Source organism: Streptomyces sp. MBT65, assembly GCF_016612545.1.
Lineage (GTDB): Bacteria > Actinomycetota > Actinomycetes > Streptomycetales > Streptomycetaceae > Streptomyces.
The window spans coordinates 1-54,437 of sequence record NZ_JAENRY010000060.1 but is presented as its reverse complement, the minus strand read 5'-3'; the positions used below and the strand labels follow the sequence as shown (position 1 = coordinate 54,437).

At 68.3% G+C, this 54,437-nt stretch carries 61 protein-coding genes and 1 pseudogene (1 of these 62 running past the window's edge); 50 read left to right on the top strand and 12 right to left on the bottom strand.

Annotation, left to right across the window (positions count from 1 at the left end; genetic code table 11):
* The 5 genes from JHN63_RS16075 to JHN63_RS16055 form a co-directional block, all read left to right on the top strand.
* On the top strand, positions 1 to 767 hold the end of the coding sequence (locus tag JHN63_RS16075; protein ID WP_200681747.1) for a WXG100 family type VII secretion target. It extends 826 nt beyond the left edge of the window; the window shows 767 of its 1,593 coding nt (coding positions 827-1,593); its start codon lies off the left edge, out of view; it ends in the stop codon at positions 765 to 767.
* A gap of 14 nt (positions 768 to 781) precedes the next feature.
* Positions 782 to 2,020 carry a type VII secretion-associated serine protease mycosin gene (gene mycP / locus JHN63_RS16070; RefSeq protein WP_200681745.1) on the top strand — a complete coding sequence of 413 codons (1,239 nt, stop codon included), beginning with the start codon at positions 782 to 784 and terminating at the stop codon, positions 2,018 to 2,020.
* Between the two features lie 131 nt (positions 2,021 to 2,151).
* Entirely contained in the window at positions 2,152 to 2,622 is a 471-nt protein-coding gene (locus JHN63_RS16065) for a hypothetical protein (RefSeq protein WP_200681744.1), read from the top strand.
* Positions 2,623 to 2,646: 24 nt separating this feature from the next.
* Positions 2,647 to 4,929, top strand: a complete 2,283-nt coding sequence (locus JHN63_RS16060) for a hypothetical protein (RefSeq protein ID WP_200681743.1) — start codon at positions 2,647 to 2,649, stop codon at positions 4,927 to 4,929.
* 2 nt (positions 4,930 to 4,931) lie between these two features.
* Positions 4,932 to 5,633, top strand: a complete 702-nt coding sequence (locus JHN63_RS16055; RefSeq protein WP_200681742.1) for a hypothetical protein — start codon at positions 4,932 to 4,934, stop codon at positions 5,631 to 5,633.
* 25 nt (positions 5,634 to 5,658) lie between these two features.
* Here JHN63_RS16055 and JHN63_RS16050 read toward each other — a convergent pair whose 3' ends face one another.
* On the bottom strand, positions 5,659 to 7,053 hold the full coding sequence (locus tag JHN63_RS16050; protein WP_200681741.1) for a S41 family peptidase: 1,395 nt from the start codon (positions 7,051 to 7,053) through the stop codon (positions 5,659 to 5,661).
* A gap of 426 nt (positions 7,054 to 7,479) precedes the next feature.
* Here JHN63_RS16050 and JHN63_RS16045 point away from each other — a divergent pair, with 426 nt between their 5' ends.
* The 5 genes from JHN63_RS16045 (at position 7,480) to JHN63_RS16025 (ending at position 11,506) form a co-directional block, all read left to right on the top strand.
* Positions 7,480 to 7,863 (top strand): hypothetical protein, encoded by a 384-nt coding sequence (locus tag JHN63_RS16045; RefSeq protein WP_200681740.1) that lies wholly within the window; start codon positions 7,480 to 7,482, stop codon positions 7,861 to 7,863.
* A 9-nt stretch (positions 7,864 to 7,872) separates the two neighbouring features.
* Positions 7,873 to 9,699 (top strand): alpha/beta hydrolase, encoded by a 1,827-nt coding sequence (locus JHN63_RS16040; RefSeq protein ID WP_200681739.1) that lies wholly within the window; start codon positions 7,873 to 7,875, stop codon positions 9,697 to 9,699.
* Between the two features lie 130 nt (positions 9,700 to 9,829).
* On the top strand, positions 9,830 to 10,264 hold the full coding sequence (locus JHN63_RS16035; protein WP_200681738.1) for a hypothetical protein: 435 nt from the start codon (positions 9,830 to 9,832) through the stop codon (positions 10,262 to 10,264).
* 397 nt (positions 10,265 to 10,661) lie between these two features.
* On the top strand, positions 10,662 to 11,021 hold the full coding sequence (locus JHN63_RS16030) for a hypothetical protein (protein ID WP_200681737.1): 360 nt from the start codon (positions 10,662 to 10,664) through the stop codon (positions 11,019 to 11,021).
* Between the two features lie 341 nt (positions 11,022 to 11,362).
* The gene (locus JHN63_RS16025) at positions 11,363 to 11,506 is read left to right on the top strand and encodes a DUF397 domain-containing protein (RefSeq protein ID WP_234477022.1); all 144 of its coding nucleotides are present in this window, start codon (positions 11,363 to 11,365) and stop codon (positions 11,504 to 11,506) included.
* A 56-nt stretch (positions 11,507 to 11,562) separates the two neighbouring features.
* Here the strand turns inward: JHN63_RS16025 and JHN63_RS16020 are convergent.
* A pseudogene (locus JHN63_RS16020) lies at positions 11,563 to 12,654 on the bottom strand (right-handed parallel beta-helix repeat-containing protein); the annotation flags it as partial.
* 695 nt (positions 12,655 to 13,349) lie between these two features.
* Between JHN63_RS16020 and rpsJ the strand changes: the two are divergent.
* The 21 genes from rpsJ to rplO all read left to right on the top strand — a co-directional run bounded on the left by rpsJ (position 13,350) and on the right by rplO (position 23,155).
* Positions 13,350 to 13,658, top strand: coding sequence for a 30S ribosomal protein S10 (gene rpsJ / locus JHN63_RS16015; protein WP_003948644.1), 309 nt, complete (start codon positions 13,350 to 13,352; stop codon positions 13,656 to 13,658).
* 17 nt (positions 13,659 to 13,675) lie between these two features.
* Entirely contained in the window at positions 13,676 to 14,320 is a 645-nt protein-coding gene (rplC, locus tag JHN63_RS16010; RefSeq protein ID WP_019072287.1) for a 50S ribosomal protein L3, read from the top strand.
* Between the two features lie 5 nt (positions 14,321 to 14,325).
* On the top strand, positions 14,326 to 14,982 hold the full coding sequence (gene rplD / locus JHN63_RS16005) for a 50S ribosomal protein L4 (protein WP_200681735.1): 657 nt from the start codon (positions 14,326 to 14,328) through the stop codon (positions 14,980 to 14,982).
* Positions 14,982 to 15,401, top strand: coding sequence for a 50S ribosomal protein L23 (gene rplW, locus JHN63_RS16000; RefSeq protein WP_200681734.1), 420 nt, complete (start codon positions 14,982 to 14,984; stop codon positions 15,399 to 15,401). Before rplD ends, rplW begins: the two co-directional genes overlap by 1 nt.
* 38 nt (positions 15,402 to 15,439) lie before the next feature.
* On the top strand, positions 15,440 to 16,276 hold the full coding sequence (gene rplB, locus JHN63_RS15995; protein ID WP_200681733.1) for a 50S ribosomal protein L2: 837 nt from the start codon (positions 15,440 to 15,442) through the stop codon (positions 16,274 to 16,276).
* Positions 16,277 to 16,288: 12 nt separating this feature from the next.
* Positions 16,289 to 16,570, top strand: a complete 282-nt coding sequence (gene rpsS, locus JHN63_RS15990; protein WP_019055518.1) for a 30S ribosomal protein S19 — start codon at positions 16,289 to 16,291, stop codon at positions 16,568 to 16,570.
* 40 nt (positions 16,571 to 16,610) lie between these two features.
* Entirely contained in the window at positions 16,611 to 16,958 is a 348-nt protein-coding gene (gene rplV, locus JHN63_RS15985; protein WP_003974262.1) for a 50S ribosomal protein L22, read from the top strand.
* Positions 16,958 to 17,806, top strand: coding sequence for a 30S ribosomal protein S3 (gene rpsC, locus JHN63_RS15980; RefSeq protein WP_200681732.1), 849 nt, complete (start codon positions 16,958 to 16,960; stop codon positions 17,804 to 17,806). Before rplV ends, rpsC begins: the two co-directional genes overlap by 1 nt.
* A gap of 5 nt (positions 17,807 to 17,811) precedes the next feature.
* Positions 17,812 to 18,231 (top strand): 50S ribosomal protein L16, encoded by a 420-nt coding sequence (gene rplP / locus JHN63_RS15975; protein WP_010986348.1) that lies wholly within the window; start codon positions 17,812 to 17,814, stop codon positions 18,229 to 18,231.
* The gene (gene rpmC / locus JHN63_RS15970) at positions 18,231 to 18,455 is read left to right on the top strand and encodes a 50S ribosomal protein L29 (protein ID WP_005481220.1); all 225 of its coding nucleotides are present in this window, start codon (positions 18,231 to 18,233) and stop codon (positions 18,453 to 18,455) included. The genes rplP and rpmC overlap by 1 nt, the downstream gene beginning before the upstream one ends.
* Positions 18,455 to 18,742 carry a 30S ribosomal protein S17 gene (gene rpsQ / locus JHN63_RS15965; RefSeq protein ID WP_019072282.1) on the top strand — a complete coding sequence of 96 codons (288 nt, stop codon included), beginning with the start codon at positions 18,455 to 18,457 and terminating at the stop codon, positions 18,740 to 18,742. Before rpmC ends, rpsQ begins: the two co-directional genes overlap by 1 nt.
* Positions 18,743 to 18,868: 126 nt before the next feature.
* Complete coding sequence (gene rplN / locus JHN63_RS15960) at positions 18,869 to 19,237, top strand: 50S ribosomal protein L14 (protein ID WP_003998823.1); 369 nt, start codon at positions 18,869 to 18,871, stop codon at positions 19,235 to 19,237.
* A gap of 2 nt (positions 19,238 to 19,239) precedes the next feature.
* The gene (gene rplX / locus JHN63_RS15955) at positions 19,240 to 19,563 is read left to right on the top strand and encodes a 50S ribosomal protein L24 (protein ID WP_019072281.1); all 324 of its coding nucleotides are present in this window, start codon (positions 19,240 to 19,242) and stop codon (positions 19,561 to 19,563) included.
* Positions 19,563 to 20,120, top strand: a complete 558-nt coding sequence (gene rplE / locus JHN63_RS15950) for a 50S ribosomal protein L5 (protein ID WP_151482628.1) — start codon at positions 19,563 to 19,565, stop codon at positions 20,118 to 20,120. The genes rplX and rplE overlap by 1 nt, the downstream gene beginning before the upstream one ends.
* Positions 20,121 to 20,125: 5 nt before the next feature.
* A complete protein-coding gene (locus JHN63_RS15945; RefSeq protein ID WP_003948630.1) occupies positions 20,126 to 20,311 on the top strand; it encodes a type Z 30S ribosomal protein S14 in 186 nt (61 codons plus the stop codon).
* A 213-nt stretch (positions 20,312 to 20,524) separates the two neighbouring features.
* Entirely contained in the window at positions 20,525 to 20,923 is a 399-nt protein-coding gene (gene rpsH / locus JHN63_RS15940) for a 30S ribosomal protein S8 (RefSeq protein WP_013001411.1), read from the top strand.
* A 22-nt stretch (positions 20,924 to 20,945) separates the two neighbouring features.
* Positions 20,946 to 21,485, top strand: coding sequence for a 50S ribosomal protein L6 (gene rplF / locus JHN63_RS15935; protein WP_033280021.1), 540 nt, complete (start codon positions 20,946 to 20,948; stop codon positions 21,483 to 21,485).
* A gap of 3 nt (positions 21,486 to 21,488) precedes the next feature.
* A complete protein-coding gene (gene rplR / locus JHN63_RS15930; protein ID WP_019055526.1) occupies positions 21,489 to 21,872 on the top strand; it encodes a 50S ribosomal protein L18 in 384 nt (127 codons plus the stop codon).
* A gap of 37 nt (positions 21,873 to 21,909) precedes the next feature.
* Positions 21,910 to 22,515: a 30S ribosomal protein S5 gene (gene rpsE / locus JHN63_RS15925; RefSeq protein ID WP_006376045.1), complete on the top strand. Its 606-nt coding sequence runs from the start codon at positions 21,910 to 21,912 to the stop codon at positions 22,513 to 22,515.
* Entirely contained in the window at positions 22,515 to 22,697 is a 183-nt protein-coding gene (gene rpmD / locus JHN63_RS15920) for a 50S ribosomal protein L30 (protein ID WP_006376032.1), read from the top strand. Before rpsE ends, rpmD begins: the two co-directional genes overlap by 1 nt.
* Before the next feature lie 2 nt (positions 22,698 to 22,699).
* Positions 22,700 to 23,155 carry a 50S ribosomal protein L15 gene (rplO, locus tag JHN63_RS15915; RefSeq protein ID WP_043676833.1) on the top strand — a complete coding sequence of 152 codons (456 nt, stop codon included), beginning with the start codon at positions 22,700 to 22,702 and terminating at the stop codon, positions 23,153 to 23,155.
* Positions 23,156 to 23,189: 34 nt separating this feature from the next.
* Here rplO and JHN63_RS15910 read toward each other — a convergent pair whose 3' ends face one another.
* The 3 genes from JHN63_RS15910 to JHN63_RS15900 all read right to left on the bottom strand — a co-directional run bounded on the left by JHN63_RS15910 (position 23,190) and on the right by JHN63_RS15900 (position 24,498).
* Entirely contained in the window at positions 23,190 to 23,480 is a 291-nt protein-coding gene (locus JHN63_RS15910) for a hypothetical protein (protein ID WP_200681731.1), read from the bottom strand.
* A gap of 136 nt (positions 23,481 to 23,616) precedes the next feature.
* Positions 23,617 to 23,985 (bottom strand): hypothetical protein, encoded by a 369-nt coding sequence (locus JHN63_RS15905; protein ID WP_200681730.1) that lies wholly within the window; start codon positions 23,983 to 23,985, stop codon positions 23,617 to 23,619.
* Between the two features lie 240 nt (positions 23,986 to 24,225).
* Entirely contained in the window at positions 24,226 to 24,498 is a 273-nt protein-coding gene (locus JHN63_RS15900) for a hypothetical protein (protein ID WP_200681729.1), read from the bottom strand.
* 226 nt (positions 24,499 to 24,724) lie between these two features.
* Here JHN63_RS15900 and secY point away from each other — a divergent pair, with 226 nt between their 5' ends.
* The 10 genes from secY (at position 24,725) to truA (ending at position 31,977) form a co-directional block, all read left to right on the top strand.
* A complete protein-coding gene (gene secY, locus JHN63_RS15895; RefSeq protein WP_200681728.1) occupies positions 24,725 to 26,038 on the top strand; it encodes a preprotein translocase subunit SecY in 1,314 nt (437 codons plus the stop codon).
* Entirely contained in the window at positions 26,038 to 26,703 is a 666-nt protein-coding gene (locus JHN63_RS15890) for an adenylate kinase (protein WP_200681727.1), read from the top strand. The genes secY and JHN63_RS15890 overlap by 1 nt, the downstream gene beginning before the upstream one ends.
* A 149-nt stretch (positions 26,704 to 26,852) precedes the next feature.
* The gene (gene map / locus JHN63_RS15885) at positions 26,853 to 27,689 is read left to right on the top strand and encodes a type I methionyl aminopeptidase (RefSeq protein ID WP_200681726.1); all 837 of its coding nucleotides are present in this window, start codon (positions 26,853 to 26,855) and stop codon (positions 27,687 to 27,689) included.
* 167 nt (positions 27,690 to 27,856) lie between these two features.
* Positions 27,857 to 28,078, top strand: a complete 222-nt coding sequence (infA, locus tag JHN63_RS15880; protein ID WP_003948620.1) for a translation initiation factor IF-1 — start codon at positions 27,857 to 27,859, stop codon at positions 28,076 to 28,078.
* A gap of 59 nt (positions 28,079 to 28,137) precedes the next feature.
* Positions 28,138 to 28,251, top strand: a complete 114-nt coding sequence (rpmJ, locus tag JHN63_RS15875) for a 50S ribosomal protein L36 (RefSeq protein WP_003998809.1) — start codon at positions 28,138 to 28,140, stop codon at positions 28,249 to 28,251.
* 207 nt (positions 28,252 to 28,458) lie between these two features.
* Positions 28,459 to 28,839 carry a 30S ribosomal protein S13 gene (gene rpsM, locus JHN63_RS15870; protein ID WP_019055531.1) on the top strand — a complete coding sequence of 127 codons (381 nt, stop codon included), beginning with the start codon at positions 28,459 to 28,461 and terminating at the stop codon, positions 28,837 to 28,839.
* A gap of 69 nt (positions 28,840 to 28,908) precedes the next feature.
* The gene (rpsK, locus tag JHN63_RS15865; protein WP_003956432.1) at positions 28,909 to 29,313 is read left to right on the top strand and encodes a 30S ribosomal protein S11; all 405 of its coding nucleotides are present in this window, start codon (positions 28,909 to 28,911) and stop codon (positions 29,311 to 29,313) included.
* A 126-nt stretch (positions 29,314 to 29,439) separates the two neighbouring features.
* On the top strand, positions 29,440 to 30,462 hold the full coding sequence (locus JHN63_RS15860; protein ID WP_019055532.1) for a DNA-directed RNA polymerase subunit alpha: 1,023 nt from the start codon (positions 29,440 to 29,442) through the stop codon (positions 30,460 to 30,462).
* An 83-nt stretch (positions 30,463 to 30,545) separates the two neighbouring features.
* Positions 30,546 to 31,040 (top strand): 50S ribosomal protein L17, encoded by a 495-nt coding sequence (gene rplQ / locus JHN63_RS15855; RefSeq protein WP_200681725.1) that lies wholly within the window; start codon positions 30,546 to 30,548, stop codon positions 31,038 to 31,040.
* Between the two features lie 91 nt (positions 31,041 to 31,131).
* On the top strand, positions 31,132 to 31,977 hold the full coding sequence (gene truA, locus JHN63_RS15850) for a tRNA pseudouridine(38-40) synthase TruA (protein ID WP_200681724.1): 846 nt from the start codon (positions 31,132 to 31,134) through the stop codon (positions 31,975 to 31,977).
* 20 nt (positions 31,978 to 31,997) lie between these two features.
* On the opposite strand, the gene JHN63_RS15845 is transcribed toward truA, so the two are convergent.
* Positions 31,998 to 34,082: a glycosyl hydrolase family 28-related protein gene (locus tag JHN63_RS15845; protein ID WP_200681723.1), complete on the bottom strand. Its 2,085-nt coding sequence runs from the start codon at positions 34,080 to 34,082 to the stop codon at positions 31,998 to 32,000.
* A 254-nt stretch (positions 34,083 to 34,336) separates the two neighbouring features.
* Positions 34,337 to 35,218, bottom strand: a complete 882-nt coding sequence (locus tag JHN63_RS15840; protein ID WP_200681722.1) for a hypothetical protein — start codon at positions 35,216 to 35,218, stop codon at positions 34,337 to 34,339.
* Positions 35,219 to 35,564: 346 nt separating this feature from the next.
* Here JHN63_RS15840 and rplM point away from each other — a divergent pair, with 346 nt between their 5' ends.
* The 3 genes from rplM (at position 35,565) to glmM (ending at position 38,129) form a co-directional block, all read left to right on the top strand.
* Positions 35,565 to 36,008, top strand: coding sequence for a 50S ribosomal protein L13 (rplM, locus tag JHN63_RS15835; protein ID WP_013001400.1), 444 nt, complete (start codon positions 35,565 to 35,567; stop codon positions 36,006 to 36,008).
* 41 nt (positions 36,009 to 36,049) lie between these two features.
* Entirely contained in the window at positions 36,050 to 36,577 is a 528-nt protein-coding gene (gene rpsI / locus JHN63_RS15830; RefSeq protein WP_019055538.1) for a 30S ribosomal protein S9, read from the top strand.
* Between the two features lie 193 nt (positions 36,578 to 36,770).
* Positions 36,771 to 38,129, top strand: coding sequence for a phosphoglucosamine mutase (gene glmM / locus JHN63_RS15825; protein WP_200681721.1), 1,359 nt, complete (start codon positions 36,771 to 36,773; stop codon positions 38,127 to 38,129).
* Positions 38,130 to 38,443: 314 nt separating this feature from the next.
* On the opposite strand, the gene JHN63_RS15820 is transcribed toward glmM, so the two are convergent.
* From JHN63_RS15820 to JHN63_RS15805, 4 genes are all read right to left on the bottom strand, one after another.
* A complete protein-coding gene (locus tag JHN63_RS15820; RefSeq protein ID WP_200681720.1) occupies positions 38,444 to 39,385 on the bottom strand; it encodes a DUF389 domain-containing protein in 942 nt (313 codons plus the stop codon).
* A 23-nt stretch (positions 39,386 to 39,408) separates the two neighbouring features.
* On the bottom strand, positions 39,409 to 40,377 hold the full coding sequence (gene coaA, locus JHN63_RS15815) for a type I pantothenate kinase (RefSeq protein ID WP_200681719.1): 969 nt from the start codon (positions 40,375 to 40,377) through the stop codon (positions 39,409 to 39,411).
* 129 nt (positions 40,378 to 40,506) lie between these two features.
* Positions 40,507 to 40,983 (bottom strand): SMI1/KNR4 family protein, encoded by a 477-nt coding sequence (locus JHN63_RS15810; RefSeq protein WP_200681718.1) that lies wholly within the window; start codon positions 40,981 to 40,983, stop codon positions 40,507 to 40,509.
* Positions 40,980 to 45,533 (bottom strand): HNH/ENDO VII family nuclease, encoded by a 4,554-nt coding sequence (locus JHN63_RS15805; RefSeq protein ID WP_200681717.1) that lies wholly within the window; start codon positions 45,531 to 45,533, stop codon positions 40,980 to 40,982. The genes JHN63_RS15810 and JHN63_RS15805 overlap by 4 nt, the downstream gene beginning before the upstream one ends.
* A 440-nt stretch (positions 45,534 to 45,973) precedes the next feature.
* Here JHN63_RS15805 and glmS point away from each other — a divergent pair, with 440 nt between their 5' ends.
* Positions 45,974 to 47,821, top strand: a complete 1,848-nt coding sequence (gene glmS, locus JHN63_RS15800) for a glutamine--fructose-6-phosphate transaminase (isomerizing) (RefSeq protein ID WP_200681716.1) — start codon at positions 45,974 to 45,976, stop codon at positions 47,819 to 47,821.
* Between the two features lie 98 nt (positions 47,822 to 47,919).
* Here glmS and JHN63_RS15795 read toward each other — a convergent pair whose 3' ends face one another.
* Positions 47,920 to 48,261, bottom strand: coding sequence for a hypothetical protein (locus tag JHN63_RS15795; protein ID WP_200681715.1), 342 nt, complete (start codon positions 48,259 to 48,261; stop codon positions 47,920 to 47,922).
* Positions 48,262 to 48,479: 218 nt separating this feature from the next.
* Between JHN63_RS15795 and JHN63_RS15790 the strand changes: the two genes are divergently transcribed.
* The 5 genes from JHN63_RS15790 to JHN63_RS15770 form a co-directional block, all read left to right on the top strand.
* Positions 48,480 to 51,131: a LuxR C-terminal-related transcriptional regulator gene (locus JHN63_RS15790; RefSeq protein WP_200681714.1), complete on the top strand. Its 2,652-nt coding sequence runs from the start codon at positions 48,480 to 48,482 to the stop codon at positions 51,129 to 51,131.
* Positions 51,132 to 51,235: 104 nt separating this feature from the next.
* Positions 51,236 to 51,772 (top strand): RICIN domain-containing protein, encoded by a 537-nt coding sequence (locus JHN63_RS15785; RefSeq protein WP_200681713.1) that lies wholly within the window; start codon positions 51,236 to 51,238, stop codon positions 51,770 to 51,772.
* On the top strand, positions 51,772 to 53,649 hold the full coding sequence (locus JHN63_RS15780) for a hypothetical protein (RefSeq protein ID WP_234477018.1): 1,878 nt from the start codon (positions 51,772 to 51,774) through the stop codon (positions 53,647 to 53,649). The genes JHN63_RS15785 and JHN63_RS15780 overlap by 1 nt, the downstream gene beginning before the upstream one ends.
* Positions 53,650 to 53,747: 98 nt before the next feature.
* Positions 53,748 to 54,143: a holo-ACP synthase gene (locus tag JHN63_RS15775; protein WP_200681712.1), complete on the top strand. Its 396-nt coding sequence runs from the start codon at positions 53,748 to 53,750 to the stop codon at positions 54,141 to 54,143.
* A 52-nt stretch (positions 54,144 to 54,195) separates the two neighbouring features.
* On the top strand, positions 54,196 to 54,437 hold a 242-nt coding region (locus tag JHN63_RS15770; RefSeq protein WP_307781898.1), incomplete at its 3' end, for an NAD(P)H-hydrate epimerase.

Sequence of the window (54,437 nt, the reverse complement as noted above, 5' to 3'; positions counted from 1 at the left end):
CGCCAGTGCCGCCGGCGAGTCCAGTCGGACCGTTGGACGAGGGCCGGACTGTCGGCAGCGGTTCGGGGCTCACCGGAGTGACGCCGCCGACGGTGCCGGGCGGCGTACGGAACCCGTCTTCGAACCCCTTGGGAACGGGAACGGTGCGTCCGACGACCGGCGGGCGTGCTGTTGCTCAGCCCGCGAGAGGGGCAGCAGGGACGGTGCGTCCGGTGACTGGTGGCCGGCCTGTGGGACCGCTGGGACGCGAGACCGCGCAGCCCACTGCCGGGCAGGCGTCCGGCAGCAGGGGCAGCAACGGCATCACCGGTGGCCGCCCCACTTCACCTTCACCGGCGGCCGGATCGTCGACCGGTCGGCGTGCCGGTGGGCTGCCGCGCGGCACTGTCATCGGCGGCGGGACAGCCGGTACGGCGGGTGGTCCGGGTGGTGCGACCGCTCGCGGTCCGGCCGGGCCGAGATCCTCTGGGGGTACGGAAGGCGTAGGCGCAGGACAGCGAGCGACGCCGGTGGGCCGCCTAGGCACCAGTGACGGTGTCATGGGCGGTCGCCCGCAGCCGCAGCAGCGTCCGGGGGCCCGGCCGAGCGGGTCCCGTGCGTCGACCTCGCGGCGGAACGGCGAACAGGACGGACGGAACGGCGAGCAAGGCAAGAAGGCCGCTGACCGGAGCGAGGAAGCCGGGCCTGGGAAACCCACTGACCGCTCGGACACCCAGTCGGAGCCACCGACTTTGTGGCGCCATCCCGCTAGTGCTCAGTCCCAGTGAACAAGAGGAAGCAGATGCCTGCCGGCACGTCGAGGAATTCCTGCCAGGGGAGCGCCGTCTCCGCAACCGTGGGCCTGCTGTTGACGGGCATGGTGGCGACGCCCGCGTACGCGGAGTCCGTCCGGGAGCGGGAGTGGCACCTCACCGTCATGAAGGCCGAGCAGATCTGGCAGACCAGTACGGGCAAGGGCATCACGGTCGCGGTCATCGACACAGGAGTGGACGACAACCTGGCCGACCTGAAGGGCCGGGTGCTCGCAGGCCAGGACGAGGCACCGGATTCACCCGGCGACGAACACACGGACCACGACGGCCACGGAACCACCATGGCCCTCCTGATCGCCGGTACCGGCCAGGGAAACGGAGGCGAGGGTACCTTCGGGCTCGCACCGGGGGCCAGGATCCTCCCCGTGCGCATGCCGGACAGGGGATGGGACGCCGGCAGGTACAGCAGGGAGTTCGACCGGACCCTGAGCAGTGCGATCCGCTATGCGGCCGATTCCGGGGCACAGGTCATCAACATCTCGATGGGATCGTCCAAGGGATCGGATCAGCTCTCCGGCGCCGTGAAGTACGCGCTGGACAAGGGCTCGCTCGTGTTCGCGGCGGTCGGAAACAGTGGCGCCGGCGGAAATCAGGTCGAGTACCCCGCCGCCACTCCGGGCGTGGTCGGCGTGGGATCGGTGGGCAAGGACCTGCACAAGACCGCCGAGTCAGAGTTCGGCCCTCAGGTGGATCTCGCCGCCCCCGGCGACGAGATGTACCACGCCTGCCCGAACGGCAAGGACCTCTGCCGTTCCCACGGCACCAGCGACGCCACAGCCATCGCCTCCGCCTCCGCCGCCCTGATCTGGTCCAAGCACCCGACCTGGACCAACAACCAGGTCCTCCGCGTCCTGCTCAACACCGTCGGCGCCCCCACGGACGGCGCGAAGCGCAACGACTCGATCGGGTACGGCATCGTCCGGCCTCGTGTCGCGCTTCAGAGCCCGGGGAACCCTGGTCCGGCCGGGGCGTACCCGCTGCCTGACCTCGTCGCCGTACCGGCCTCGGCGGCTTCTAGTTCGAACGCTTCGGACTCCGGTGCGGCAGGTGCGTCGGCGAAGGAGGGCGATCTTCCGGCCTCGGCCTCGCCTTCGGGCGACGGCGGTAACGGTGTCCTCCGGGCAGGTTTGGCCGTTGGGTCCGTAGTGATGCTCGGCGCTGGTGCGGTGGTGCTCGCCGTACGTCGACATAGACGCCGGCATGCCTGAGCAGCGAAGGTTCGCAGCTTTGCAAGGGACCAAGTCGTCATCCTCGTTGGCACGTTGAGGATCTAGTTAGAAACTCTGTGCTCGGCCGCAGTCGGCCGGGAGTCGCAGGGGATCTCGGGAGGTACGGGGGAATGGCATGGGAAGAGTGGGAGCAGCTCAAAGCCGACGCGGCCCGGAGAGGCCCGGCGCACATGCGGCTCAACCAACTCCCCGCGGACGGCGGCAACGCCACCGGTGATCTGGTGGTGCACCAGGACGACCTCGGCGCCGTAGGGCATGAGGCGTGCATCCTCCACGACCGGTTGCGGCAGCGCGTGGATATCGCCGGTGCGGGCTCGGGCAAGGGCGAGTCCGGCTCGACCATGCAGGCCGGCGAGGAGTTGAAGGGGAGCGGTTTCGCGATGGGCCCCGCCCTCGTGACCACGGTCTCGATCTGGACCTCGCAGGTGAAGTCGGTCCTTCAGGCCGTCGCGCACATTTCGAACCATCTGGACTACAGCAAGAAGCTGCATGCCCAGGACGACACACGGATCTCTGCCGAGATCCGCGGCCGGGACGGTTCCGCGATGTCCGTGTCCAGCCTCAACGGCTATTTCCACTGAGAGAACTGAGAGAGACGAACCGCCGTGCCACTCAAGTACACGGACCTGCTCGACGTCGATCTCGGGAAGCTCGGTGCGGCCGTCGACGACTGGAAGCAAGCGGTCGACGCCCTCAAGTCACTGGACGAGGACGCCCGTTCGGGGATGAAGGCCAAGTCGGACTCGGCTCGCTGGGCCGGTGTGAACGCCGCTGTCACCCGGGGGTTCGTCGACAGGACGGCCAAAGAGTTCACCGATCTGCACACCGAGGCGAACAGCGTCTTCCAGGTCCTCGACGATGCGCACAGTGAACTCCTCGCGCTGCAACGCGCGTTGAAGGCCCTGGTGGAGGAAGCGCGGGCGAAGAACTACACGATCTCCGACAACGGGGACACCACGGTCACCGTGCACGAATGCGTCCTGCGGGACCAGGCGCAGACGGCGAAGGCAGGTGGCAAGGCAGGGCAGGACTGGCAGTCGATCGCCGACCAGATCTCGGCGACGGTCGGGCGCGCCGACGACGTGGACCAGTCGGTGAAGGCCGCGCTCGGCCGGTCCCACGGCAACGACCTGCACGACGCGGGCCACGCGGACTACGGCTCGCTCAACGAGGCACAGACCGACCGTGCCGTCGAACTCGCCAAGAAGGGCGAGCACATGAGCAACGCCGAGTTGAAGGAATTCGACCGGCTGATGAAGTACAACGGCACGGAAAAGGGCGGGGAGTTCGCCACCGACTTCTACAAGACCCTCGGCCCGGAGAAGACGTTGGAGTTCTACGGCTCCATGGCGCTCGACGGCACGGCCGGTGACGACAAGGTCCGTCTCGCCCTGACCAAGGACCTTCAGCAGTCCATGGGTCTGGCGCTGGCCAACGCCACCGACCCGGACCACAAGCACCACGTGCCCGCGAGCTGGGGTGATCAGATGCGCACGCTCGGCGGCCAGCGGCTGCACCTCGGGAACGCAGGGTTCAACCAGCCGTACGGATACCAGGTTCTCGGTGGTCTGCTGCGGTACGGGAACTACGACGCGGCCTTCATCAACCCCATCGCCGGACACATCGTCCAACTGCACCACCAGAACCCCAACCTGTTCACCCTCAACAGGCCCATGACGGGCGGGTTCGACGCCGATTTCGGCTACAACCCTTCGGGAAAGGTGGGCGCGGGATACGACCCGCTGACCAGTGCTCTCGAAGCGCTGGGGCACAGCCCGGAAGCCTCCAAGGCGTTCTTCGCCGACGACAGTCCGAAGGTGTACAACGCCGACGGCAGCGAATACAAAGGCGCGAAGCTCGGCTACACGTACTTCGACGAGCTGACGAACAAGAAGTTCCAGTGGCCGATGGACGGCTCGGGGGTGCCGTCGAAGGCCTACGGGGTGGACGCCCTGGGCCACGCGCTGGAGTCCGCGACGCTCGGGCACGCGTACGACGATCCGACACCGACGCTGGTACGCGACGAGGACTCGGCCAAGATCATGAAACAGGTCGTGCACACGTACGGCAACGATCCCAAGCTCGTCAGGCAGCAGGAGATCCTCTCCGACAGCCTCGGACGGATGGGGGCGGGCTATATCGACGATCTGAACTGGGGGCTCGACGAGAACCGCAAGGACAGCACCTTCGCGCCCGGGGCGGGGATCGACGGTCACGCCAAGTTCGGTCAGAGCGACACGATCAGCTTCCTCAGCACGCTCGGACAACATCCGGACGCTTATGCGGAAGTCTCCTCGGCGGGGCGGGTGTACACCACCAGCGTGCTCGAAGCGCAGGTGGGAGCCGACGGTTCCATCAACGAGCCTCGCGTACGCGATGCGACCCGCAGCGGCGCGGAGATCCAGGGACTCCTGGACCAGTCACGGGCCGACCAGCTCAAGGCCGGGCAACTCGCGGCGGACAAGGAGTACAACGACGCGCTCGAGAAGCGCAACGGCTGGATCGAGTTCGGTACCGGGGCGACCGTCGCGGCCGGTGTGGCCTTCCTGCCCGAGGTCGCCGCGGCCGGGGTCGTGGCCACGGCGATCCCGGTGATGACCGAAACGGGACAGGGCATGTTGGAGCAGCAGATCGGCAACGTCATCGGGGACTGGACCGAGGCCAAGCAGCAGGACAGCGGCGAGGACATCCAGGCTCAGCGCGCGAACATCTTCGAGGCCGGCCACGCGAACGCCGAATCACCGGCCAGGCGTTTCTTGATCAACCATCACATCAGCCAGACAGACACCCAGCTCGGCCAGGACCTCGAGGACGCGTGGGGCGTTGGTTACGACAGTGGCAGCCTCCGCGAGGATCAGCGTGGGCAATTGCCCCAAACAGGAGAATGACAATGCTGAGCAACGGGCCCGTGCGACAGCTGGCCTCCACAGTGGTGGCCGTCGCCGCCTTGGCCGCCTCTCTCGCTGCCTGCGACAGTAGTGAGCAGACCGGGAAGTCAAAGGGGACGTCGGCCCAGACGAAGCTGTGCGGCGCAAACCTGTCGGCAGGTACTCGGCGAGCACTCCTCGATGCGCTGGGAAGCCGTACGTACGACTGGGAATGGACAAACCGGAGGCGCCTTGGTGACCCCACCGAGCCGGATCAGAAGAGCCTCGGTGACGCCGCTAAAAAACTCGTCGCCGGATTCCGTGCCACCGGGACCGACGAATACCAGGAATACCCCCTGTGCTATGCCTCCGATCCATCAGTGGCCACCACCATGATCGACCTGTCCTTCTTCTTCCGAAAGGCGATCCCGGAGTCCCCAGCGTCTCAACTCACCTCGTACAAACTGGGCAAACTTTCGCTTGCCAGGTCGTCGCGTGCGTACTTGTACATGGAGTGCTCAAGTGGAAAATTCGGTTCTGGAGATGAGCCCGTTCTGATCCAGGCGAAACTGGGGCGCTTCCGGCCACCGGCAAGGGAATCCGAAACCAAGCGCATGGAGAACCTGAACGTCCTGCACGCGGTCTCCCTCGCGATGGCCAAGGAGCTCGGTTGTAAGGACGACGCCGGTCTGCCCGCGCGATTCAGCGCCCCGCGCAAGACGTGACGGCCGAGGGACTGTACGCGGGTGGTCAGTGCTCAGTCCCCAGTACTTTCACCGCCCGATCGAACCCCGAATCCCGCCCCGCCGCGAACTCCTCCTCCGTGAACACCGGCACCCTCACCTCCGGCGGAATCCCCGTGCCGTCGAAGGTTCGGCCGGAGTCGGTCAGGTACTCCTCGTTCGGGAGCGAGGCGGTCATGTCGTTGGGGAGTTCGCGTTCCATGACGTCGGAGAAGACGCCCTGGGTGGGTCGGCCGATGCGGATCGTGCGGCCGGGGCGGTCGATCAGGGCCTGGGTGAAGGTCTCGCCCGCGCTCACCGTCGAGCCGCCGGTCAGGACGGCCACCGGGCCGGTGTAGCGCGGGGCGTGGGCCGGGAGTACCGGGATCGGTTCGGGGCGGGTGTGGCGGCTCGGGTCCGCCGGGTCGTTGCGGGCGCGCTTGGCGTAGGCGACGTAGGGGGTGTCGGTCAGGCGTTCCGCGATGTGGATGCCGAGGGCGTCGGAGCCGCCGCCGTTGATGCGCAGGTCGATGATCAGGCCGTGCAGGTGACGTGAGCGTTCCGGCGTGAGGACGGTGTTCAACGCCCTGTCCAACTCCGCCAGTTGGGCCGCGTACGACGCCTTCTCGTCGGGCAGGTAGCCGCCGAAGCCGGAGATGCGGAGGTAGCCGATACGGCCGCCACCCGCCAGGTCCGCGTACGTGATACGGCCGTTGGCGAAGTCCCGTCGGTAGGGAGCGCCGGCCAGGTCTCGCGCCACGATGAACTTCTTGACCCTGGCGTCCAGTTGCTCGCTCGGCACCGCCGTGCCGGGGCGGCCCACGGCGAACACGCGGTCGCCGTCCTGGACCGCGACGTGGGCGTCGTAGAGCGGACGCACCATCCTGCTGAAGATGTCGAACAGTTCCGCCCTGGTCGTGTCCTTGTGCACCTGCGGGCGGTACTCGTCCCGTACCGCGTGCCAGTCGACGCCCTTGGCCGCGAAGAACGGGTAGTTCTCCTCGTAGGACTGCCAGAAGACGTCGAACGAGGTCAGCGGGTCCTTCGGGGTCGGGCGGGTGCAGGCGGGCGGCAGGGCGGAGACGCGGACCAGCTTGCGGTGGCCCACCGCGCTGGCCGCGCCGAGTGTGGCGTGGTCGCGGTCCGGGCCCAGTCGTACGGTCAGGACGTCGCCGCCCGCCGTGTACGTCCCCGGGCCCGCCCGCCGCGCGGTGTCGCCCTTGAGGCAGCTCACGGCGGTGGTCTGGTACTCCTGGTACGTCCCGTGGCGGAGGTCTAGGACCGTGCCGTAGCCGTCCATGCGCCAGAGGCCGTCGACGGCGCCGGTTCGAGGGGTGGCCGCCAGTGCGGTTGGCGTGGAGGTCCCGCCGGTGAGGGCGAGGGCGATGACAGCGGCGGTGCTGGTGGCGGTGGCGATACGCACGTTCTGATCTCCCCGTGGTGTGGCGGTCCGTACCCGTGTGCCTCACCACCGTGATCGACCACCCACCACCCTCACCATCCGGCACACCCATGCATCCGGGGTATGGGAAACCCCCGTACCGATGGTCATCCGCTCCACCTTCAACGCCTGCGACGCCCGCGAATCCTCACGAGCAACTCCCATGTCCCGCTGGGCAGTTCACACAACGACGGGGTGTCTGAGTACGGGTACTCAGACGCTCTGATGGCCGATACGGATGAGGCGGGTGATGTGGGGTCGCTACGGTACGTTGCGAGCGTTGCACGGTGCGATCGTGTGTTCGTATCTGCTCGATGGAGTGCCAAGTGGTACGGGGAGGAAGCAGGCGTCGCTTGGGAGGAGTGGGAGCAGCTCAAAACTGCGGCGGCTGAACGGAGTTCTGCCCGGATGCAGCTGAACCACGTACCGATGGATCCTGGTGGTTCCGGCGGTGACCTGGTGTCGAACCGACGTGACTGGGCCAAGGCCGGCGAGGCCGTCGGCTCGCTCCGCGAGGACATCGGCAAAGCGTTCGGGAAGCTGGCGGACGGCCAGAAAGGCCTCGGTGAAGACTCCGGCTGTCTGACCGCAGCGGCTCAGAAGGACGTCTACGACTCGTGGGAGACCTACGTCAAGAGTGTCAGCGCGCGGTGCGGGAGGCTCTCGGGGCTGCTGGAGAAGGCGGGCAGCGACCAGTTGAGGACCGATGAGGCGGTGGAGGTCGAGATCGGCAACCTGGACGTCGCGTACTCGGACACTCCGGCTGTCGGCGGCCAGGAGAAGGGGCGGTAGCGAGTCGTCATGGATCTCGCGACGCTCAAGGCCCTCAAGCCGACCGAGTACTCGGAAGCGGCCGACGGATACCGCAGCACCTCCGACATGGCGAGCGCGGTCAAGGACCGCATCGAGAACCAGATCGCCGTGGCCATGAGGAACTCCCTGAAGGGCGAGGCCGCGACCGCGGCCGTCAAGCAGCTCAGGGAGCTGGGCAAGAACTTCCATTACATCCAGGTCGAGTGCGGTCTTGTCGGTACGGCGCTCGAGGCGTTCTCGTACGAGGTGGGAGCGGCCAAGAACAAGCTCGACGCGGCGCTCGAAGGCGCGGGGGCGGCGAAGCTCACCGTGAACACCGACGGTTCGGTCACCTATCCGCCGGCGGGGGCGAAGGACCAGGACGGCAGGATTCCCGACGGCGGCACGGTGAGCGGCCTCACGGACGACACGGCCTCCGCGGTCGGTCGTCAGGCGGCCAACTTCGATCCCAATCCCCATCACCGTCTCGCACAGGACTGCGCGGACCAGATCGCCGGTGCCCTCAAGGAAGCCACGGAGGCCGACGAGAAGTGGGCGCCGAAGCTGCGAGCGTTGAAGGCCGACGACGATCTGACCGTGTCCGACAAGGACTGGGCCGATGCGTCCTCCGACACGAGCGGCGTGCGTGAAGCGGGCAGCACATATCTCGGCTCGCTGCCCCAGCCGCCCAAGGACGGCAGTCCGGAAGACAACGCGGAGTGGTGGAAGGGGCTCACGGCGGAGGAGCGGGCCGCATGGATTTCCGTTGACCCCAAGGCAGTGGGAGAACTCAACGGACTGCCGTCCGCGGTCCGCGACGAAGCCAACCGCGTGGTGTTCGACGAGACGCGGGCGAGGCTCCAAGTGGAACTGGACTCGATCCCGAAGCCTCCCGCCAACGAGTGGACGTGGATCACTTCCGGCCCGACCCCGTCAAAGGTGCACACCGATGAGTGGATGGACTGGTACAGGCAGTACGGCGACCGCCCGGAGCAGTTGAAGCAGACGCTCAAGGGCATGGGATACATCCAGGAGCGTTTCGACCGGACCGGTGAAGGGGGCCTGCCCGAGGCATACCTGCTCGGCTTCGACCCCGTGGGGCTGGGCGACGGAAAGGTCGTCATCGCCAACGGAAATCCGGATCTCGCCGACCATGTGGCCGTGTATGTCCCCGGTACCTTCGCCGGTCTCGAAAAGATCGGGGAAGGAGGCTCCCACGGGGACCTCGGCCGTGGGGAGACCCTGTGGGCGGAGAGCGTCAAACTCGCACCGGGGCAGAACATTTCCACGATCACGTGGCTCGACTACAACGCTCCGGACAGCATCGTTCCGCAAGCGACCAACGGTAAGTACGCCGAGGAGGGAGGCCCGCGCCTGTACGACTTCCTCCAGGGAAACAGGGCAGCCCATGAAGAAGCATCCGGAAACGCCGCGCACACCACGGTCCTCGGGCACAGCTACGGAAGCACGGTCGTCGGTGTCTCCGCCCAGTCCGGGAGCTGGCGCGACGCCGAGGCCGTCGACGACTACATGTTCGCCGGGAGCCCTGGTGTTCAGGCGGATCACGCGGCTGACCTGGGCATCGGCGCGGATCACGTCTGGGCCATGGGTGCGCCTGGCAACGACGAGATCGTGCGTCAGGGCGGTCGTCTGATGGGGCTCGGCGACGAGCTGACCATTCCCACCGACGACTCGTTCGGCGGGAACGTGATGAAGAGCGACTCGGCCGATCACGGCGGCTTCTGGGACACCGACGGCCAGCAGGCCTCGCTCAGCCTGGAGAACCAGGCCCGGGTGATCACAGGAAGGTACGGAGATGTCGTTCTGGAGGACTGAGCGTCCCCAGCCCCGCAGGGGAGTTGCCGCCCGCAGGGGATTCACCTCAGGCGCGCGTCTGCTGCTCGCGGCGTCCGCGCTCGTGTTGGCAGCAGGCTGTTCGTCTTCTTCTCAGGGGAGTGAGAACTCGTTGGGCTACGAGCCGAAGTCCCGGTCGACCGAGACGGTCAAGGGCGAGATCTCGAAGCTGTCCAGCCAGCTCTTCGATGTCATGGCCATCAAGAGCAAGGTCACCGAGACGGGGCCGAACGTTCAACCCTGTGAGTCCGGTGACGGTGACTCGGGGAAGTTGTACCGGGTTCGGCACCCCTGGTCGGCGTACGGCGTGGCGAACGACGTCATGGGTAAGGGCATGGCCAATCTGCGCCAGGAGTTGCCCCAGCAGGGCTGGAAGATCGAGAAGGTCGGGAACGACGGGAGCAAGAACAAGAACATGCAGATCCTGGCCGTCCACGAAAAGACGCTCAGCCAGGCCGAGATCACCTGGCTCAAGGGACTGGACGGCCACGAGCCGCTCATCGAGGTGAACCTGTACTCGAGATGCTTCCGGTCGGCCGGTGCATGAAAGGCCATGTGCCTCCGCCCGAGCCGGGCTGACCGCCCGGCCGTCCGGCGCACCCGGGCATCGGAGTTGGGGATCCGGGGCGGGGTCATGTGCGCTCGGCGGGAGGGGAGCGCTGCGGAGACGGCTCGAACACATGGTGGGCTTCGCGCAGTTGCGAAACGTCGAGTTCCAGGTGAGGACGATGGGCTGTGAGTGGCACGCGGGTAGTGACGGTGACATCGACGTGCTGAAGCTCGCCGTTGACTCGTTGTGGGGCGATCGTCGGCGGTGGCACACGGCCGACCGGTCCACGAGCGCAAGTACCTCAGCATCTCCGGCCCGCACGACGCCCGGGGCGACTCCGTCTCGTACGCGTCAGGAAGCTCCTTGAGCCGAGCGCTATAGGGTGCACGCCGTGATGAACCGCAGGAACGGGGCGAACCCCGACGAAGGAGTCCACCTCGGTGACGGCACAGATGCGCTGGCCGCGGTCGACGACCGAGTTCGGAGCCTGTTCACCGGTCTCACCTGGATCTTCGTGGCACTGCTCGCCGTGGGCCTGCTGGCGGTCCTCCGCCGGGCGGTGACGGGCCAGGGCCAGGGGGAGGCGCCCAGCGGCCTTCAGGTGATCGCTGCCGTCATGGGGCTCGCGGTGGTTGCGGTCGCGGTGTGGTTGGTCGTCCGGGCCCGGCGCGCCGAGAGGTGGCTGCCGCTGGTGATCGCATGCGGGGGTTGTGTCGGCTGGATGGTCGTCATGGTCCTCATGGCGCGGATCTAGCCAGGAGGTTTCCTGCGTCGGCGGCGGCCGATCAAGAACACCGGTTGGGTTCCCGGCCATCAGCGGGTAGTCGCGCACCTTGGTGACCCAGCCAATGTCAGGGTTGGGGCGAGACACGACCTCGACGGCGGCGATGGTCGCATGGGGGTCGATCGATCCCTCGACGTCCATGTCCGCTTCGGCGATGACCATGACATCGGGGCGTCGCATGACCTCTTGGGGCTCGTCCGGCTCGTTCTCCACGTCGGGGCCCAGGCACTTATGCCAGAGGAGGCGCCGGCCTTTGTCGAGCAAGCGCTGCGAGGAGCATGATCGGCAAGGCTACTGAGTTGCTGTGGTTGATGAGCAGCAGCAACGGCAGCGGCTGCGTCGAGATACCCCCCACACACCATCCACATCCGCGACTCCAAGCACACCCAGAGCCGCCCCGCGTCACCCTCGCCCCCACCGCCTGGACCGACTTCGGCGCGCACGTCGCCGAATAGCGCCGAGTGGGCCGGTCCAGGCAAGCAGGCAGGCAATCGGGCAGAGGAGCCATCCCCTACGGGTTCACCACCGTCCCCCCGAACGTCACCCTCAACGCTCCACTCGACGCGAACGACCACCCCAACGCGCCGCTGTACGACGAGCACCGGGACCCGTTCGTCCCGGTCCAGAACTGGTTGGTGCTGTCCGCGTCGCCCACCGTCTTGTCGTTCGAGCCGCTGACCGCGAACCGGCACGACGTGTTCGTGCGGAACACCGACGTCCCCTTGTCGAAGGAGAAGTTGCGTTCCGCGTTGTCGATGCCGACGTTGTTCGAGACCGTCATCGTGCCCGGGTTGCTGTTGTAGGTGAACCCGTGATGGCCGTTGCCGTAGGCGATGTCGTGCCGGACGACGTGGTTGACCGCGATGTCGTCGCCGCCGAGCTTGTAGCCGTTGCGGTCGCCGTCGCCGCTCTGGCTGCCGTCGGTCAGCGTGCCGTTGCCGTAGGAGAGGCTGTACTCGATGGTCACCGGGCCGATCGCGCCCGTGTCGGTCTTGGTGTACAGGTCCCAGCCGTCGTCGATGTTGTGGTGGGAGACGTCGTAGCGGAAGACGTTCCCGGTGCCGGTCGTCAGCTTCGCCGCGAAGCCGTCCGCGTCCTCGCCGTCGGAGTCGGCGTTGTCGTGCGACTCCGAGCTGACGACCAGGTTGTTCGAGGGCCAGGACGAGGTCGGCGTGCTGGAGGAGATGCGGCCCAGTTGGAGGCCCGTGTCGCGGTTGTACGAGGTCACGGTGCGCTCGATGACGTTGTTGCTGCCTCCGACGTAGATCCCGTTGTCCCCCGCGTGCGACACCGTGAGGCCGTAGACGTGCCAGTAGTTGGCGTAGAGCTGGAGCCCTCGGTTCGACGAACTCTCGCTCTGCGAGGCGAAGTTGAGGACCGGGGTCTCGCCGTTGTAGGCGGTGAGCGTGGTGCGGGCCGATGCTGTGCCGTCCGCGCCCGCCGGGATCGTGATCGTCGAGCCGTAGGCGTACGTCCCGCCGCGCAGGTAGATCGTGCCGCCGGACGCGATGCGGCTGATCGCGGTGGCGAGGGTGGTGGGGGCCGCCAGGGTGCCGGCCGCGCTCGTGGTGCCGGTCGGTGACACGTACTGGGTGGCGCTCGCGGCCTGTGCCGGGGTGCCGGAGAGTGCTACGAGCGTGCCGGCCACCAGGCCGGTGCACGCGATGACTGGTCTCACTTGCATCGTTCTGCCTCCAGGGTCGTCCCATGACCAGGAATCCAGGGTTCCGTGCAGGTGCTGCTTGCGAGGGAAAGCGCTTTCCCGCGTCTCGTCAGGGAACGTAAGCGCTTGCTATGGACGCGTCAAGGTGCGTGTACTTGATTCTCGTTCACAGGGGTGAATGCGCCGGGGAGGGCTGTCGCGCGCGTGTGTTTGACCTGCGTCACTCCAGGGGTAATCTCTACGCCCCGATTGGCCAGCCGCCTCCGCCATATGGCAGACTGTCGGAGTTGCTCGGTCGAGTGTTGATGCTGCGCGCCTCCCGTCGGGAGGACCGGAAGCGAGTCCCACGGTACTCGTCGTCCCAACTGCCTTACGGCAGCGCTGGGGCGGACGTACGGGAATCTTTCGGGAAGTGTCAGTGCGGCGCCGGCCAGGCACCCGGTGGGCTTCTTCGCCCTCGGCTTGCGGTTCCGGAAGGGCCGTGCTTTCCCAGCAGGGAAGTTCCGTATATGGGACTTCTGTGTCGGTGAGAGCGCGACACACCCGACCGCGTGGGTCGGAGGAATCGAAGCGATGAGAGCAGAAGGACCTGCCGGGGTGCAGAGCGTTACTAGAGACAGGACTACTGAGTAGCCATGGCGGGACAGAAGATCCGCATCCGGCTCAAGGCCTACGACCACGAGGTCATCGATTCCTCGGCGAAGAAGATCGTCGAGACGGTGACGCGCACTGGTGCGTCGGTCGCGGGCCCGGTGCCGCTGCCCACTGAGAAGAACGTGTACTGCGTCATCAAGTCGCCGCACAAGTACAAGGACTCTCGCGAGCACTTCGAGATGCGCACGCACAAGCGCCTGATCGACATCCTCGACCCCACCCCCAAGACCGTTGACTCTCTGATGCGACTCGACCTCCCGGCCGGTGTCGACATCGAGATCAAGCTCTAGGGGTCGGTGAGCTGAAGATGGCAAAGCAGATCAAGGGCATCCTGGGCGAGAAGCTCGGCATGACGCAGGTGTGGGACGAGAACAACCGTGTTGTTCCGGTCACCGTCGTCAAGGCCGGACCCAACGTCGTGACCCAGGTCCGTACGAACGACAGTGACGGCTACGAGTCGGTCCAGATCGCCTTCGGCGAGATCGACCCGCGCAAGGTGAACAAGCCCCTCAAGGGCCACTTCGCCAAGGCCGACGTCACGCCCCGCCGCCACCTCGTCGAGATCCGTACCGCTGACGCCAGCGAGTACACCCTCGGCCAGGAGATCACCGCCGCGACCTTCGAGGCCGGCGTCAAGGTGGACGTGACCGGCAAGAGCAAGGGCAAGGGCTTCGCCGGTGTCATGAAGCGTCACAACTTCAAGGGCCTCGGCGCCGGACACGGCACCCAGCGCAAGCACCGCTCTCCCGGCTCCATCGGTGGCTGCGCCACCCCGGGTCGTGTGTTCAAGGGCCTCCGCATGGCGGGTCGTATGGGCAACGAGCGGGTCACCACCCAGAACCTGACCGTTCACGCCGTTGACGCGGAGAAGGGCCTGCTCCTCATCAAGGGCGCGGTTCCTGGTCCGAACGGCGGCCTCGTCCTGGTCCGCACCGCGGCCAAGGGGGCCTGAGGACTATGAGCACCATTGACATTCTGTCGCCCTCCGGCGACACCGCCGGGACCGTAGAGCTCCCGGCCGAGATCTTCGACGTAGAGAAGATCAGCATCCCGCTGCTTCACCAGGTCGTCGTCGCACAGCTGGCCGCCGCCCGTCAGGGCACGCACAAGGTCAAGCGTCGTGGCGAGGTCCGCGGTGGTGGTAAGAAGCCGTACCGCCAGAAGGGCACCGGCCGCGCCCGTCAGGGTTCGACCCGCGCCCCGCAGTTCGCCGGCGGTGGCGTCGTGCACGGCCCGACGCCGCGCGACTACTCGCAGCGGACCCCGAAGAAGATGAAGGCCGCGGCCCTGCGCCACGCCCTCACCGACCGGGCCCGCAACGCTCGCATCCACGTCATCACCGGCGTGATCGAGGGCGAGACCCCCTCCACCAAGGCCGCCAAGAGCTTCCTCGGCAAGGTCAGCGAGCGCAAGAACGTGCTCCTGGTCATCGAGCGCTCCGACGAGGCCGCGCTGCTTTCCGCGCGCAACCTGCCCCAGATCCACATTCTGGAGCCGGGCCAGCTGAACACGTACGACGTTCTCGTCTCGGACGACGTGGTCTTCACCCAGGCCGCTTTCGAGTCCTTCGTGTCTGGCCCCCAGGCCGCTGACACCGAAGGGAGCGAAGCCTGATGGCTACGCGTCACCCGAGCATCGCCTCGAAGGCCGCCAAGGCCAAGAAGGTCGCGCGCATCGCCAAGGCGAAGCGTCACGAGACCGAGGGCAAGAACACCGTCGAGACGCCGATCAGCAAGTCGTTCACGGACCCCCGTGACGTGCTGCTGAAGCCGGTCGTCTCGGAGAAGAGCTACGCGCTTCTCGACGAGGGCAAGTACACCTTCATCGTGGCTCCGGGCGCCAACAAGACCCAGATCAAGCAGGCCGTCCAGGCGGTCTTCTCGGTCAAGGTCACCGGGGTCAACACGATCAACCGCCAGGGCAAGCGCAAGCGCACCAAGACCGGTTTCGGTCAGCGCGCGGGCTCCAAGCGCGCGATCGTGACCCTCGCTGAGGGCGACCGTATCGACATCTTCGGCGGTCCGGCCGCGTAAGCGGGTCGGATCGTCCGATATCGGACGAGGACTGAGAAATGGGAATCCGCAAGTACAAGCCGACTACGCCGGGCCGCCGTGGCTCCAGCGTCGCCGACTTCGTCGAGGTCACGCGGTCCACGCCGGAGAAGTCGCTGGTTCGCCCCCTGCACAGCAAGGGCGGCCGTAACAATTCCGGTCGTGTGACCGTTCGCCACCAGGGTGGCGGACACAAGCGCGCCTACCGCGTCATCGACTTCCGTCGCCATGACAAGGACGGCGTGCCGGCGAAGGTCGCGCACATCGAGTACGACCCCAACCGCACCGCGCGCATCGCGCTGCTGCACTACGCGGACGGCGAGAAGCGCTACATCCTCGCCCCCCGCAACCTGTCGCAGGGCGACCGCGTCGAGAACGGTCCCGGGGCCGACATCAAGCCGGGCAACAACCTGGCGCTCCGCAACATCCCGGTCGGTACCACGATCCACGCGATCGAGCTCCGTCCCGGTGGCGGCGCCAAGTTCGCCCGCTCCGCCGGTGCCTCCGTGCAGCTGCTGGCGAAGGAGGGCACGATGGCCCACCTTCGTATGCCCTCCGGCGAGATCCGCCTGGTCGACCAGCGCTGCCGCGCCACGGTCGGCGAGGTCGGCAACGCCGAGCAGAGCAACATCAACTGGGGCAAGGCAGGCCGCAAGCGCTGGCTGGGCGTCCGCCCGACCGTCCGCGGTGTTGCGATGAACCCGGTCGACCACCCGCACGGTGGTGGTGAGGGCAAGACCTCCGGTGGTCGCCACCCGGTCAGCCCGTGGGGTCAGAAGGAGGGTCGTACTCGTTCGCCGAAGAAGGCTTCGAACAAGTACATCGTCCGCCGCCGCAAGACGAACAAGAAGCGCTAGGAGCGGGTTTAGATGCCGCGCAGTCTCAAGAAGGGGCCCTTCGTCGACGGCCACCTCATCAAGAAGGTGGACGTACAGAACGAGGCCGGCTCCAAGAACGTCATCAAGACCTGGTCCCGCCGCTCGATGATCGTCCCGGCCATGCTCGGCCACACGATCGCGGTGCACAACGGCAAGACCCACATCCCGGTGTTTGTCACCGAGTCGATGGTCGGCCACAAGCTCGGCGAGTTCTCGCCGACGCGCACCTTCCGGGGTCACGTCAAGGACGACCGGAAGTCGAAGCGCCGCTAGCGCGGGGTGACTGACCATGACAAACACTGAAGGGACAACCATGGAAGCCAGGGCCCAGGCGCGGTACATCCGCGTCACGCCCATGAAGGCCCGCCGCGTGGTGGACCTCATCCGTGGCATGGACGCCACGGAGGCTCAGGCGGTCCTGCGTTTCGCCCCGCAGGCCGCGAGCGTGCCGGTCGGCAAGGTGCTCGACAGCGCCATTGCCAACGCCGCGCACAACTACGACCACACCGACGCCGACAGCCTCTTCATCTCCGAGGCGTACGTCGACGAGGGTCCGACCCTGAAGCGGTTCCGGCCGCGTGCCCAGGGCCGTGCCTACCGGATCCGCAAGCGGACCAGCCACATCACCGTGGTCGTCAGCAGCAAGGAAGGAACCCGGTAATGGGCCAGAAGGTTAACCCGCACGGGTTCCGGCTCGGCATCACCACGGACTTCAAGTCCCGGTGGTACGCCGACAAGCTGTACAAGGACTACGTCAAGGAAGACGTCGCCATCCGTCGGATGATGACGTCCGGCATGGAGCGCGCCGGCATCTCGAAGGTGGAGATCGAGCGCACCCGTGACCGTGTGCGTGTGGACATCCACACCGCTCGTCCGGGCATCGTCATCGGCCGCCGTGGCGCCGAGGCCGACCGCATCCGCGGCGACCTCGAGAAGCTCACGGGCAAGCAGGTCCAGCTGAACATCCTCGAGGTCAAGAACCCCGAGACGGATGCCCAGCTGGTCGCGCAGGCTGTCGCCGAGCAGCTCTCCTCCCGCGTCTCCTTCCGCCGCGCCATGCGTAAGAGCATGCAGTCGGCGATGAAGGCCGGCGCCAAGGGCATCAAGATCCAGTGCGGTGGCCGCCTCGGCGGCGCCGAGATGTCCCGCTCGGAGTTCTACCGCGAGGGCCGCGTGCCCCTGCACACGCTCCGCGCGAACGTGGACTACGGCTTCTTCGAGGCCAAGACGACCTTCGGCCGTATCGGTGTGAAGGTCTGGATCTACAAGGGCGACGTCAAGAACATCGCCGAGGTCCGCGCCGAGAACGCCGCTGCCCGCGCGGGTAACCGCCCGGCGCGCGGTGGCGCGGGTGGCGGCGGCGACCGCCCGGCCCGCGGCGGTGGCCGCGGTGGCGAGCGTGGCGGCCGCGGCCGCAAGCCGCAGCAGGCTGCTCCCGCTGCCGAGGCCCCCAAGGCCGAGGCTCCGGCGGCTGCCGCTCCGGCTGAGAGCACTGGAACGGAGGCCTGACCGACATGCTGATCCCCCGTAGGGTCAAGCACCGCAAGCAGCACCACCCCAAGCGTCGTGGTCAGGCCAAGGGCGGTACGCAGGTTTCGTTCGGCGAGTACGGCATTCAGGCCCTCACGCCGGCGTACGTGACGAACCGCCAGATCGAGGCCGCCCGTATCGCGATGACCCGCCACATCAAGCGTGGCGGCAAGGTCTGGATCAACATCTACCCGGACCGCCCGCTCACGAAGAAGCCTGCCGAGACCCGCATGGGTTCCGGTAAGGGTTCGCCGGAGTGGTGGATCGCGAACGTGCACCCGGGTCGGGTCATGTTCGAGCTGTCCTACCCCAACGAGAAGATCGCCCGTGAGGCCCTCACTCGCGCAGCGCACAAGCTGCCGATGAAGTGCCGGATCGTCAAGCGCGAGGCAGGTGAAGCGTGATGTCGGCCGGTACCAAGGCGTCCGAGCTGCGCGAACTGGGTGACGAGGAGCTTCTCAACAAGCTCCGCGAAGCCAAGGAAGAGCTGTTCAACCTCCGCTTCCAGGCGGCGACCGGTCAGCTCGAGAACCACGGTCGGCTCAAGGCCGTCCGGAAGGACATCGCGCGGATCTACACCCTGATGCGTGAGCGCGAGCTGGGCATCGAGACGGTGGAGAGCGCCTGATGAGCGAGAGCAACGTGACTGAAGAGCAGACCGCGAGCCGCGGCTTCCGCAAGACCCGTGAGGGTCTCGTCGTCAGCGACAAGATGGACAAGACCGTCGTCGTCGCCGTCGAGGACCGCGTGAAGCACGCGCTGTACGGCAAGGTCATCCGCCGTACGAACAAGCTCAAGGCCCACGACGAGCAGAACGCCGCAGGCGTCGGCGACCGCGTCCTCCTCATGGAGACGCGTCCGCTGTCCGCGACGAAGCGCTGGCGCATCGTCGAGATCCTCGAGAAGGCCAAGTAGGTAATTCCCGCAAGGGAATTCCAAGTAATGCAGCCTGCGAGCAACCTCGCAGGACAGTTCCGCCAGGCTCCAAGGGCCGTTCACTGAACGGCCCTTGGGGAACCGGCAGACGATCAGGAGATAGACGTGATCCAGCAGGAGTCGCGACTGCGTGTCGCCGACAACACTGGTGCGAAGGAAATCCTTTGCATCCGTGTGCTCGGTGGCTCCGGTCGCCGCTACGCGGGCATCGGTGACGTCATCGTCGCCACCGTCAAGGACGCGATCCCCGGTGGCAACGTGAAGAAGGGTGACGTCGTCAAGGCCGTCATCGTTCGCACCGTCAAGGAGCGCCGCCGTCCGGACGGCTCGTACATCCGCTTCGACGAGAACGCCGCCGTCATTCTGAAGAACGACGGCGACCCTCGCGGCACCCGCATCTTCGGCCCGGTCGGGCGCGAGCTGCGCGAGAAGAAGTTCATGAAGATCATCTCGCTGGCTCCGGAGGTGCTGTAAGCATGAAGATCAAGAAGGGTGACACGGTTCAGGTCATCACCGGCAAGGACAAGGGCAAGCAGGGCAAGGTCATTGCCGCTTACCCGCGCGACGAGCGCGTCCTGGTCGAGGGTGTCAACCGGGTCAAGAAGCACACCAAGGCCGGCCCCACCGCCAAGGGTTCGCAGGCCGGTGGCATCGTCACGACCGAGGCGCCGATCCACGTCTCCAACGTCCAGCTGGTCGTTGAGAAGGACGGCAACAAGGTCGTCACGCGTGTCGGCTACCGCTTCGACGACGAGGGCAACAAGGTTCGCGTTGCCAAGCGGACGGGTGAGGACATCTGATGGCTACCACCACCACTCCGCGTCTCAAGACGAAGTACCGCGAGGAGATCGCGGGCAAGCTGCAGGAAGAGTTCTCGTACGAGAACGTCATGCAGATCCCCGGCCTCGTCAAGATCGTGGTGAACATGGGTGTCGGCGACGCCGCCCGTGACTCCAAGCTCATGGACGGTGCCGTCCGTGACCTGACCACGATCACCGGTCAGAAGCCGGCCATCACCAAGGCCCGCAAGTCCATCGCGCAGTTCAAGCTGCGCGAGGGTCAGCCGATCGGTGCCCACGTCACGCTCCGTGGCGACCGCATGTGGGAGTTCCTGGACCGCACCCTGTCGCTCGCGCTTCCGCGCATCCGCGACTTCCGTGGTCTGTCTCCCAAGCAGTTCGACGGCCGTGGCAACTACACCTTCGGTCTCACCGAGCAGGTCATGTTCCACGAGATCGACCAGGACAAGATCGACCGCGTCCGGGGTATGGACATCACCGTGGTCACCACGGCGACCAACGACGCCGAAGGCCGTGCCCTTCTCCGTCACCTCGGCTTCCCCTTCAAGGAGGCGTAAGCGAGATGGCGAAGAAGGCTCTGATTGCCAAGGCTGCTCGTAAGCCCAAGTTCGGAGTACGTGGCTACACGCGCTGCCAGCGCTGCGGCCGTCCGCACTCCGTGTACCGCAAGTTCGGCCTCTGCCGCGTGTGCCTTCGTGAGATGGCTCACCGTGGCGAGCTGCCGGGCGTGACCAAGAGCTCCTGGTAGTCCGGTACTTCCGGACTCCCGAAGCTCTCGGTAAGCAGAGGGCACGGTCAGGTGCCCACCCCTTCATGGCTTAGGCTAGGAGGGTTGGGCGCCTGATTGCCGCCCATACGACTTACTACGCCGTAGGTCCACCGCACCGCACCCGCCTCGTCTCGGATCGAGGAGAGGGATGGGCACCTGGAAACCCCGGCGAGAGAGGCCGAAGGCCAATTCATGACCATGACTGATCCGATCGCAGACATGCTTACGCGTCTGCGGAACGCGAACTCGGCATACCACGACTCAGTGACGATGCCGGCATCGAAGATCAAGTCGCACATCGCGGAGATCCTCCAGCAGGAGGGCTTCATCACGGGCTGGAAGGTCGAGGACGCCGAGGTCGGCAAGAACCTCGTCCTCGAGCTGAAGTTCGGCCCGAACCGTGAGCGCTCCATCGCGGGCATCAAGCGGATCTCCAAGCCCGGTCTCCGGGTGTACGCGAAGTCCACCTCCCTGCCCAAGGTGCTCGGTGGCCTCGGCGTGGCGATCATCTCCACGTCGCACGGTCTCCTCACCGACAAGCAGGCCGGCAAGAAGGGCGTAGGCGGAGAAGTTCTCGCCTACGTCTGGTAGCGGAAGGGAAACGGAAGAAGCTATGTCGCGTATTGGCAAGCTCCCCATCACGGTTCCCGCCGGCGTGGACGTCACCATCGACGGCCGTACGGTCTCGGTCAAGGGCCCCAAGGGCTCGCTGACCCACACCGTCGCAGCGCCGATCGACATCGCCAAGGGTGAGGACGGCGTGCTCAGCGTCACCCGCCCCAACGACGAGCGTCAGAACAAGGCCCTGCACGGCCTGTCCCGCACGCTGGTGGCGAACATGATCACCGGCGTGACCGAGGGTTACGTGAAGAAGCTCGAGATCAGCGGTGTCGGTTACCGCGTTGCGGCCAAGGGATCGAACCTCGAGTTCGCGCTCGGCTACAGCCACTCGATCACCGTCGAGGCGCCCGAGGGCATCTCGTTCAAGGTCGAGAACCCGACGCACTTCTCGGTCGAGGGCATCGACAAGCAGAAGGTCGGCGAGGTTGCGGCGAACATCCGCAAGCTGCGCAAGCCCGACCCGTACAAGGCCAAGGGCGTCAAGTACGAGGGCGAAGTCATCCGGCGCAAGGTCGGAAAGGCGGGTAAGTAAGCCATGGCATACGGTACGAAGATCGCTAAGGGCGACGCTTACAAGCGTGCTGCCATCAAGCGTCGTCACATCCGCATCCGGAAGCACATTTCCGGTACGGCTGAGCGTCCGCGCCTGGTCGTGACCCGCTCCAACCGCCACATCGTGGCCCAGGTCATCGACGACATCAAGGGTCACACCCTGGCGTCGGCGTCGACCCTGGACACCTCGATCCGCGGCGGCGAGAGCGACAAGTCCGCGCAGGCCAAGTCGGTCGGCGCCCTGGTCGCCGAGCGCGCCAAGGCCGCCGGCGTCGAGGCTGTCGTATTCGACCGCGGTGGCAATCAGTACGCGGGGCGCATCGCCGCCCTGGCGGACGCCGCCCGCGAAGCCGGACTGAAGTTCTAGTCGCTTCCGTAGCTAGCGGAAAGAGAGAGGTAATCCAATGGCTGGACCCCAGCGCCGTGGAAGCGGTGCCGGTGGCGGCGAGCGGCGGGACCGGAAGGGCCGTGACGGCGGCGCTGCTGCCGCCGAGAAGACCGCGTACGTTGAGCGCGTAGTCGCGATCAACCGCGTCGCCAAGGTTGTCAAGGGTGGTCGTCGCTTCAGCTTCACCGCGCTCGTCGTGGTGGGCGATGGTGACGGCACCGTCGGTGTCGGTTACGGCAAGGCCAAGGAGGTGCCGGCCGCGATCGCCAAGGGTGTTGAAGAGGCCAAGAAGCACTTCTTCAAGGTCCCCCGTATCCAGGGCACCATCCCGCACCCGATCACGGGCGAGAAGGCCGCGGGCGTCGTCCTGCTCAAGCCTGCTTCCCCCGGTACCGGCGTTATCGCCGGTGGCCCGGTGCGTGCAGTGCTCGAGTGCGCCGGCGTCCACGACATCCTGTCGAAGTCGCTCGGTTCGTCCAACGCGATCAACATCGTGCACGCGACCGTGGCGGCCCTCAAGGGCCTGCAGCGTCCCGAGGAGATCGCGGCCCGCCGCGGTCTGCCCCTCGAGGACGTCGCTCCCGCGGCTCTCCTTCGTGCACGTGCCGGGGCGGGTGCGTAATGGCTCGCCTCAAGGTCACGCAGACGAAGTCGTACATCGGCAGCAAGCAGAACCACCGTGACACGCTGCGGTCGCTTGGTCTCAAGGGGATCAACACCGTGGTCGTCAAGGAGGACCGCCCCGAGTTCCGCGGAATGGTGCACACCGTCCGCCACCTCGTGACGGTTGAGGAGGTCGACTGATCATGGCGGAGAACAACCCGCTCAAGATCCACAACCTCCGTCCCGCCCCGGGCGCCAAGACCGCCAAGACCCGTGTGGGTCGTGGTGAGGCGTCGAAGGGTAAGACGGCCGGTCGTGGAACCAAGGGTACGAAGGCCCGTTACCAGGTGCCGGAGCGCTTCGAGGGTGGCCAGATGCCCCTCCACATGCGTCTTCCGAAGCTCAAGGGCTTCCGCAACCCGTTCAAGACCGAGTACCAGGTCGTGAACCTCGACAAGCTGGCGTCCCTGTACCCGGAGGGTGGCGAGGTCACCGTTGAGGGTCTCGTCGCCAACGGTGCGGTTCGCAAGAACAGCCTCGTCAAGGTCCTCGGCCAGGGCGAGATCTCCGTGGCGCTGCAGGTGACGGTGGACGCCGTCTCCGGCTCCGCCAAGGAGAAGATCACTGCGGCTGGCGGCACGGTCACCGAGCTCGTCTGACCTACGTCGGCAACACCGGCCGGGGTCGCCTCTCTCACGAGGGGCGGCCCCGGCCGTTTTTTCGACTCAGGACGGTCAGCGCGGGATGCCGTGGGCGCTGCGCCGCCGGCGGTCGCGCGAACTCCTTCATCCGGGCCGGGTGTTCATCGCTGCACCGGTTCCCGTAGGCGGCCTGGACGGCGACCACGAGGTCCGGGCAGCGCACACGCTTCTTGCAGTCCGAGCCCGAGCCTGTAGTCGTGGTGGCGACGTCGGCCTCGCCCGCCGCCGGCCCCTCGCGGCCCGGGTCGACGACCGGTGGTCGTACCCCTTGGACTTCATGCACGCGGACCACTGGGTTACGGCTCGCTCGATACGTCCGCCCTCCCACCATCCGGTACGACAGCGCCTGCCGGGCCACGCTGACACAGGAGCCGGAGCCGACGAATCCGCCCGGGCCCTGCCCGCGACCCGGGTGATGGTCATGCCCTGTTCGTTGAGGGCCCTGGCCGGCCGGGCGTTCTCAGCCAGCCCCGCCCGGCCTCGCCGTAGCAGCTGTCCTTCGGGACCCGGTGACCCTGATCGGCCGTCAGTTTCCCCGACAGCAGTTCCTTCTCGGGCCGGGAGGCGGTGTCGTCCCCGGTCGCTCCAGCCGGGGCCTCGTCGGAAGTCACGTAGCCGGTGCGGGCGGCCTGCGCGGACCAGGAGAACCCGAAGACGTCGGACGCCGGGTTCGACCGCGGATGCTCGTCGAGCGGACGACTCCGATATCCGGGACCACGCAGGCACCGGTTCGCCACCACCGCCTCGGCCCGCTTCAGCAGCGTGCCCTCGCTGTCGTCGGCGCGCACTTGTCCAGGGGCCGCGCCGCCTGGAGCCGCTCGACGCGCACTGCTGGAACGCTCCGCACAGTCGGCTGGGGCGAGGGGGTGTCGGGTGCCTTCGGTCCGCGTTGTGGAGAGAACGACGGTGATGGTGAGCCACGTGTCCTCCGTGGGCAGCGGGAAAAGCCGCATGGCCGACTTCGAATACGACGGGACCGTGTTGTCGTGCCGACCGTGGCAGTTCGCGAGGGCCACGGAGGCCAAGTCTTAGTAACCCTTGTTCTTGTCGTGCCCGTAGTAGTTGAGGACACAGAGTTCGGTGCTGCCGCAGTTGTCGGTGTCTGCGGTGGTCCCGGTGGACGGCGTCCGCAGGGTGCCTGCCGTCGGGTCGGGTGCGGGGGTGAGGGTGGAGTGCTTGGCGTGCGTGGTGGAGATCGCCTGTTTCGGCTGGTCAGGGGTGTAGCCGTGCGGTGGTCGGTCGTCGTCCCTCAGCGGTGCGAGGGTGAGACGAGCAGCGGGGCGAGTGCCCGCGTATGACACACGTGTTCGTATACGGATGGGGTGCCCGGGGGCCGTGTGAAGTGGCTCGCGTGCTTGTCGTGACTCAGGGGACCTTCGATCGGTATCCCTAAGGGCCGTCGATGTAGGTAGGCTGTGCGGCTGGTACCCAGCGTCGTCTTGGCATGCCGTAATCTCGTTCCACAGGCCATCAACCACACTTAGTCGTCACCTCACGCGCGCACACGCGGGGGTCGCAGGAGGCACCGTGCTCACCGCGTTCGCCCGGGCGTTCAGGACACCCGACCTGCGCAAGAAGCTGCTCTTCACGCTCGGCATCATCGTGGTGTACCGGGTCGGTACGCACATCCCGATCCCGGGCGTCGATTACAAGAGCGTCCAGACCTGTATCGACGTCTCGAACGGAAACCAGGGTCTGTTCGGTCTGGTCAACATGTTCAGCGGTGGCGCGCTGCTCCAGATCACGATCTTCGCGCTCGGCATCATGCCGTACATCACGGCGAGCATCATTCTGCAGCTGCTGACCGTGGTGATCCCGCGCCTGGAAGCCCTCAAGAAGGAGGGGCAGGCCGGCACGGCGAAGATCACGCAGTACACGCGTTATCTGACCGTGGCGCTCGCCATCCTCCAGGGCACCGGTCTGGTGGCCACCGCCCGCAGCGGCGCCCTCTTCTCGGGCTGCCCGACGGCGAATCAGATCGTCCCGGACCAGTCGATCTTCACCACCATCACCATGGTCGTCTGCATGACCGCCGGCACCTGCGTCGTGATGTGGCTCGGCGAGCTCATCACCGACCGCGGTATCGGCAACGGCATGTCGATCCTCATGTTCATCTCGATCGCCGCGACCTTCCCGTCCGCGCTGTGGGCCATCAAGAAGCAGGGCACGCTGGCCGGCGGCTGGATCGAGTTCGGCACCGTGATCCTCGTCGGTCTGGTGATGGTCGGCCTGGTGGTCTTCGTCGAGCAGGCCCAGCGCCGCATCCCGGTCCAGTACGCGAAGCGCATGATCGGCCGCCGTTCCTACGGCGGTACCTCGACCTACATCCCGCTGAAGGTCAATCAGGCCGGTGTGATTCCGGTCATCTTCGCGTCCTCGCTGCTCTACATCCCGGCTCTGGTCGCTCAGTTCTCCGGCAGCACGTCCGGCTGGAAGACCTGGATCGAGACCAACCTGACCAAGGGTGACCACCCGATCTACCTGGTCAGCTACTTCCTGCTGATCGTTTTCTTCGCGTTCTTCTACGTGGCGATCTCGTTCAACCCCGAGGAAGTCGCGGACAACATGAAGAAGTATGGTGGCTTCATCCCGGGCATCCGGGCTGGCCGGCCCACCGCTGAGTACCTGAGTTACGTACTCAACCGGATCACCTGGCCGGGTTCGCTGTATCTGGGTCTGATCGCTCTCGTACCGACGATGGCGTTGGTCGGTTTCAACGCAAGCGGCAACTTCCCGTTCGGCGGGACCAGCATCCTGATCATCGTGGGTGTCGGTCTCGAGACGGTGAAGCAGATCGAGAGCCAGCTCCAGCAGCGCAATTACGAAGGGTTCCTCCGCTGATGCGAATCGTCCTCGTCGGGCCGCCGGGTGCCGGTAAGGGAACGCAGGCTGTGCGCCTCGCCAAGACGCTGCACATCCCGCACATCTCCACGGGCGACCTCTTCCGTGCCAACATCAGTCAGGCCACGGAACTCGGCAAACTGGCGAAGTCCTACATGGACGCGGGCAACCTGGTCCCGGACGAGGTCACCATCGCGATGGCCAAGGACCGCATGGAGCAGCCGGACGCGGTCAACGGCTTTCTGCTGGACGGCTTTCCGCGCAATGTGTCGCAGGCCGAGGCGCTGGACGAGCTGCTGAAGACCGAGGGCATCAAGCTGGACGCGGTGCTGGACCTGGAGGTCTCCGAGGAAGAGGTGGTCAAGCGCATCGCCGGCCGCCGCATCTGCCGGAAGGACTCCAGCCACGTCTTCCACGTGACGTACAGCCCGCCGGAGCAGGAAGGTGTCTGCGACACCTGCGGCGGTGAGCTGTACCAGCGCGACGACGACTCCGAGGACACGGTCCGCACCCGCCTCGAGGTCTACCACACGCAGACCGAGCCGATCATCGACTACTACAAGCTCCAGGGCCTGGTGGTCACGATCTCGTCGCTCGGTCCCGTGGAGGAGATCACGCAGCGGGCGCTGGACGCGCTGAAGCGCGAGGACGAGAGCGCGAAGTAGTCAGCAGGCAGATCCGGCCGCGGTGCCCGCAGGGGTGTCGCGGCCGTACTGTTGTATAGAGCCTTTTCTTGTCCACGGCTCTTGTGTGCGGCCATTCCTTTGTACGGCCAATTCCTCAGTTACGCGGAAGACGGAGAGCGCAGGCCCCCATGGTGCAGATCAAGACCCCCGAGCAGATCGCCAAGATGCGCGAGGCGGGACTGGTCGTCGCCGCCATCCACGCGGCGACCCGTGAGGCCGCCGTGCCCGGCGCGAGCACGACGGATCTGGACGAGGTGGCCCGCAAGGTCCTCGCCGACCACAACGCGAAGCCCAACTTCCTTGGCTACGGCGGCTTCCCGGCCACGATCTGCACCTCGGTGAACGAGGTCGTCGTCCACGGCATCCCCTCCGAGGAGGTGGTGCTGAAGGACGGCGACATCATCTCCATCGACTGCGGCGCGATCATCGACGGCTGGCACGGGGACGCGGCGTACACCGCGTTCGTGGGCTCGGGGCACTCCCCGGAACTGCTCGAGTTGTCGCGGGTGACCGAGGGGTCGATGTGGGCCGGGATCGCCGCGATGAAGCTGGGGAACCGGCTGGTCGACATCTCCCGGGCCATCGAGACGTACATCCGGCGACAGCCGAAGCCCGGCGGCGGCAAGTACGGGATCGTCGAGGACTACGGCGGCCATGGCATCGGTACCGAGATGCACATGGACCCGCATCTGTTGAACTACGTGGAGAAGCGGCGGGGGAAGGGACCGAAGCTGGTCCCCGGGTTCTGCCTGGCCATCGAGCCGATGGTGTCGCTGGGTACCCCGAAGACCGAGGTGCTGTCCGACGACTGGACGGTCATCACGACGGACGGGACCTGGTCCTCGCACTGGGAGCACTCGGTCGCGTTGACCGAGGAGGGGCCGCTGGTGCTGACGGCTCCTGACGGCGGCAAGGCGAAGCTCGCCGAGTTCGGGATCACGGCCGCGCCGGATCCGCTCGCGTAGCCGTTTGTGCTTAATGATCTATATCTTCGGGCATCCTTCCTCGATTCGTCTTTCCGAGGGCCCTGACGTAGACTGACTCGTCGGCTCTCGTGCACCCGCATGTCCGCATGCACCCCGCAAGGGGAACGCACCGAGTCGATCAAGGTAGTCGATTCGAAGGGCGAAGCGTGGCCAAGAAGCAAGGTGCCATCGAGATCGAAGGCACTGTCGTCGAGTCTCTCCCGAACGCCATGTTCAAGGTGGAGCTCCAGAACGGCCACCAGGTCCTGGCACACATCAGCGGCAAGATGCGTATGCACTACATCCGCATCCTCCCTGACGACCGGGTCGTGGTGGAGCTGTCTCCGTACGACCTGACGCGTGGCCGGATCGTCTACCGCTACAAGTAGATCTTGCCCAGGTTCCGCGCAAGCGGCGCCGCAGGCAACTGACCCGGAGAACCTCACCAATGAAGGTCAAGCCGAGCGTCAAGAAGATCTGCGACAAGTGCAGGGTGATCCGCCGTCACGGCCGGGTCATGGTCATTTGCGAGAACCCGCGCCACAAGCAGCGCCAGGGCTGACGCAGGACCTTCCCTCTGCATCGACATCGCAGGGATTCGCGCGACGCGAGCAATACATGTTCATACGCAGGACCCGGGCGTAGTAGGCGTCCGACACCCCCGGCTCGGAGGCTGGGGACCCACGCCGTACCAAATCTTCGAAGGAAGAGGCCGGCGGCTGGGATCCGGTTCTGCGGAAGACCTCCGAAGATCAACTGGAGCCATTGAATGGCACGCGTTTCCGGTGTCGACATCCCGCGCGAAAAGCGCGTGGAGGTCGCCCTCACCTACGTGTTCGGCATTGGTCGGACCCTTTCCCAGCTGACGCTGGCCGAGACCGGCATCGACCCCAACACCCGCGTTCGCGACCTCTCGGAAGAGCAGCTCGTCGCGATTCGTGAGTACGTCGACGCCAACATCAAGACCGAGGGTGACCTCCGTCGCGAGATCCAGGCCGACATCCGCCGCAAGGTGGAGATCGGCTGCTACCAGGGTCTCCGTCACCGTCGTGGTCTGCCCGTACGCGGTCAGCGCACCAGCACGAACGCTCGTACCCGCAAGGGTCCGCGTCGCGCCATCGCCGGCAAGAAGAAGCCGGGCAAGAAGTAGTCCGCAGCGGACAACGCTTCACCAGCGGTCTTCGCTGTAGGACCGACCACCTCCCCGTAGGAGTAATAGATGCCCCCCAAGGGTCGTCAGGGCGCTGCCAAGAAGGTGCGCCGCAAGGAAAAGAAGAACGTCGCTCACGGCCACGCGCACATCAAGAGCACGTTCAACAACACGATCGTCTCGATCACCGACCCCTCGGGCAACGTGATCTCCTGGGCCTCCGCCGGCCACGTCGGCTTCAAGGGTTCGCGCAAGTCCACCCCCTTCGCCGCGCAGATGGCCGCCGAGTCGGCCGCCCGTCGCGCGCAGGAGCACGGCATGCGCAAGGTCGACGTCTTCGTGAAGGGTCCGGGCTCCGGTCGCGAGACCGCGATCCGCTCCCTCCAGGCCACCGGTCTTGAGGTCGGCTCCATCCAGGACGTCACCCCCACCCCGCACAACGGCTGCCGTCCGCCGAAGCGCCGCCGCGTCTGACTTTTCGTCGGACGCACGGTTGTCTTGGGTTTCGGGCGGTATGGCACTTCGGTGGCGTACCGCCCGTACCCTTGTACTACTCAAGGACATCAAATAGTGGGTGTCCATGACTGAAGGAATCGCAGCATGCTGATCGCTCAGCGCCCCTCGTTGACCGAAGAGGTCGTCGACGAATTCCGCTCCCGGTTCGTGATCGAGCCGCTGGAGCCGGGCTTCGGCTACACCCTCGGCAACTCCCTTCGCCGTACGCTCCTCTCCTCGATCCCCGGTGCCGCTGTCACCAGCATCCGGATCGACGGCGTTCTGCACGAGTTCACCACCGTGCCGGGCGTCAAGGAGGACGTCACCGACCTGATCCTCAACATCAAGCAGCTGGTCGTCTCCTCGGAGCACGACGAGCCCGTCGTGATGTACCTGCGCAAGCAGGGTCCGGGTCTGGTCACCGCCGCCGACATCGCGCCCCCGGCCGGTGTCGAGGTGCACAACCCCGACCTCGTCCTCGCCACGCTCAACGGCAAGGGCAAGCTGGAGATGGAGCTGACCGTCGAGCGCGGTCGCGGCTACGTCTCCGCCGTGCAGAACAAGCAGGTGGGCCAGGAGATCGGCCGTATCCCGGTCGACTCCATCTACAGCCCCGTGCTGAAGGTCACGTACAAGGTCGAGGCGACCCGTGTCGAGCAGCGCACCGACTTCGACAAGCTGATCGTCGACGTCGAGACCAAGCAGGCCATGCGTCCCCGTGACGCCATGGCGTCCGCCGGTAAGACCCTGGTGGAGCTGTTCGGTCTGGCGCGTGAGCTCAACATCGACGCCGAGGGCATCGACATGGGCCCGTCCCCGACGGACGCCGCCCTTGCCGCTGATCTCGCCCTGCCGATCGAGGAGCTCGAGCTCACCGTTCGGTCGTACAACTGCCTCAAGCGCGAGGGCATCCACTCCGTGGGGGAGCTCGTGGCGCGTTCCGAGGCCGACCTCCTGGACATCCGTAACTTCGGTGCGAAGTCCATCGACGAGGTCAAGGCGAAGCTGGCCGGCATGGGCCTGGCCCTGAAGGACAGCCCGCCCGGATTCGACCCGACGGCCGCTGCCGACGCCTTCGGCGCCGACGACGACGTGGACGCGGGCTTTGTGGAGACCGAGCAGTACTGATCGGTTGTTGCCGGTGAGCGTCCGCTCGCCGGGTCCTGACCCCGGTACCTGATACGGCCGGGGCAGATACCAAGGAGAAAGAAATGCCGAAGCCCACCAAGGGTGCCCGTCTGGGCGGCAGTGCCGCGCACGAGAAGCTGCTCATCGCGAACCTCGCGAAGTCGCTCTTCGAGCACGGCCGTATCACCACCACCGAGGCGAAGGCCCGCAAGCTGCGGCCGTACGCCGAGCGGCTGGTCACCAAGGCGAAGAAGGGTGACCTTCACAACCGCCGTCAGGTGCTCCAGGTGATCACGGACAAGAGCGTCGTCCACACGCTCTTCACCGAGATCGGCCCGCGGTACGAGAACCGTCCCGGTGGCTACACCCGTATCACCAAGATCGGTAACCGTCGTGGGGACAACGCGCCCATGGCCGTCATCGAGCTGGTCGAGGCGCTGACTGTTGCACAGGCTGCGACGGGTGAGGCCGAGGCCGCCACCAAGCGTGCCGCGAAGGATGCCGAGGCTGCGGCTCCGGTTGAGGTCGTCGAGGACGCGAAGCCGGTTGAGGCCGACGAGGAGGCCAAGGACGCGTAACGGCGTTTTTGGCTGCTGGCCCGTTGTGGCTGGCCGGGTCCGTTCCTTTCGAGGGACGGGCCCGCTTTTGTTTACCTGAAAGGATCTCGGTGTGAGTGACGACGTAGCGGCCGGGTTTGTACGCGTACGACTCGACCTCTCCTACGACGGGACCTCCTTCTCCGGGTGGGCCAAGCAGGCCGGGGGGCGGCGGACCGTGCAGGGGGAGGTCGAGGACGCGTTGCGGACCGTGACGCGGGCGGGGGACGTGACATACGACCTGACCGTTGCCGGGCGGACCGATGCGGGGGTGCACGCGCGGGGGCAGGTGGCTCATGTCGATCTGCCGGGGGAGTTGTGGGTCGAGCACCGCGAGAAGCTGCTGAAGCGGCTTGCGGGGCGGTTGCCGAAGGATGTGCGGGTGTGGGGGGTGGCGGAGGCGCCCGAGGGGTTCAACGCGCGGTTCGCGGCCTTGTGGCGGCGGTACGTGTACCGGGTCGGGGATCGCCCCGGGGGAGTGGACCCGTTGCTGCGGAACCATGTCCTCTGGCACGACTGGGAGTTGGACGTCGACGTGATGGACGCCGCTGCCAAGTCCCTTGTGGGGGAGCATGACTTCGCCGCCTATGCGAAGAAGCGCGAGGGCGCGTCGACCGTTCGGGAGATTCTCGACTTCGGGGTGACGCGGCGGGCGGACGGTGTCGTCGAGATCGAGGTGCGGGCCGATGCCTTCTGCCACAACCAAGTGCGTTCCATGGTCGGGGCGTTGCTCTTCGTCGGCGACGGGCACCGGGGCGCCGAGTGGCCGCGGAAGGTGCTGGACGCGGGGGTGCGGGACAGCGCCGTTCATGTCGTACGGCCGCACGGGCTGACCTTGGAGGAGGTCGCCTACCCGGCGGACGCGTTGCTCGCGGAGCGGCAGACGCAGGCCCGCCGGGTAAGAGGCGCTGTGCACTGAGGAGTTGGGGAGCGGTGGTGCTACGCCGGTTCTACGATCAGCCACGCCACCGTTGAGGTGTCGCCCGCAACTCCCTTGACGCTGAAGGATGTTCCGGCCGTGCGGGTGGAGACGTAGGCGATGCCTGCGGGGCTGCCGCCCGGGGCCTGGATCGTCAGGAAGATGCGGCTGGTGGCGGTGACCGCGGTGGTGGGGACCGTGACCGCCGTGGCGCCGTTCAGGGTGAGGGTGCCCATCTTGGCGTTGGTGCCCTCCTTGACCCGGAGGCCCTTGCCCGCGAGGCCCGCCACGAGGTCCGAGTCGGAGCTGCCTATCTGGGCCGTGCCGAGGCGTCCCCAGCTGGTGTCGCGGCCAGTGCCGCCGCCCGGGCCGAAGCTCTGGGTGCCGTTGATCTCGATGGCGAAGCGGTTGATGGCGTCGCCGGTGACCTGGGACTGGAAGGCGCGGGAGGACGTGTCGGCGCCGGTGACGGCGTAGCCCTGGCCGGCGGCTCGGGACTGGAGAAGGTTCACGCCGGGGCTGGAGTCGGCGTTGACGACCACGCCCGGGGTGGTGAACGACACCCGGCCGGTGCTGCGGGTGACGGTGACCGGGGTGCTGAGGGCGGTGCCGTCGTCGCCGTGGCGGAGCAGGGCGAAGTCGGAGCCGTCGCCCGTGCCGGACTCGGCGGTGTCGGTGGTGCGCAGGGTCCAGCGGCGGCTCTTGCCGCGGCTCCAGAACTGCACGTCCCGGACGGTTCCGGCGGCCCCGGACACCATGTGGACGTCGGATTTGTCCCAGGTCAGGGCGGTGTCGGACTGGGTGCCGGCGGTGACACCGCTGTGCCGGACGAGGACCGCGCCGGCGTCGTTGAAGGGGGCGGTCGTGCCGACGTATTCGCCGCCTACGACCGAGACGCAGCTCGCGGAGTTCAGGGCGGAGGTCGTGATGCCGTAGGCGGGGGAGTACGTGCCGGCGTTGTCGTCGTCGCGGCCGACGGTGGTGGAGCAGCCGGTGAGGACCACGCCCTCGGCGGAGGTGCCGGTGATGGTGAAGCCGGAGGCGCCGGTGGTCGTCTTGCCGTCGCGTTTGGCGAGGCAGCCGAGGAGTTGGAGGAAGCGGCCGCCCGCCGAGGTGGAGAGGTGGAAGCCGTCCTGGCCGTTGCGGTCGGTGTTGCAACCGACCATCACCATCGAGTAGTTGATGCCGGTGATGTGGTAGCCGTGCTGGGTGTTCCACTCGGAGCGGCAGTCGACCATCGTCACGGCGTTGGGGTTGAGGATGTCGTAGCCGTGGCCCTTGTTGCCCTGGGAGTAGCACTGGAAGAGGTCGGCGTCGACCAGGCCGCCGCCGGTGCCCGCGGAGTCGCCCCAGGTGAAGCCGTGTCCCTCGTTGGCGACGCAGTGCACCTGGTTGAGCTGGAAGGCGGACGAGTTCTGGGCGTTGAGGCCGTCGCCGGTGAACCGCCAGATCGTCACCTTGTCCATGCCGAGGTCCCGGACGCCGGGGCCGACGCGGACGCCGGTGATGGCGGTGCCCGTCTTGTTCAGGACGGTGAGGCTCTGGTCGTCCTGGCAGCCGCGCAGGGCCAGGCCGTACAGCCGGGGGCCGCCCTGGTAGGCGGACTTGTGGTACGCGTCGGTCGTCGAGGAGGCGTCCGGGGCCGGGTCGACGACGATCAGCGCGTCGCCGTCGAAGCCGGTGCCGAGGTCGGTGTTCGGGTACATCGGCCGGAGGAAGGAGCCGACCATGAACGTGCGGTCCGGGAAGTGCGGGTTCCAGTCGCCGCGCAGTGTCACGCCCAGGGAGAGCCGCAGGGGCGCGCCGAGCTTGTACCGGCCCGGCGGGACGTACACGGTGCCGCCCTGGCCCGCCGCGTCGATCGCCTTCTGGATCGCGGGGCGGTCGTCGGCGGAGTTGTCGCCGAGCGCGCCGTAGGCCACGTCCTTGACGTTCAGCCAGCCGGCGCCGGTGTCCGCGGCGGCCGCCTCACCGGCCGTAGCGACGGTGGTGGCGAGGGCGGCACCACCGAGGCCCGCGGCGGTGGCGAGCATGCGGCGTCTGGAGGTGGCGGCGGGTGTGGAGGCGGATGCGGCTGTGGACGGCGTGGTGTGGTGCGAGGTCATGACAGGTCCCCCCTGGGCCCGATGGTGATCGTCGGGGGAGGGTCTCACATGGGGGTTTCCGCAGACAGGGGGCCCAGGGCCGGTCCGGCGGATCGGGCCGCGGGAGAGCGGCGGCGCCCTGTCGGGGTCGGTGAGCGGGGTCTGGTGCGGGCAGCGGCAGGGGCGACCGACGGCAACGCCGCTAGGGGGCGGGGCTCCCACGCTTTTGAGGCGGCGGGGGAGGGCGTGCCAGGCCCCACCGCCCCCGACAGGGCCTAGTTCTGGGCCGCTGCCGAAGCCTGGGCCTCGCCGCGGGCGTGGATCTGGTCGAAGGCGAACTTGGCGAGGTCGTCGCCGATCGAGAAGACCGCGGTGTCCTTCGTCGTCACGTCCTTGCCGCTGCTGAAGCCGGCGACCGTGAAGTAGGCGTAGCGGCCGTACGCGTTGGTCGTCGTACGGCAGATCGCGCCGTCGCAGAAGGCCTTGACGCCCTTGCCGGACAGCGACTTGATCGCGCTCTTGGTGTCCGCCTGGCCCTTGGCCTTGGTCGCCTGGGCCTCGGTGTCGAAGAGGGCCACACCGACCGTGACCGCGATGTCGCCCTTGACGTACGTGACCCGCATGAGGCGGGTGCAGCCGTCCGCGGTGAGGATCTTGGGGAGGGTGCCGGAGGCGACCGAGGCGCAGTTCGTGGTGTCGGCCGTCGGGCCCTTCTTGTACACCGTCGAGGCGACCGTCAGCTGGGTGCCCGGGAAGAGGGTCGCGGGGCTGAGCGGTGCCGTGTCCTTGGCCTTGCTGGAGATGAACTCCTTCGGGTCCAGCGGCGGGGGCGCGCTGGTCGGCGCGAAGGACGGCGAGGTGGCGCTGGTGTCGCCGGGCACGGACGCGCTCGCGGGCAGGTTGGTGGGCTTGCCGGACGCGCTCGTGTCGTCGTTCGCCGACATCACGGCCATGGCCACGGCTGTCCCGACGCCCACCGTCGCGAGCGCGCCGCCGACTATGAGCAGCAGTCTCTTGCGCCGGTTGCGCGTCTCCGCCTGGTCGGCGAGCGCGGCCCAGTCAGGGGTCTCGTCGTCGACGTTCCCGCCCCAAGGCTGCTGCGAATTGGGTTTCCAGGGATCCCACTGGGACTGGGGTCCCCCCTGTCCGAAGCTCATGGGTCGCATCCTAGACGGGGGGACGGGGGTACCGGTGCGCGTCAACGAGGCCTGTGGGAACTGACGTTGAGATGTCACGGTGAGTGTTTTCGCGATCGCTTTCCGCACTCGCTCCGGTCGGTCCCGCCGCGTTTTGACCCGCCCGGCCAGGCGCGGGTACTCTTACGGTTTGTTATGCGTATCGGTTTGGTCGCTCTCAGGCGAGAAGCCCTTACGTAGGTTCCCTGGAGCAGTTACCAGTGGGCGGCATACGGGCTTCGTCCCCGGCCATTGTCGTCCCCAGCTGCACGATCGCTTCAGTGATGCCATGTGTCAGCACCCATCCACTGAAGAAGAAGGCTGCGAAGTGCGTACGTACAGCCCCAAGCCCGGCGATGTGACTCGCCAGTGGCACGTCATCGACGCCCAGGACATCGTCCTCGGCCGTCTGGCTACCACTGCGGCGAACCTCCTCCGTGGCAAGCACAAGCCGACCTATGCCCCGCACATGGACATGGGCGACTTCGTCATCATCATCAACGCCGACAAGGTTCACCTGTCCGGCAACAAGAAGACCCAGAAGCTGGCGTACCGCCACTCCGGTTACCCGGGTGGTCTGCGCTCCGTCCGTTACGACGAGCTGCTGGCGAAGAACCCCGAGAAGGCCGTCGAGAAGGCCATCAAGGGCATGATCCCCAAGAACACCCTGGGCCGTCAGATGATCTCGAAGCTGAAGGTCTACTCGGGCGACCAGCACCCGCACGCTGCGCAGCAGCCGGTGCCGTTCGAGATCACCCAGGTCGCGCAGTAGTTCCGGCCACACCCCTAAACAGAAAAGATCTGAGGAGAACCGTGGCCGAGACCACTGTTGAGCAGCCGGTCGAAGAGACCGAGACCGAGCTCGTCGACATCGAGAGCTACACCACCGAGTCCGACGTCCCCGTCGAGGGTGAGTACACGTCGGAGTCGCTCGCCGGCCGCTTCGGCGACCCGCAGCCGGCCGCCGGCCTGGGCCGTCGCAAGAACGCCATCGCGCGCGTTCGCATCGTGCCCGGCACCGGCAAGTGGAAGGTCAACGGGCGTACGCTCGAGGACTACTTCCCGAACAAGGTCCACCAGCAGGAAGTCAACGAGCCCTTCAAGGTGCTCGAGCTCGACGGCCGCTACGACGTCATCGCCCGTATCTCGGGTGGCGGCGTCTCCGGTCAGGCCGGTGCCCTGCGCCTCGGCGTGGCCCGCGCGCTGAACGAGGCCGACGTGGACAACAACCGCGCCGCCCTCAAGAAGGCCGGTTACCTCCGTCGCGACGACCGTGCGGTCGAGCGCAAGAAGGCCGGTCTCAAGAAGGCCCGCAAGGCCCCGCAGTACAGCAAGCGCTAAATCGCGCCGGTTGTCTGTACTCCGAACGCCCCGGCGGCACGCCACTCGTGCCGTCGGGGCGTTCGTTTATCACAGCCGGGGGCGTATAACGGCACAAGACGCTCAAAGGCTTGTGTGATCGGATGAACAGGCATCGTATGCCTGGATGCAGGACTTTCGCCTTGCAGGATTTTCGCCTTCCTCAGGAGGACAAGTGGGACGACTCTTCGGCACGGACGGCGTGCGCGGTGTCGCCAACGTGGATCTGACGGCCGAACTGGCCCTCGGGCTCTCCGTCGCGGCGGCGCACGTACTCGCCGAGGCGGGCACCTTCGCGGGCCACCGGGCGACGGCCGTGGTCGGGCGGGACCCGCGCGCGTCCGGGGAGTTCCTGGAGGCCGCGGTGGTCGCGGGCCTGGCCAGCTCGGGAGTGGACGTACTGCTCGTCGGTGTGCTGCCCACCCCCGCGGTGGCGTATCTCACCGGCGTGCTGGGCGCCGACCTCGGTGTGATGCTCTCCGCCAGCCACAACGCGATGCCCGACAACGGACTGAAGTTCCTCGCGCGCGGCGGGCACAAGCTCGACGACGAGCTGGAGGAGCGGATCGAGAAGGTCTACGAGGAGCACCGCACCGGCGCTCCCTGGGACCGCCCGACCGGCGCCGGCGTCGGCCGGGTGCGGCACTACAACGAAGGCTTCGACCAGTACGTCGCCCATCTCATCGGCGTGCTCCCGAACCGGCTCGACGGGCTGAAGATCGTCCTCGACGAGGCGCACGGTGCCGCCGCGCGGGTCTCCCCGGAGGCCTTCTCGCGGGCGGGTGCCGAGGTCATCACGATCGGCGCGGACCCCAACGGGCTGAACATCAACGACGGTTGCGGCTCGACCCACCTGGGTCTGCTCAAGGCCGCCGTCGTCGAGCACGGCGCCGACTTCGGCATCGCGCACGACGGGGACGCCGACCGCTGCCTGGCCGTGGACCACACCGGTGAAGAGGTCGACGGGGATCAGATCATGGCCGTGATCGCGCTGGCGATGCGGGAGCGTTCCGCACTGCGCTCCGACACCGTCGTCGCGACCGTCATGTCGAACCTCGGCTTCAAACTGGCCATGGAACGCGAGGGGTTGACGCTCGTCCAGACCGCGGTCGGTGACCGCTACGTCCTGGAGGAGATGAAGGAGCACGGCTACGCCTTGGGCGGCGAGCAGTCCGGCCACGTGATCATCCTGGACCACGCGACCACCGGCGACGGCACGCTGACCGGCCTGATGCTGGCGGCGCGGGTCGCCGACACGGGCCGTACGCTGAAGGACCTCGCGTCCGTGATGACCCGGCTCCCGCAGGTGCTCATCAACGTCCCCGATGTGGACCGCACCCGGGTGGGCACCTCCGCAGACCTGGCGGCCGCGGTCGCCGAGGCGGAGCGTGAACTCGGTTCCACGGGGCGGGTGTTGCTGCGGCCGTCCGGTACGGAGCCGTTGGTACGGGTGATGGTCGAGGCTGCCGATATCGACCAGGCTCGGTCCGTGGCCGGGCGGTTGGCGGATGCGGTGAAGTCGGCGCTGGGGTAGGCGGGGCGAGCCGGTGGTCGGTTAGCCGGCGCTCGGCCAGGTGGGTTGGGCCGGTTGCCGTTGAGTCGGCGGCCGGTCACCCGAGTTGCGTCGATGCCGTGGAGTCGGCGCTCGGTCAGGTGGGTTGGGCCGGTTGCCGTTGAGTCGGCGGCCGGTCAGTCGAGTTGCGTCGGTGTCGTGAAGTCGGTGCTCGACCGGGTGAGTTGGGCCGGTGGTCGGTAAGTCGGCGGCCGGTCGAGCGAGTTGAGTCGGTGCCGTGAAGCTCCGTGCTCGGGCATGCGGGTTGGGCCGGTTGTCGTGAAGTCGGTGGCCGGTCAGGTGGGTTGAGTGGTGCGCTCGCGCTGTGCGGCCCAGAGCCACTTCTGGGCGAGCAGCGTGAGCGTGCCCGCCAGTACGATGCCGCCGAGGTTGGCGAGGAGTTGCCAGGTGGAGCCCCAGGTCTGGGAGTAGTCGCGGTAGCTGAAGGCGACGGCGGCGTTCGCCGCGGCCGGGACGGTCGTCACCGAGATCGCGACGCCGATCAGGGCACCGGACTTGGCGGACGTGAGCGACAGGGTGCCCGCGATGCCGGCCAGGAAGGCCACGACCAAGGACATCCAGTCGGGCTTCCAGATGAAGGCGGTGTTGGGGCGCGGGGCCTCCACCATGGACTTCTCGAAGAGGCCGAGGGTGTCCAGCAGCCAACTGAAGCCCGCCGTAAGGACCATGGCCGCCGCGAACCCGGCGAGCAGCGCCCACAGTGACCGCCACACCAACTGCGGAGCCTTCCGCACCAGCGCCGTCGAGATCCCGGCGAGCGGCCCGAACTCCGGTCCCACGGCCATCGCGCCGACGATCAGGATCGCGTTGTCCAGCATCACACCGCAGGCCGCGAGCATGGTCGCCACGGTAAGGAACGCGACGTAGGTGACGGTGAGGGTCGACTCCTCGTGCGTCGCGTCGGCGAGGTGCTCCCACAGCACGGCGTCGGCGCCCTCGCCGGGCGCGTCGTCCTTGGCCTGTTCGGCCCGCTCCGACAGGGACAGGCCGATGTCGTCGACGGCGATGGAACCGATCCGGTCGAGCTCCAACTCCCGTAGCGCGCCGATGAGTTCGTCACCGGCCTCGCGGGCGACGTCGCACATGACGACATCGCCGGGCGGGTTGCGGGCGGCGCCGGCCAGGACGACGAGGTGGGTGGCCCCGACGGTCGTCTCGATCAGCCGGACGACGTCGTCGGTCCGGTCGGCGGGGGTGATGAGGCGCAGGTGCAGCATGACGCACTTCTATCAGGCCGCTTCTACAGCTTGCGCAGGCTCAGCCGTCGGACCTTGTGGTCGGTTCCCTTGCGGATGACGAGGGTGGCGCGGCCGCGGGTGGGGGCGATGTTCTCCACCAGGTTGGGCTTGTTGATGGTGCGCCAGAGCGTGCGGGCGTAGTCGACGGCCTCGTCCTCGGAGACCTGGGTGTACTTGCGGAAGTACGAGTCGGGGTTCTGGAACGCGGTGGCGCGCAGCTTGCGGAACCGGTTCAGATACCAGTGCTCGATGTCCTCGGCGCTGGCGTCGACGTACACACTGAAGTCGAAGTAGTCGGCGAGACCGACACGGGTACGGCCGTCCTTGCCGGGGAGGGCGGGTTGCAGCACGTTGAGCCCCTCCACGATCAGGATGTCGGGCCGGCGGACGGTGAGCCGCTGATCGGGCACGATGTCGTAGATGAGGTGGGAGTAGACGGGTGCGGTGACCTCGTCCTTGCCCGCCTTGATGTCGGCGACGAAGCGGGTGAGCGCGCGGCGGTCGTACGACTCGGGGAAGCCCTTGCGCGACATGAGGCCGCGAGCCTCCAACTCCCTTGTGGGCAGCAGGAACCCGTCGGTGGTGACCAGCTCGACGCGGGGGTGCTCGGGCCAGCGGGACAGCAGCGCCTGGAGGAGGCGCGCGACGGTCGACTTTCCTACGGCCACCGACCCCGCGACTCCTATGACGAACGGGGTGCCGGACTGGGAGCCCTGTTCGCCCAGGAAGGTGTTCAGCGCGTTTCTCAGGCCGTCCGTGGCGCCGACGTAGAGGTTGAGGAGTCTGGACAGCGGGAGGTAGATGTCCCGCACCTCGTCGAGGTCGATGACATCACCGAGGCCGCGCAGCTTCTCGACCTCCTCGGCGGTGAGCGGCAGCGGCGTCTTGTCGCGCAGCGCGCTCCACTCGGCTCGGGTGAGGTCGACGTAGGGAGTCGCCTCCGGCTTGTGCCGGTGGGCGCTCCGGGGCATCGGGGAGACCGGAGAGATCACAGTCCATTGTTAACGGAGTTTGAACGGGGTGGTGGGTGGGGTGCGTCACGTGGGTGCCTGAGCGGACAGGGGTCCGCACGCTGGGCGTGCGGACCCCTGTCGAGACGATCAGCTCAGGTTCTGCCGGCACTCCTTGAGCGCGAACTCTCCGAAACTGTTCGCGATCTTCTCCATGAGTCCCCCTTCCGGGACTCCCGGGTTCCACGCGAAGACGGGGTACTCGCCGTCCTCGTCGGTCTGGGAGGTGTCAAGGACGACGACCCCCCAGACATCGTCGTGCAGGAGGACCATGAAGTGGTGGGGAAGCCCGAGGGCGGCACGGTCCTCCTGTGTGTAGGCCGGGGTTCCCAGCAGTTTCTCTCCCCTGGCCGGTGTCCGGTACACGCCGGGGAACTCGATGGGCGGGGCGTCCCATGTGCCGAATTCCTCGATCAGGCGCCGATAGGAGGGGGGAAAGGCAAGTGCCATCTCCGTCTCCGCCGCGGCGATCACCTCTGGAGAGCAGCCGTCGCCGTGATGAGCCAGGTCCTCGTTCTCACGCACGAGGCTGATCACCTGCTCGGCTGCCCGCAGACCGTTCGTCATGTGAAGTCCTTCGCCCTCTGCTTCCAATATGCGGTCTTCCACCTGTCGAACTCGGGCCGGTCGATTCCACTGGGGATCTTGGTACCGGACTTCCAGTGCAGTTTCCCGTAGTTGTCGAAGTGCATCGCGTCCGTGACCTCGGCGATCGGGCCGTCCTGAGTCTGGAGCATGTGGTGGAGGTTCATGGGTTTGTCGATCCCACCGCTTGCGGTTCTGCTCGGGCCCATCGGGGCGAGTCCCTGAGTCATCCGCTTCAGGTTGGTCCGACCGTAGGGGTCCTCGGGGGAAACGTAGTCGGGATTGATCAGATCGTCCCGCTGGTAAACACGCTGGCCCTCGAAGTCGGTCAGCTTCCAGAACTTGCAGGGAGGCCCACCCGCTGCCGCCGCGGCCAGCGCTCTGGTGAGCTGGGTGACGCTGCCGACGGCCTGGCAGGCAGCGGCGACATCGTCCTCGTACGCCGCGACCGTACGGCCGATGTCGGCCACGGCTCCGGCGTCCATGTTCAGGGTGCGCAGCGCCCGGTAGGCGTCGCTGACTCCGATCCCGGTGCGCAGCGAGGCATCGAGGGCGCGGATCGCGTCGACCACCGCTGTGGTGATCTTGCCGCCGAAGAGGAAGGTCGCGATGTCGAAGGCCGCCCAGCCGCACCCTCCCAGGCTTCCGTCGGCGCCTCCGGGTGCCACCTTCTCGGCACATTCGATCCAGTGTCCGACGAGGATGTCGACCGGGTCGATCCCCTCGTTGAACTCGGTCATCGAGAGGACCTTCGTGACCGTCTGCGTCTGGGTGTCGACCGGCTGCGTTCCGAGGAACAGGGTCTCCCAGTCCGGACACCCCGCCTGGGTGGCGGGCAGGTCCAGGGCCGTGCAGAGGTAGACGTCGATCTCGACCTTGTACCGGATGGTCGCGGTGACCGTGCAGTTCCCGGTGTGGATGATGACGCCGCAGTTGTCCTTCTTCACATCCTGCGGTTCGCCCACTGCCTCGATGCGGTCGACGTAGAAGACGTTGCCGATGCCGCCGGCCGACGTTCCCTTCTGGATGCTGCCGTTCTTGTCCGTCGTCTCCGTGCGGGTGGCCGCCTCCTGGGCCTCGGTCGCGTACTTGTCCGCGTCCTTCGCCGCCTGCTCAGCCTCCGTAGCCGCAGTGTCCGCCCGGTCGGCCGCGGCTCGGGCGTCCTTCGCTGCCTGTTCGGCCTCGGCGGCTGCCGCTCGGGCCGCGGTGGCGTCGAGGGCTGCCTGGTCGGCTGCGGAGCGGGCTGACGTGGCGTAGTTCTCGGCGCGGCCGGCTGCCGCGTCGGCTGCTGCCGCGTCCTCGGTGGCCTGGCGGTCGTACTCGATGGTGCGGGTCAGGGACTGGGCCGCCTTGGCGGCGGCGGTCGCCGCGTCGGACGCGTAGCCGAGGGCCTCCTGGGCGTAGCCGCGGGCGGTCTTCGCATAGCCGGCGGCGTTGGCCGCGTGCTGGAGGGCGGCCTTGGCGTCGCCCGTCGCCTGGTCGGCGATGGCCTGGGCGGCGGCGGCCTCCTCGGACGCGTTGCGGGCGTGGGCGGCGGCCACGGCCTGCTGCTGCTCGGCGATCGTCTTGGACGACTGCCCGCTCAGGACGACCAGGGCCGCGGCCGAGTCGGTGGTGAGGTAGGGCGAGCCGAGCTGGATCGCGTCGTTGGCCGGGGCGGCGACCTGCTCGGCCGACGTCGTCGCGTCCACCGCGGCCTGGGCGGTGACATGGGCGAAGCCCGCCGCCTTCGCCGCGGCGATACGGGCGTTGGCGGCCTCCTTGAGCGCCGCGTTCGCGTTGGTCCGTGCGGTCTTGGCCAACTCCTCTGCCTGGTCGGCCAGTTGGACCGCGGTCTTCGCTTCCTCGGCGGCGTGCGCGGCGGCCTTGACGGCGTCGGCGACCGCTGCCGTGGCGGTGCGTACGGCGGCGTCGGCCTTCAGCTTGGCGGCCTGGGCCGCGTCCGCGTCGGCGCGGGCCCGCTTGGCGGCGGCCTCGGCCCGGGTCGCGGCGGCGTCCGCCTCGGCGGCGGCCTGGGTGGCGGCGTTCGCCGCGCTACGGGCGTTGATGGCGGCCGTCTCGGCCTTGCCGGCCTGGGTGTCCGCCTCGTTCGCGGCACTGCGGGCCGCGTCCGCCGCGTCACCGGAGTCCAGCGAGTCGGCGTAGGCCCCCTTGGCGTCGGCCTTGGCGCGCGCGGCGTCGGCCTTCTGCTCGGCCTCCCACGCGTCGTCCCGCTTGTCCTTGGCCCTGTCGCGGGCGCCGACCGCGTCGTCCCGCCTGGCCTGCGCGGTCTGCTCGGCGGTCTCGGCCTTGTCCTTGGCGTCCTTGGCCTTGGTCGCCTCGGCCTGGGCCGTCTGCTTGTGCTGGTCGGCCTCCGCCTGCTTGGCCTCGGCGGTCTCCTTCTCCGCCTTCGCGGTGGCTTCCTCGGACTCGGCCGCGAGCCGCTTGGCGTGCGCGTCGGCGGCCGCGGTCTTCGCGTCGCTCTCGGCGCCCAGGGCCACGGCGAGCTTGGCCTCCGCGGTCTCCTTGTCCTTCTTGGCGTTGTCGCGGTGGATCTTCGCCGCGTCGGCCGCGGCCTTGGCCTGCAACTCGGCCTTCTCGGCGGCCTTCCTGCGGAACTCGGCCTTCACCTGCGTGGCCTGCGCCAGCGCCCGCTGGGTGATGGTCGCGCTGTCCGCGACGGCCGCGCGGGTGGCGGCCTCGGCGGTCGTGCCGGCCTTCACCATCGCGTCCAGCGCGGCGACCGCGCCCTTGGTGACCTGGGCCTTCTGCTGACCGACCAGCAGCCCGCGGCCCCGGGGCGCGCCGTTGGTGTCCGCGACCGTGTACGCGGCCTGCTCGGCGGTGTCCGAGGCGGTGGCCGCCTTCTGCGCGGCGGTGAGCTGGGCCTTGATGTCGGCGAGCTTGCTCGCCGATGCCGCGCGGGCCTTGGCGAGGCCGGCGGCGGCCTTGGTGAACTGGGCCGCCGGCGGCACGGTCCCGGTGTGGCCGGAGGGCGTGACGTCGTACTGCTGGGGGCCGCCGCTGGTGCAGTCCCACAGCCGGCTGTCCTGGCCCACGGTGTACGCGGCCAGGTCGACGCACTTGCCGGTGCCGGTGTTCTTCAGGGCCGAGGTGGCCCGGAGGTTGAACTCCCAGGTCTGCGCGGGCGAGCTGTTGCACGTGAACTGGCGGATCTTCGTGCCGTTGGCCGGGTTGTTGCCCGCGACGTCGAGGCACCTCAGGGAGTTGACGTTGCGCAGGTGCAGGCCCTTGTCGTCGCCGAAGATCTCCCACTTCTGCGCGGCCGCGGTGGAGCACGTGTTCAGCTGGACGGCGGCGCCGTCGGTCTTGGCGGCGTCCTGGACCTCCAGACACTTGCCGGCCGCCGCGTGCACCTTGATGGCGGTCGGCGCGTTGCCGACCCAGCCGATCCCGCCGTCGGACCAGTAGTCCTGCCAGCGGGTGAGCCGGTCGGCGGCCCAGGACTGGCCCAGCAGATCGCCGAGCGACTTGGACGCGGTGGCGAGGGCCTCCACGGCGGTCCTGTTCGCGTCCAGGATCTGGTTGCGCTGGGTCGCCTGCGAGGCGATCTCCTGCTGCCACTCGGCGGCGGCGGCCGAACTCGCCGCGCCCAGCACGCCGTTGGGGTCGAGCGGATCACGCCACGCACAGGTCGCGAACCTGGACTTCAGATTCTCTACGGCGATCCGGTACTCGGCGCTGTCCGGGTCAGGGGAGGTGCGGGGGAAGCCGCCGGACTCCAGGAAGATCCGGGCGTCGTCGGTGTCCGTGTGCCGGCCCGGGCCGCCGTGCATCCAGGTGAACGCGTCCCGCTCGGCGAGGGCGCGCTTCCACTCGCTGGTCGGCAGCGTGGGGTCGGGGTCGGCGGTGTAGCGCGGGTTCCCCAGGGCGTCGACGGCGGCGAGGGTCGCGGAGTCGACGGCGGGGGTGGAGTCCGCGTAGAAGTCGTCCTCGTTCTGCCAGAAGCGGTCGGAGATCCACTGGGTCAGCCCGGTCTGGCCGTAGAAGCTCTCCTGGCCGTCACCGTTGGTGCCGGGCGGCCAGTGGAAGCCGGTCTCGGTGAAGCCGGCCGGGGTGGTGAGTCCGGTGACCGGCGTCTTCCAGGCGTCGCGCAGCGCGTTGATCTCGTTGAGTTCCCGGGTCGAGAAGGCGCGGTCCTTCTCGTACGCCGTCGACAGCGGCGTCTGCTCCCAGTGCGCGCGGTCGGCCTGGGTGTGCAGCACGTCCTGCGGCTGGTTGAGGGCGCTCTGCGCGGTCGTGGCCATGGAGGTGCCGCCGAGCCGCAGCACGTCGGTCATCAGGCACTGGTCCTGCCGCAGTTGCTCGGCGGCGGTGTCCTCGTACCAGGGATAACTGTCACTCGCGGGGACGGCGTCCCGCGCGTCGACGGGGAGGACCTGTCCCGAGCCGACGGCCACGCCGGCGAGCAGCGCGGTGGCGAGGACGGGCGGGAGGAGCCGGGTGAGGGCCGGGCCGCCGGCGAATCGTCGCGACCTCTGTGGTCTCTGTGGTGCGGGTGGTATCGGCGGTCGGCCGAGTCCGAAACGCATGCGTAGCTCCCCTTTCGGGGGGAGTGCGGCGCGCGTCCGCTCCGGTGGACGCGCGCGTGCGGCAGTGCGGCATGGCGACGTGATCCCCCCGTGGCGCGGCGACGCTGTTCCCCCGGTCGCTGGCTTGAACTGAACGCTTATGGCCTGGTCAAGGGCCGGTCAAGCGCGCGCCACTGTAAGCAGGAGGTAAGTGCTTGGGGCAAGGCCTTTCCGTCGCGCTCGGGCGCGGTGGCGCGAAGTCGTTCATGGTCGACGTCTGCGGCGCGCCCCACGGCACCCGGCCGCCCCAAGGAGAACCCTGTGTCGCTTTTGTGGTCCACCTGTGAGATTTGTGATCGTGCGATGGTCAGACTTGGCCGGTTTTCGACCATGGCCGGAATTTCCGAAATCGGGCACGAAGTGCCGTGTTCGGACGGGCTCCGGCGCCTAGGCTGCGGCGCATGTGCGGAATCGTGGGATACGTGGGGTCGCAGTCGGCGCTCGATGTGGTGATGGCCGGACTGAAGCGGCTGGAGTACCGGGGGTACGACTCGTCGGGCGTCGCCGTGCTCGCGGACGGCGGGCTGGCGGCGGCCAAGAAGGCGGGGAAACTCGTCAATCTGGAGAAGGAGTTGGTCGAGCACCCGCTGCCGGCGGGGTCGACGGGCATCGGGCACACGCGCTGGGCCACACACGGCGGCCCGACCGACGCGAACGCCCACCCGCACCTCGACAACGCGGGGCGCGTGGCGGTCGTCCACAACGGCATCATCGAGAACTTCGCCTGTCTGCGGGCCGAGTTGACCGAGCGCGGGCACGATCTCGCCTCCGACACGGACACCGAGGTGGTCGCGCATCTGCTGGCCGAGGAGTTCTCGGCGTGCGCGGACCTGGCGGAGGCGATGCGCCAGGTGTGCCAACGCTTGGAGGGCGCGTTCACGCTGGTCGCCGTACACGCGGACGAGCCGGACGTGGTGGTCGGCGCGCGCCGCAACTCGCCGCTCGTGGTCGGCGTCGGCGAGGGCGAGGCCTTCCTCGCCTCCGACGTCGCCGCGTTCATCGCGCACACCCGCTCGGCGATCGAACTGGGCCAGGACCAGGTGGTCGAGCTGAGCCGCGACGGGGTGACGGTCACCGGTTTCGACGGCGCCCCGGCCGAGGTCCGCTCGTACCACGTCGACTGGGACGCCTCCGCCGCCGAGAAGGGCGGCTACGACTACTTCATGCTCAAGGAGATCGCCGAGCAGCCGAAGGCCGTCGCCGACACACTGCTGGGCCGTATCGACGCGGCGGGCCTGCTCACGCTGGACGAAGTCCGCATCCCCGTCCATGAGTTGAGGGAGATCGACAAGGTCGTCATCGTCGCCTGCGGTACGGCCTTCCACGCGGGCCTGATCGCCAAGTACGCCATCGAGCACTGGACCCGCATCCCCTGCGAGGTGGAGCTGGCGAGCGAGTTCCGGTACCGGGATCCGATCCTCGGCTCGCGGTCCCTCGTCATCGCCATCTCCCAGTCCGGCGAGACGATGGACACGCTCATGGCCCTACGGCACGCCCGCGAGCAGGGCTCGAAGGTGCTGGCCATCTGCAACACCAACGGGTCGACGATTCCCCGTGAGTCGGACGCGGTGCTTTACACGCACGCCGGGCCCGAGGTCGCCGTGGCCTCGACGAAGGCGTTCCTGACGCAGCTCGTCGCGTGCTACCTGGTCGCCCTGTATCTCGGTCAGGTCCGCGGCACCAAGTGGGGCGACGAGATCCAGGCCGTCATCCGTGACCTGTCGCAGATCGCCTGCGAGGTCGAGCGGGTGCTGGAAACCATGGAGCCGGTACGGGAGTTGGCGCGGTCGGTCGCCGACAAGAACACCGTGCTGTTCCTCGGGCGGCACGTCGGCTACCCCGTCGCTCTCGAAGGCGCTCTGAAACTCAAGGAGTTGGCGTACATGCACGCCGAGGGCTTCGCGGCGGGCGAGTTGAAGCACGGTCCGATCGCCCTGATCGAGGAGGGCATGCCGGTCGTCGTGGTCGTTCCCTCCTCGCGCGGCCGTTCCGTGCTGCACGACAAGATCGTGTCCAACATCCAGGAGATCCGGGCGCGCGGCGCGATGACGATCGTGATCGCGGAGGAGGGCGACGAGACGGTCGTCCCGTACGCCGACCATCTGATCCGGATCCCGGCCACGCCCACGCTGCTGCAACCGCTGGTCGCCACCGTGCCGTTGCAGGTGTTCGCATGCGAGCTGGCGACGGCTCGGGGCAACGAGGTGGACCAGCCGCGGAACCTGGCGAAGTCGGTGACGGTGGAGTAGCGACGGCGGAGTCCAGGAACGCCGCGAAGGCTCCGGTCGGGAGGGCGAGTGTCGTCCCGGCCGGAGCCTTCGCGGCGTGGACCGTGGCACCACCCGCGTCATCCGGACGCTGCGGTGCGACCGGGTGACGGAGCGACCGTGTCGAGGCGCCGTCGGGTCTCGTCCGCGTCGAGGGGCCCGCCGTGGCCGGGGAGCAGGCGCCGCGGCCGGCGGTCGAGTTCGGTCGTGAGTGCCCTGCGCACTCCGGCGGCGTCCTCGGTGAAGAAATGGCGCTTCGGGCTCTTGGGGCGCAGCACACCACCGCGGACCAGGTCGACGACGAGTATGTCGTCGCCGACGCGGACGACGAGGGACCTGGGGGTGTGGCCGATCCCCGGCCGCCCCGGCCGCTGGGGGCGTTCGGTCTGCCGCTGACGCGGGGGAGGGGCGCGGGCCGGCACTCGGTAGGGCTTGCGCCGCGCGGTGGGGGTGGCGGGCGCTCGCCGGGAACGGGCAGCCGCGGCACGTACGTGTGGTGTGAACTGGCCGCCGCGTAAAGGCAGTTGCTCCCGACCGTGGCCCGAAACGATGACCCGAAACCGGGCCCGAGGACCAGCCCTGAGCTGATGGGATGGTGCCGAGCGGCATATGACGGGCCGAGCGGGACGGAGGAGCCGGCGTGCGGGACTGGGCGGGGCGTTGGCCCTTGGTGGGGCGGGACGCGGAGTTGGCGTGTTTCGCGGCGGCCCTGGCGGACCGGGAGTGCCGGGGATTCGTGGTCGGCGGGGCCCCGGGCGTGGGCAAGTCGCGGCTGGCCGAGGAGTGTCTGGAGGCGGCCGCGGCGGCCGGGTACCGGGTGGGGCGGGCCACCGCGAGTGTCGCCGCGAGGGCGGTGCCGTTGGGGGCGATCGCCCATCTGCTGCCCGTCGGGGTCGACTTGAGCGACCCGGTTGCCGGATTCGCCGCCGTCGCACGGGAGTTGACCTCCGGCCCCGGGCGGCAGTGGGCGCTGTTCGTCGACGACATGCATCTGCTGGACGCCGCGTCCGCCGTACTGCTGCGGCAGTTGATGGACACCGGCGTGCTCCTGCTGATCGGCACCGTGCGCACCGGTGAGCCGTACGGGGAGGCCGTCGCGGCGCTGCGCGGCGGGGACGCGGTGTACCGGGTCGATCTGGGCGTGCTGGGTCCGGAGCAGGTCGAGGCGCTGTTGCAGGCCGCGCTGGGGAGACCCCTCGCCCGCAGAACGCTGCACAAGCTGTCGGCGACCAGCGGCGGCAACGTCCTCTACCTGCGGGAACTCGTCCTCGGCGCGCTGACCGCCGGGAACCTCACCGAGGACGGGGAGATCTGGCATCTGGTCGACGACCGGTTACCCGGCACCGCGCGGCTGACCGAGATGATCGGCACGCGGCTGGCCGGCGCCGACTCCGCCGGGCGTCCCGTCCTGGAGCTGCTGGCCCTGTGCGAACCACTGCCCCTCAGCCACGCCGAGGCCCTCGCCCCGCCGCAGGTGACCGCGGCCCTGGAGCGGGCGGGACTGATCCGGGTCGCCCAGGACCGCCGCCGTACGACCGTGTCGCTGGCCCACCCCCTGTACGGCGAGGTGCTGCGCGCCGGACTGCCGGTGCTGCGCCGCCGTGAGCTGCTCCTCGACCAGGCCGCCCGGGTCCAGGCCCGCGGTGCCCGCCGCCGCGGCGACCCGCTGCACATCGCCGGCTGGCAGCTCACCGCCACCGGCACCGCCGACCCGGCCCTCCTCGCCCGGGCCGCCGTCCTGGCCCGGCACGCCCACGACCTGCCCCAGACCGTCGCCCTGCTGGAAGCCCTGCCGGAGAAGCACCGGACCACCGCCACCGATCTGCGGCTCGGCGAGGCCCTCTTCGAACTGGGCCGCTGGGACCGGGCCGAGGCCACGCTCGCCCGGGCCGACGCCCTCGCCGTCGGCGAACAGGACAGGCTCGCCGTCGCCCTGGTCCGCACGACGAACCTGCTGTGGAGCAACGCCCCCGTCGCCGAGGCGCTCGCGGTCAACGCCGCCGCCCGGGAGCGGATCAGCGGCCCGGCCGACCGCCGCAAACTCACGATCAACGAGGGTTTTCTACGGATCGTAGGCGGCCGGCCCGCCGAGGGCCTGGCCCTGCTGGCGGACCTGGAGACCGACGTCGGCGCCGCCCCCGACGTCAACGCCTGGCTGCGCGGCGCCTGGATGAAGCCGGCCGCGCTCGCCCTGGTGGGCCGTACCGCCGAGGCCACCACCTGGGCGCGGCGCGCCCACGACGCGCACCGGCTGGTCCAGGAACGCGCCCTCGCCTCCCATCCCGCCTTCCAGCGCGTCCCGCTCGTCCTCGCCCTCACCGAGGCCGGACTCCCGGCGGCCGAGGCCTGCCGCGAGGGCGAGCAGGCCTACGCCGAACTCACCGCGGCCGGTTCCCCGGTGCGGATCTGGCTGGCCGTCCTCCTCGGCCGCGCGCACTGGCTGGCCGGCCACCCGGTCACCGCCCGCCGCTGGTGGGCCGAGGCCGCCACCGTGTCCCGCTCCATCGACCACGCCATGGCACTGCGGCTGGTGCTCGCGGGCCTCGCCGCCTGCGCGGCCGTCCTGGGCGACCTGGACGCGGCCGAGGCGACGCTGGCCGAGCATCGCGCGCTGCCGCCGGTGGAACCGGGGCTGCTGTCCGCCGGGGAGGAACTCCTGGGCGAGGCCTGGCTGTTGGCCGCTCGGGGGCAGGTGGGGTGGGCCCGCTCCGTGCTCGCCGGGGCCGCGGCGACCGCCCGTGCGAGCGGCCAAGTCACCGGCGAGGCACTGCTGTTGACCGACATCGCCCGGCTCGGCGGAGCCAAGGAGGTCACCGGCCGGCTGACCGCGCTCGCGCTGGTCTGCGACGGCGAACTCGCCCCGGTCCGAGCCGAGTTGGCGGGGGCGCTGGCCGCCGACGACCCCGAGCTGCTCCTGCTGGCCGCCGACGCGTGTCAGGCCGTAGGAGCGGATCTGCTCGCCGCCGAGGCGGCCACCGCCGCCGCGGCCGCCTGGCGCCGGGCGGACCGGCCCCGCCGTGCCGCCGCGGCCGACCGGCGGGCCGCCGCCGCCCGGGCCCGCTGCGAGGGCGCCCGCACCCCCCTGCTGACCACCGCCCGGGCCACCGCACCGCTCACCGCCCGCGAACGCGAGATCGCCCTGCTCGCCGCCGTCGGCAACTCCAGCAAGGACATCGCCACCGCCCTCGCCCTGTCGGTACGCACGGTCGACAACCACCTCCAGCACGCCTACGCCAAGCTCGGCGTCACCACCCGGCACGAACTCGCCCAGGCACTGGGGGTAGTTGAGTAACGGTTGCTCATTCCCCGCGAGCGCGGCGCGGACAGGCTTGCCCACGGCGGCAACGTTGTCGCAGGACCACCCAGTTCTCGTCATCGGGGGATGACCCAATGGGCATGACCGACGCACCTCTCGGACGCACCGGCCGTGTTGCCGTCGCCGTCGCGACGACGCTCGGCGCGAGTCTGGTCGGGCTCGCGACCGCCGTGGCCCAGCCGCAGGCGGTGACCTACTACACGGTGACCAACTACAACAGCGGCAAGTGCCTGGACGTACCGGAGTCCAGCGGCGACGACGGCCAGGGCCTTGAGCAGTACGCCTGCAACGGCGGCCGGAACCAGCAGTGGGCGCTTCAGGCCACCGACAGCGGCTACTACCTCCTCGTCAATCTGAACAGCGGCAAGTGCGCGGACGTCCGGCAGTCGAGCCAGGCCGACAACGCCGTGGTCAACCAGTACGGCTGCACCAGGGACCTCAACCAGCAGTGGCTGCTGCGGGCCGCGCCCGCCGGGATCAACGGGGTCCAGCTCGTGGCCCGCCACAGCGCCAAGTGCCTGGCCGTCGCGGGCTCCAGCCAGTCGGACAAGGCCGGGATCGTCCAGTTCACCTGCGGTACGAACGCCGCGTACAACCAGTACTGGCAGTTCAACTGATGCGGGCCGCGCGAAGAACCGTCCTCACGGTCGTCCTGACCGTGCTGTGCGCACTGGTGGGACCCGGGGTCGGATGGGCCGCCTCGGGCGACGGGGGATCAACTGCCTTGGCGGCGACGGCCGTTGTGGCCAAACGCCCGGCCTGGCAGACGGCGGACAACGCGCCGAGTCCGGGACTTCCGGCGCGGCAGCGAAGCGCCGCGCCGACGCTGCTGGCCTGCGACACGCACGCGGTCGGCACCTGGGGCTACACCGACCAGGCCGGTGTACGGCACAACGGGATGAACGTGCAGGTCCAGGTGCGGGATCTGCTGACCGGCGCGCTGATCGCCGGACTCACGGACTCCGCGGGCCGCTTCGACATCTGCTTCGGGGCCGCGCAGTTCACGCAGCTGTACGTCACGATCAAGGCTGAGAACGCCGCGTGGCGGGTCCAGAACGGCACCGACGTCTACAACTGGAGCACGGCGGTCCGCGCCAACCCGGTGGCGGGCAGCACGGTGAACTTCGGCGGCCTCATTCCCGGCGACGGCGTGGTGGGCAACCGGGCCGCCCACGCCTTCGACACGGGCAACGACGCCTGGCTGGGAGTCCCGCACTCGAACGGCTGCTGGGACCCGAAGGACACCACGTGCCGCCAGCTGCGGATCAACTGGCTGAACACCGGACCCGAGGACACGGACCACTACGACCAGGTGGGCAACGTGGTGATGCTCTCCCCCGGGACCCCGGACGCCCCGATGGAGGTCATGCACGAGATCGGCCACGCCCTGATGGACGACGTCTACAACGACGCGTTCCCCTCGACCGCGGGCTGCCCCGTCCCGCATCCGCCCGCGCAGGCCAGCACCACCGTCTGTGCGTGGATCGAGGGATGGGCGACCTTCTTCTCACTGGCCATGAACCACACCCCGGTCTACGGGTTCCGCAACGGAACCTCGACCAACTTCGAGATCCCGACCTGGGGCTTCACCGGTGTCGCCAACGGTGACGTGACGGAGGAGCGGGTCATCGGGGCGCTGTGGGACCTCATCGACGTCAACTCCGGCGGTTCCGAGACCTGGGACCAGCACAGCGAGGGCTTCGGGGCCGTCTTCTCCACGCTCGCGCACCACGTCGACAACACGCTGGCGTCGTTCTGGACCAGCCGCGGCACGGACGGGTTCGACGTGTCCGACTCCTCGCTGGGGTCGCTCTACCAGAACACGATCGACTACGGCTACCGCAGGCCGCTGCTCGACGCCCAGGGCCAGTTCCTCCCCACGTTCACCCAACCCACGCCGGACCAGAACTTCCGCCTCGACACCGCGGTCCAGTCGTGGTCCGTGGTCGCGGTGCGGCCGTCGAACCCGACCGACTTCGACCTCCAGCTGTACGACGACCGGGCGCAGACGACGTTCCTCGGCGACAGCTCGCTGAACGCCCAGGCGGTCGACTTCGTCGCGATCGACTCGAATCTGCGGCCGGTGGGCGACTACTACCCTCGGGTCCACCAGTTCCGGGGACCCGGCACCTACACGATCGAGTCCGTGATGGGCTTCGGCTCCTTGCAGCCGGGCTCCTCCACCACCTTCCACCTCGACGACTCACAGGTCGCCTCCGTGCGGGACACTCCGCTGACCGCGGGTGTGCCGGTGACGATCACGCTGACTCCGCAGAGCCCGATCTCGGTGGCAGGCCTGTTCGTCATGGGCGACGATCCGGGCAATCCTGGGACATTCATCCAGAGCCGCGTCTCCGCGGTGGCGTCCGCCATCGGGTCCAATTCCGGTGGGCAGCCCGTCTCGGTGACCTTCACACCGACGCGGACCGGCGATTACGGCATCGTGACCACGTTCGACAACGTCGGCGGTGACTACACGCTGACCCGAAGCTGAACCACATACGGGGGGAGGGGGTGGTGCGCGGCCTCGGCCGCGCACCACCCCCTCTGGCGTGTCCGCCGCCCCGGGGCCACCGTCATAGGGTGCTCGCCATGAGCATCATCGGGGTTGGTATCGACGTGGCCGAGATCGCCCGGTTCGCGGCGTCCCTGGAACGTACGCCCGGTATGGCCCAACGCCTTTTCCTGGACAGTGAGTTGCTGCTCCCGAGCGGCGAACGCCGGGGGCCCGCCTCGCTCGCCGCCCGCTTCGCCGCGAAGGAGGCGCTAGCGAAGGCGCTGGGCGCCCCGGCCGGTCTGCACTGGACGGACGCCGAGGTCTACGTCGAGGACAGCGGGCAGCCCCGGCTGAAGGTGACGGGGACGGCCGCGCGCGCCGCGACCGTCCCCGTCACCTTCAGCCGGGGCTGCCCGCTGTCCTCGACGCCGGGGCTGCCGTTGAGCCATGACGCCGGGGTGGCCTCGGCCGTGGTGATCGCCGAGGGCTGACGCCGGACGGCCCGGGTGCGGTTCCGGTCGCTCACGGGGCAGACTCGAACACATGCGTACTGCGTACAGCGTGGAGACGGTAAGGGCAGCCGAGCAGCGGCTGATGGCACGGCTTCCGGACGGCGCGCTCATGCAGCGCGCCGCCGCCGGACTCGCCGTCGCCTGCGCCCAGTTGCTGGGTCGGGTCTACGGCAGCCGGGTCGTGCTGCTGGTGGGCAGCGGGGACAACGGGGGCGACGCGCTGTACGCCGGGGCGCGGCTCGCCGGGCGGGGCGCCGCCGTCACCGCCGTGCT

What these genes read in the sequence shown, in the direction of transcription:
- mycP (WP_200681745.1), top strand. Translation starts at nt 782, where the DNA reads ATGCCTGCCGGCACGTCGAGGAATTCCTGCCAGGGGAGCGCCGTCTCC.
- JHN63_RS16065 (WP_200681744.1), top strand. Translation starts at nt 2,152, where the DNA reads ATGGCATGGGAAGAGTGGGAGCAGCTCAAAGCCGACGCGGCCCGGAGA.
- JHN63_RS16055 (WP_200681742.1), top strand. Translation starts at nt 4,932, where the DNA reads ATGCTGAGCAACGGGCCCGTGCGACAGCTGGCCTCCACAGTGGTGGCC.
- JHN63_RS16045 (WP_200681740.1), top strand. Translation starts at nt 7,480, where the DNA reads ATGCAGCTGAACCACGTACCGATGGATCCTGGTGGTTCCGGCGGTGAC.
- JHN63_RS16040 (WP_200681739.1), top strand. Translation starts at nt 7,873, where the DNA reads ATGGATCTCGCGACGCTCAAGGCCCTCAAGCCGACCGAGTACTCGGAA.
- JHN63_RS16030 (WP_200681737.1), top strand. Translation starts at nt 10,662, where the DNA reads ATGAACCGCAGGAACGGGGCGAACCCCGACGAAGGAGTCCACCTCGGT.
- JHN63_RS16025 (WP_234477022.1), top strand. Translation starts at nt 11,363, where the DNA reads ATGAGCAGCAGCAACGGCAGCGGCTGCGTCGAGATACCCCCCACACAC.
- rpsJ (WP_003948644.1), top strand. Translation starts at nt 13,350, where the DNA reads ATGGCGGGACAGAAGATCCGCATCCGGCTCAAGGCCTACGACCACGAG.
- rplC (WP_019072287.1), top strand. Translation starts at nt 13,676, where the DNA reads ATGGCAAAGCAGATCAAGGGCATCCTGGGCGAGAAGCTCGGCATGACG.
- rplD (WP_200681735.1), top strand. Translation starts at nt 14,326, where the DNA reads ATGAGCACCATTGACATTCTGTCGCCCTCCGGCGACACCGCCGGGACC.
- rplW (WP_200681734.1), top strand. Translation starts at nt 14,982, where the DNA reads ATGGCTACGCGTCACCCGAGCATCGCCTCGAAGGCCGCCAAGGCCAAG.
- rplB (WP_200681733.1), top strand. Translation starts at nt 15,440, where the DNA reads ATGGGAATCCGCAAGTACAAGCCGACTACGCCGGGCCGCCGTGGCTCC.
- rpsS (WP_019055518.1), top strand. Translation starts at nt 16,289, where the DNA reads ATGCCGCGCAGTCTCAAGAAGGGGCCCTTCGTCGACGGCCACCTCATC.
- rplV (WP_003974262.1), top strand. Translation starts at nt 16,611, where the DNA reads ATGGAAGCCAGGGCCCAGGCGCGGTACATCCGCGTCACGCCCATGAAG.
- rpsC (WP_200681732.1), top strand. Translation starts at nt 16,958, where the DNA reads ATGGGCCAGAAGGTTAACCCGCACGGGTTCCGGCTCGGCATCACCACG.
- rplP (WP_010986348.1), top strand. Translation starts at nt 17,812, where the DNA reads ATGCTGATCCCCCGTAGGGTCAAGCACCGCAAGCAGCACCACCCCAAG.
- rpmC (WP_005481220.1), top strand. Translation starts at nt 18,231, where the DNA reads ATGTCGGCCGGTACCAAGGCGTCCGAGCTGCGCGAACTGGGTGACGAG.
- rpsQ (WP_019072282.1), top strand. Translation starts at nt 18,455, where the DNA reads ATGAGCGAGAGCAACGTGACTGAAGAGCAGACCGCGAGCCGCGGCTTC.
- rplX (WP_019072281.1), top strand. Translation starts at nt 19,240, where the DNA reads ATGAAGATCAAGAAGGGTGACACGGTTCAGGTCATCACCGGCAAGGAC.
- rplE (WP_151482628.1), top strand. Translation starts at nt 19,563, where the DNA reads ATGGCTACCACCACCACTCCGCGTCTCAAGACGAAGTACCGCGAGGAG.
- JHN63_RS15945 (WP_003948630.1), top strand. Translation starts at nt 20,126, where the DNA reads ATGGCGAAGAAGGCTCTGATTGCCAAGGCTGCTCGTAAGCCCAAGTTC.
- rpsH (WP_013001411.1), top strand. Translation starts at nt 20,525, where the DNA reads ATGACCATGACTGATCCGATCGCAGACATGCTTACGCGTCTGCGGAAC.
- rplF (WP_033280021.1), top strand. Translation starts at nt 20,946, where the DNA reads ATGTCGCGTATTGGCAAGCTCCCCATCACGGTTCCCGCCGGCGTGGAC.
- rplR (WP_019055526.1), top strand. Translation starts at nt 21,489, where the DNA reads ATGGCATACGGTACGAAGATCGCTAAGGGCGACGCTTACAAGCGTGCT.
- rpsE (WP_006376045.1), top strand. Translation starts at nt 21,910, where the DNA reads ATGGCTGGACCCCAGCGCCGTGGAAGCGGTGCCGGTGGCGGCGAGCGG.
- rpmD (WP_006376032.1), top strand. Translation starts at nt 22,515, where the DNA reads ATGGCTCGCCTCAAGGTCACGCAGACGAAGTCGTACATCGGCAGCAAG.
- rplO (WP_043676833.1), top strand. Translation starts at nt 22,700, where the DNA reads ATGGCGGAGAACAACCCGCTCAAGATCCACAACCTCCGTCCCGCCCCG.
- JHN63_RS15890 (WP_200681727.1), top strand. Translation starts at nt 26,038, where the DNA reads ATGCGAATCGTCCTCGTCGGGCCGCCGGGTGCCGGTAAGGGAACGCAG.
- map (WP_200681726.1), top strand. Translation starts at nt 26,853, where the DNA reads ATGGTGCAGATCAAGACCCCCGAGCAGATCGCCAAGATGCGCGAGGCG.
- rpmJ (WP_003998809.1), top strand. Translation starts at nt 28,138, where the DNA reads ATGAAGGTCAAGCCGAGCGTCAAGAAGATCTGCGACAAGTGCAGGGTG.
- rpsM (WP_019055531.1), top strand. Translation starts at nt 28,459, where the DNA reads ATGGCACGCGTTTCCGGTGTCGACATCCCGCGCGAAAAGCGCGTGGAG.
- rpsK (WP_003956432.1), top strand. Translation starts at nt 28,909, where the DNA reads ATGCCCCCCAAGGGTCGTCAGGGCGCTGCCAAGAAGGTGCGCCGCAAG.
- JHN63_RS15860 (WP_019055532.1), top strand. Translation starts at nt 29,440, where the DNA reads ATGCTGATCGCTCAGCGCCCCTCGTTGACCGAAGAGGTCGTCGACGAA.
- rplQ (WP_200681725.1), top strand. Translation starts at nt 30,546, where the DNA reads ATGCCGAAGCCCACCAAGGGTGCCCGTCTGGGCGGCAGTGCCGCGCAC.
- JHN63_RS15845 (WP_200681723.1), bottom strand. Translation starts at nt 34,082, where the DNA reads ATGACCTCGCACCACACCACGCCGTCCACAGCCGCATCCGCCTCCACA.
- JHN63_RS15840 (WP_200681722.1), bottom strand. Translation starts at nt 35,218, where the DNA reads ATGAGCTTCGGACAGGGGGGACCCCAGTCCCAGTGGGATCCCTGGAAA.
- JHN63_RS15820 (WP_200681720.1), bottom strand. Translation starts at nt 39,385, where the DNA reads ATGCTGCACCTGCGCCTCATCACCCCCGCCGACCGGACCGACGACGTC.
- coaA (WP_200681719.1), bottom strand. Translation starts at nt 40,377, where the DNA reads ATGCCCCGGAGCGCCCACCGGCACAAGCCGGAGGCGACTCCCTACGTC.
- JHN63_RS15810 (WP_200681718.1), bottom strand. Translation starts at nt 40,983, where the DNA reads ATGACGAACGGTCTGCGGGCAGCCGAGCAGGTGATCAGCCTCGTGCGT.
- JHN63_RS15805 (WP_200681717.1), bottom strand. Translation starts at nt 45,533, where the DNA reads ATGCGTTTCGGACTCGGCCGACCGCCGATACCACCCGCACCACAGAGA.
- glmS (WP_200681716.1), top strand. Translation starts at nt 45,974, where the DNA reads ATGTGCGGAATCGTGGGATACGTGGGGTCGCAGTCGGCGCTCGATGTG.
- JHN63_RS15785 (WP_200681713.1), top strand. Translation starts at nt 51,236, where the DNA reads ATGACCGACGCACCTCTCGGACGCACCGGCCGTGTTGCCGTCGCCGTC.
- JHN63_RS15780 (WP_234477018.1), top strand. Translation starts at nt 51,772, where the DNA reads ATGCGGGCCGCGCGAAGAACCGTCCTCACGGTCGTCCTGACCGTGCTG.
- JHN63_RS15775 (WP_200681712.1), top strand. Translation starts at nt 53,748, where the DNA reads ATGAGCATCATCGGGGTTGGTATCGACGTGGCCGAGATCGCCCGGTTC.